47 protein-coding genes, 1 other RNA gene and 1 pseudogene (1 of these 49 running past the window's edge) are annotated in these 57,671 nt (G+C 59.1%); 17 read left to right on the forward strand and 32 right to left on the reverse strand.

Features of this window, described 5'->3' with window-relative positions; all coding sequences use genetic code 11:
- On the reverse strand, positions 1-1,001 hold a 1,001-nt coding region (locus OKC27_RS04365), incomplete at its 3' end, for an IS4-like element ISAeme22 family transposase (protein ID WP_270805978.1).
- Between the two features lie 369 nt (positions 1,002-1,370).
- On the opposite strand from OKC27_RS04365, the pseudogene OKC27_RS04370 reads away from it, so the two are divergent.
- A pseudogene (locus tag OKC27_RS04370) lies at positions 1,371-3,787 on the forward strand (GH92 family glycosyl hydrolase).
- A gap of 89 nt (positions 3,788-3,876) precedes the next feature.
- Here the strand turns inward: OKC27_RS04370 and acnB are convergent.
- On the reverse strand, positions 3,877-6,474 hold the full coding sequence (gene acnB, locus OKC27_RS04375) for a bifunctional aconitate hydratase 2/2-methylisocitrate dehydratase (RefSeq protein ID WP_270805969.1): 2,598 nt from the start codon (positions 6,472-6,474) through the stop codon (positions 3,877-3,879).
- Positions 6,475-6,703: 229 nt separating this feature from the next.
- Entirely contained in the window at positions 6,704-8,959 is a 2,256-nt protein-coding gene (locus OKC27_RS04380; RefSeq protein ID WP_182939800.1) for a patatin-like phospholipase family protein, read from the reverse strand.
- A gap of 235 nt (positions 8,960-9,194) precedes the next feature.
- Here OKC27_RS04380 and OKC27_RS04385 point away from each other — a divergent pair, with 235 nt between their 5' ends.
- Together OKC27_RS04385 and OKC27_RS04390 are read left to right on the forward strand one after the other, a co-directional pair.
- Complete coding sequence (locus tag OKC27_RS04385; protein WP_139406705.1) at positions 9,195-11,105, forward strand: methyl-accepting chemotaxis protein; 1,911 nt, start codon at positions 9,195-9,197, stop codon at positions 11,103-11,105.
- A 144-nt stretch (positions 11,106-11,249) separates the two neighbouring features.
- Positions 11,250-11,429, forward strand: coding sequence for a hypothetical protein (locus OKC27_RS04390; RefSeq protein ID WP_182938382.1), 180 nt, complete (start codon positions 11,250-11,252; stop codon positions 11,427-11,429).
- A 71-nt stretch (positions 11,430-11,500) separates the two neighbouring features.
- On the opposite strand, the gene lpdA is transcribed toward OKC27_RS04390, so the two are convergent.
- From lpdA to ampD, 5 genes are all read right to left on the reverse strand, one after another.
- On the reverse strand, positions 11,501-12,928 hold the full coding sequence (lpdA, locus tag OKC27_RS04395) for a dihydrolipoyl dehydrogenase (RefSeq protein ID WP_139406703.1): 1,428 nt from the start codon (positions 12,926-12,928) through the stop codon (positions 11,501-11,503).
- A 161-nt stretch (positions 12,929-13,089) separates the two neighbouring features.
- The gene (aceF, locus tag OKC27_RS04400) at positions 13,090-14,973 is read right to left on the reverse strand and encodes a pyruvate dehydrogenase complex dihydrolipoyllysine-residue acetyltransferase (protein ID WP_075112926.1); all 1,884 of its coding nucleotides are present in this window, start codon (positions 14,971-14,973) and stop codon (positions 13,090-13,092) included.
- 119 nt (positions 14,974-15,092) lie between these two features.
- Entirely contained in the window at positions 15,093-17,753 is a 2,661-nt protein-coding gene (gene aceE / locus OKC27_RS04405) for a pyruvate dehydrogenase (acetyl-transferring), homodimeric type (protein WP_075112927.1), read from the reverse strand.
- A 79-nt stretch (positions 17,754-17,832) separates the two neighbouring features.
- The gene (gene pdhR / locus OKC27_RS04410; RefSeq protein ID WP_058053405.1) at positions 17,833-18,597 is read right to left on the reverse strand and encodes a pyruvate dehydrogenase complex transcriptional repressor PdhR; all 765 of its coding nucleotides are present in this window, start codon (positions 18,595-18,597) and stop codon (positions 17,833-17,835) included.
- Positions 18,598-18,875: 278 nt separating this feature from the next.
- Positions 18,876-19,451 (reverse strand): 1,6-anhydro-N-acetylmuramyl-L-alanine amidase AmpD, encoded by a 576-nt coding sequence (gene ampD / locus OKC27_RS04415; RefSeq protein ID WP_182938384.1) that lies wholly within the window; start codon positions 19,449-19,451, stop codon positions 18,876-18,878.
- Between the two features lie 130 nt (positions 19,452-19,581).
- Here ampD and OKC27_RS04420 point away from each other — a divergent pair, with 130 nt between their 5' ends.
- From OKC27_RS04420 to yacG, 9 genes are all read left to right on the forward strand, one after another.
- Positions 19,582-20,052, forward strand: a complete 471-nt coding sequence (locus OKC27_RS04420; RefSeq protein WP_040068932.1) for a retropepsin-like aspartic protease family protein — start codon at positions 19,582-19,584, stop codon at positions 20,050-20,052.
- 3 nt (positions 20,053-20,055) lie between these two features.
- Positions 20,056-20,919 (forward strand): carboxylating nicotinate-nucleotide diphosphorylase, encoded by an 864-nt coding sequence (nadC, locus tag OKC27_RS04425; protein WP_270805970.1) that lies wholly within the window; start codon positions 20,056-20,058, stop codon positions 20,917-20,919.
- Between the two features lie 315 nt (positions 20,920-21,234).
- A complete protein-coding gene (locus tag OKC27_RS04430) occupies positions 21,235-21,678 on the forward strand; it encodes a pilin (RefSeq protein ID WP_182938386.1) in 444 nt (147 codons plus the stop codon).
- A complete protein-coding gene (gene tapB, locus OKC27_RS04435) occupies positions 21,679-23,385 on the forward strand; it encodes a PilB family type IVa pilus assembly ATPase TapB (protein ID WP_042058702.1) in 1,707 nt (568 codons plus the stop codon). It abuts the gene before it with no gap.
- A gap of 154 nt (positions 23,386-23,539) precedes the next feature.
- A complete protein-coding gene (locus OKC27_RS04440; RefSeq protein WP_182938387.1) occupies positions 23,540-24,781 on the forward strand; it encodes a type II secretion system F family protein in 1,242 nt (413 codons plus the stop codon).
- A gap of 61 nt (positions 24,782-24,842) precedes the next feature.
- Positions 24,843-25,715 (forward strand): prepilin peptidase, encoded by an 873-nt coding sequence (locus tag OKC27_RS04445; protein ID WP_182938388.1) that lies wholly within the window; start codon positions 24,843-24,845, stop codon positions 25,713-25,715.
- Positions 25,716-25,728: 13 nt separating this feature from the next.
- Positions 25,729-26,343 (forward strand): dephospho-CoA kinase, encoded by a 615-nt coding sequence (gene coaE / locus OKC27_RS04450; RefSeq protein WP_182938389.1) that lies wholly within the window; start codon positions 25,729-25,731, stop codon positions 26,341-26,343.
- Between the two features lie 37 nt (positions 26,344-26,380).
- Positions 26,381-27,103: a cell division protein ZapD gene (zapD, locus tag OKC27_RS04455; protein WP_182938390.1), complete on the forward strand. Its 723-nt coding sequence runs from the start codon at positions 26,381-26,383 to the stop codon at positions 27,101-27,103.
- 12 nt (positions 27,104-27,115) lie between these two features.
- Positions 27,116-27,310 (forward strand): DNA gyrase inhibitor YacG, encoded by a 195-nt coding sequence (gene yacG, locus OKC27_RS04460; protein WP_033138127.1) that lies wholly within the window; start codon positions 27,116-27,118, stop codon positions 27,308-27,310.
- A 76-nt stretch (positions 27,311-27,386) separates the two neighbouring features.
- Here the strand turns inward: yacG and mutT are convergent, their stop codons facing one another.
- The 18 genes from mutT to mraZ all read right to left on the reverse strand — a co-directional run bounded on the left by mutT (position 27,387) and on the right by mraZ (position 48,675).
- Positions 27,387-27,791, reverse strand: coding sequence for an 8-oxo-dGTP diphosphatase MutT (gene mutT, locus OKC27_RS04465; protein WP_042058688.1), 405 nt, complete (start codon positions 27,789-27,791; stop codon positions 27,387-27,389).
- 185 nt (positions 27,792-27,976) lie between these two features.
- Complete coding sequence (secA, locus tag OKC27_RS04470) at positions 27,977-30,697, reverse strand: preprotein translocase subunit SecA (protein WP_139406681.1); 2,721 nt, start codon at positions 30,695-30,697, stop codon at positions 27,977-27,979.
- Between the two features lie 58 nt (positions 30,698-30,755).
- A complete protein-coding gene (locus tag OKC27_RS04475; RefSeq protein WP_042058684.1) occupies positions 30,756-31,661 on the reverse strand; it encodes a M23 family metallopeptidase in 906 nt (301 codons plus the stop codon).
- 140 nt (positions 31,662-31,801) lie between these two features.
- On the reverse strand, positions 31,802-32,725 hold the full coding sequence (gene lpxC, locus OKC27_RS04480; RefSeq protein WP_005336146.1) for a UDP-3-O-acyl-N-acetylglucosamine deacetylase: 924 nt from the start codon (positions 32,723-32,725) through the stop codon (positions 31,802-31,804).
- Positions 32,726-32,824: 99 nt separating this feature from the next.
- On the reverse strand, positions 32,825-33,976 hold the full coding sequence (gene ftsZ / locus OKC27_RS04485) for a cell division protein FtsZ (protein ID WP_005336147.1): 1,152 nt from the start codon (positions 33,974-33,976) through the stop codon (positions 32,825-32,827).
- A 39-nt stretch (positions 33,977-34,015) separates the two neighbouring features.
- Positions 34,016-35,275: a cell division protein FtsA gene (gene ftsA, locus OKC27_RS04490; RefSeq protein ID WP_005336148.1), complete on the reverse strand. Its 1,260-nt coding sequence runs from the start codon at positions 35,273-35,275 to the stop codon at positions 34,016-34,018.
- A complete protein-coding gene (locus OKC27_RS04495; RefSeq protein ID WP_042655677.1) occupies positions 35,256-36,008 on the reverse strand; it encodes a cell division protein FtsQ/DivIB in 753 nt (250 codons plus the stop codon). Before OKC27_RS04495 ends, ftsA begins: the two co-directional genes overlap by 20 nt.
- Positions 36,009-36,106: 98 nt before the next feature.
- Positions 36,107-37,561, reverse strand: a complete 1,455-nt coding sequence (gene murC, locus OKC27_RS04500; protein WP_182938391.1) for a UDP-N-acetylmuramate--L-alanine ligase — start codon at positions 37,559-37,561, stop codon at positions 36,107-36,109.
- Positions 37,562-37,672: 111 nt separating this feature from the next.
- Complete coding sequence (gene murG, locus OKC27_RS04505; RefSeq protein WP_182938392.1) at positions 37,673-38,755, reverse strand: undecaprenyldiphospho-muramoylpentapeptide beta-N-acetylglucosaminyltransferase; 1,083 nt, start codon at positions 38,753-38,755, stop codon at positions 37,673-37,675.
- Positions 38,755-39,936 (reverse strand): cell division protein FtsW, encoded by a 1,182-nt coding sequence (gene ftsW / locus OKC27_RS04510; RefSeq protein ID WP_042058675.1) that lies wholly within the window; start codon positions 39,934-39,936, stop codon positions 38,755-38,757. Before ftsW ends, murG begins: the two co-directional genes overlap by 1 nt.
- A 91-nt stretch (positions 39,937-40,027) precedes the next feature.
- On the reverse strand, positions 40,028-41,311 hold the full coding sequence (gene murD / locus OKC27_RS04515; RefSeq protein WP_182938393.1) for a UDP-N-acetylmuramoyl-L-alanine--D-glutamate ligase: 1,284 nt from the start codon (positions 41,309-41,311) through the stop codon (positions 40,028-40,030).
- Between the two features lie 4 nt (positions 41,312-41,315).
- Complete coding sequence (mraY, locus tag OKC27_RS04520) at positions 41,316-42,398, reverse strand: phospho-N-acetylmuramoyl-pentapeptide-transferase (protein ID WP_005355120.1); 1,083 nt, start codon at positions 42,396-42,398, stop codon at positions 41,316-41,318.
- Positions 42,392-43,747: a UDP-N-acetylmuramoyl-tripeptide--D-alanyl-D-alanine ligase gene (locus OKC27_RS04525; protein WP_182938394.1), complete on the reverse strand. Its 1,356-nt coding sequence runs from the start codon at positions 43,745-43,747 to the stop codon at positions 42,392-42,394. Before OKC27_RS04525 ends, mraY begins: the two co-directional genes overlap by 7 nt.
- Positions 43,744-45,276 (reverse strand): UDP-N-acetylmuramoyl-L-alanyl-D-glutamate--2,6-diaminopimelate ligase, encoded by a 1,533-nt coding sequence (gene murE / locus OKC27_RS04530; protein WP_182938395.1) that lies wholly within the window; start codon positions 45,274-45,276, stop codon positions 43,744-43,746. The genes OKC27_RS04525 and murE overlap by 4 nt, the downstream gene beginning before the upstream one ends.
- Positions 45,209-46,963 (reverse strand): penicillin-binding transpeptidase domain-containing protein, encoded by a 1,755-nt coding sequence (locus OKC27_RS04535; protein ID WP_270805971.1) that lies wholly within the window; start codon positions 46,961-46,963, stop codon positions 45,209-45,211. Before OKC27_RS04535 ends, murE begins: the two co-directional genes overlap by 68 nt.
- A complete protein-coding gene (gene ftsL / locus OKC27_RS04540; protein ID WP_042058665.1) occupies positions 46,960-47,274 on the reverse strand; it encodes a cell division protein FtsL in 315 nt (104 codons plus the stop codon). Before ftsL ends, OKC27_RS04535 begins: the two co-directional genes overlap by 4 nt.
- 3 nt (positions 47,275-47,277) lie before the next feature.
- Positions 47,278-48,216 carry a 16S rRNA (cytosine(1402)-N(4))-methyltransferase RsmH gene (rsmH, locus tag OKC27_RS04545; protein ID WP_005336168.1) on the reverse strand — a complete coding sequence of 313 codons (939 nt, stop codon included), beginning with the start codon at positions 48,214-48,216 and terminating at the stop codon, positions 47,278-47,280.
- Positions 48,217-48,675, reverse strand: coding sequence for a division/cell wall cluster transcriptional repressor MraZ (mraZ, locus tag OKC27_RS04550; RefSeq protein ID WP_042655670.1), 459 nt, complete (start codon positions 48,673-48,675; stop codon positions 48,217-48,219).
- Between the two features lie 446 nt (positions 48,676-49,121).
- On the opposite strand from mraZ, the gene OKC27_RS04555 reads away from it, so the two are divergent.
- Positions 49,122-50,039 carry an IS5 family transposase gene (locus OKC27_RS04555; RefSeq protein WP_270805972.1) on the forward strand — a complete coding sequence of 306 codons (918 nt, stop codon included), beginning with the start codon at positions 49,122-49,124 and terminating at the stop codon, positions 50,037-50,039.
- A 149-nt stretch (positions 50,040-50,188) separates the two neighbouring features.
- On the opposite strand, the gene rnpB is transcribed toward OKC27_RS04555, so the two are convergent.
- Together rnpB and rsmI are read right to left on the reverse strand one after the other, a co-directional pair.
- Positions 50,189-50,575: RNase P RNA component class A (rnpB, locus tag OKC27_RS04560), an RNA gene on the reverse strand.
- A gap of 156 nt (positions 50,576-50,731) precedes the next feature.
- Positions 50,732-51,565 carry a 16S rRNA (cytidine(1402)-2'-O)-methyltransferase gene (gene rsmI / locus OKC27_RS04565; RefSeq protein ID WP_042655669.1) on the reverse strand — a complete coding sequence of 278 codons (834 nt, stop codon included), beginning with the start codon at positions 51,563-51,565 and terminating at the stop codon, positions 50,732-50,734.
- A gap of 199 nt (positions 51,566-51,764) precedes the next feature.
- On the opposite strand from rsmI, the gene OKC27_RS04570 reads away from it, so the two are divergent.
- The 4 genes from OKC27_RS04570 to dolP are packed head-to-tail and all read left to right on the forward strand — an operon-like array spanning position 51,765 to position 55,048.
- Positions 51,765-53,552 carry a penicillin-binding protein activator gene (locus tag OKC27_RS04570; RefSeq protein WP_232093580.1) on the forward strand — a complete coding sequence of 596 codons (1,788 nt, stop codon included), beginning with the start codon at positions 51,765-51,767 and terminating at the stop codon, positions 53,550-53,552.
- Positions 53,494-53,865 carry a YraN family protein gene (locus OKC27_RS04575; RefSeq protein WP_182939801.1) on the forward strand — a complete coding sequence of 124 codons (372 nt, stop codon included), beginning with the start codon at positions 53,494-53,496 and terminating at the stop codon, positions 53,863-53,865. Before OKC27_RS04570 ends, OKC27_RS04575 begins: the two co-directional genes overlap by 59 nt.
- 9 nt (positions 53,866-53,874) lie before the next feature.
- Entirely contained in the window at positions 53,875-54,465 is a 591-nt protein-coding gene (locus OKC27_RS04580; RefSeq protein WP_005336275.1) for a D-sedoheptulose-7-phosphate isomerase, read from the forward strand.
- Between the two features lie 4 nt (positions 54,466-54,469).
- Entirely contained in the window at positions 54,470-55,048 is a 579-nt protein-coding gene (gene dolP / locus OKC27_RS04585) for a division/outer membrane stress-associated lipid-binding lipoprotein (RefSeq protein ID WP_182938398.1), read from the forward strand.
- A 42-nt stretch (positions 55,049-55,090) separates the two neighbouring features.
- On the opposite strand, the gene OKC27_RS04590 is transcribed toward dolP, so the two are convergent.
- The 4 genes from OKC27_RS04590 to OKC27_RS04605 all read right to left on the reverse strand — a co-directional run.
- The gene (locus tag OKC27_RS04590) at positions 55,091-55,477 is read right to left on the reverse strand and encodes a ClpXP protease specificity-enhancing factor (protein ID WP_270805979.1); all 387 of its coding nucleotides are present in this window, start codon (positions 55,475-55,477) and stop codon (positions 55,091-55,093) included.
- Positions 55,478-55,512: 35 nt separating this feature from the next.
- Positions 55,513-56,142: a stringent starvation protein SspA gene (gene sspA / locus OKC27_RS04595; RefSeq protein WP_042012397.1), complete on the reverse strand. Its 630-nt coding sequence runs from the start codon at positions 56,140-56,142 to the stop codon at positions 55,513-55,515.
- Positions 56,143-56,229: 87 nt separating this feature from the next.
- Positions 56,230-56,964 carry a cytochrome c1 gene (locus tag OKC27_RS04600; protein ID WP_111806449.1) on the reverse strand — a complete coding sequence of 245 codons (735 nt, stop codon included), beginning with the start codon at positions 56,962-56,964 and terminating at the stop codon, positions 56,230-56,232.
- Positions 56,961-57,671, reverse strand: the 3' portion of a protein-coding gene (locus OKC27_RS04605; RefSeq protein WP_019444835.1) for a cytochrome b. The gene runs 507 nt beyond the window's last position; the window shows 711 of its 1,218 coding nt (coding positions 508-1,218); the start codon falls outside the window, past its right edge; its stop codon occupies positions 56,961-56,963. Before OKC27_RS04605 ends, OKC27_RS04600 begins: the two co-directional genes overlap by 4 nt.

Genomic DNA, 57,671 nt, shown 5'->3' on the forward strand with positions numbered 1-57,671 from the left:
GTTTTCCATGCCTTATGGAACTCCTCGATCCGCCAGCGATGGGTGTATATGTCGATGACCCGCAAGGCTTGGGCTAGTGACTCGACGGGTTCACTGGTTAACAACAACCATTTCAACGGGGTCTCACCCTTGGGCGGGTTAATCTCCTCGGCCAACACCGCATTGAGCGTGATATTCCCCTGTTTTAGCGTGATGCGCCCACTGCGCAGGCTCAAGCTCGCCTTGCGGGCGGGTCGATTTTTACGTTTACCGCGTTTATCCACCACGCCCTTTTGCGGGATGCTGATCTGATAGCCACCCAGCTCCGGTTGGTTTTTCAGATGGTCGTACAGATACAATCCGGAGCCAGTGTCCTTGCGCGGGTGCTTAGAGCGCACTACAAATCGCTCTTTATGTGTCAGTTTGTCCTGCAGGTAAGCATGGATATCGGCTTCGCGGTCACAGACCGCAATCACGTTGCTCATCATACTGCCCATGCGTAACCGGCTAGTTGCGGCCGCAGCCAGCCATTTGCCACTCTCCTTTTCATCCGCGTCGGCAGGGTCATCCGGGCGCATCCACCACTCCTGATGCAGTAATCCTACGGTGCGGAATGTAGTGGCCTCGAGCAAGAGAACGGAGTGAACCCACCATCCGCGGGATTTATCTCCAATAGCACCCAGCTTGCCAAGCTCTTCGGCGACCTGGTGGCGATAACTCAAAGAAGTGGTGTCCTCAATGGCCAGCAGTTCGGGAAACGCCTGAGCTAACTTGACGGTTTGCATGGCGCCAGCCTTTCTGATCGCCTCGGCAGAGACGTTGGGATTGCGGATAAATCGGTAAGCGCCTTCCTGCATGGCTTCACAGCCCTCTGATGAGATGGTTATTGATTTTCCAGAACATTTTGCCAATTGAGCGGCGACGTTAACCAGACGGGTGGTACGGCGAGGATCACCCAGTGCCGCCGAAGAGAACACAGATTTAGCCCAGTCGGCCGCATGATGAAGAGCAGAAGTTAGCATGATCGTTACCATGTTGGGAGTCACATGGAAGATCAGATCCTGGAAAACGGGAAAGGTTCCGTTCAAGATGCCACTTGTGTATAAGAGTCAGAGCCCTTCCTTGGTAGTGCAGGTGATCAAATTCACACAACTGGATGACCGTCATAATAATCCAGTAAATGCAACAAAATTAACCTACGCGCTCAATCAACACTCTATTATTATCAATCCACCAAAATAAACAGCTGCAAATAATTATGTTTGCCACTGATTAAGTTCACCTGCAGACATATAAATACTTATCAATAACCCCACCCATTCTTGCCAAATATTGGCGAAGAAAGATATTGCACAATCATAAATGACATAACCTTGCCAAGGAGTCAGGTCATGAAAAGTAAACTAACGCCACTGGTCATAGCGCTCACCATAGCACTATCTGGCTGTGACAGTGATTCGACCACCAGTTCTGACAACGCTCGTCCGACACCTGATAAATCGCTCATCCAGTATATAAACCCATTTATCGGTACCGGTGCTGATGGCCACACCTTCCCTGGAGCCGTCTACCCGGGTGGACTGGTGCAGCTCTCCCCTGATACAGAGATGGAGGGTTGGGGCTCTGCAGCAGGTTATTTTGACCATGGCAAGCTATCGGATATTCCAGTTTATGGCTTCTCTCACACCCATTTGTCAGGCACCGCATCACCGATCTCGGTGATATTCTCGTTTTGCCATTTACCGATAAAAACAATACTACTTACAACACGTTTGATAAATCCAATGAGCAAGCTGAGGCGGGCTACTACTCGGTCATTCTTAACAACGGAAAAATCAAGGCAGAGTTAACAACGTCAGCCCGGGTCGGATATCACAAATATACCTTCCCCAAAGGCAGCACGCCCTCAATTAAACTCGACCTTGATCACACACTGAATAAGAGCTGGGGCAATCGCACCACTATTGGCGATATCGAGTTTGTCGATGAATACACCATTCGCGGCAAGCGCAGTTCGGATGGCTGGGCCAACAACCAGCACATCTATTTCTACGCAAAATTCAGCCAGCCAGTGGTCAAGGCCAGCGTTGTTGTCGATGACGTAACAACCGAAGCGACCTTGAAACAGGATGCATTCAGGGGAACTAAAACCATCGCCTATCTGACTTTCAGTCCCAGTGAACAACCGCTCGAACTGAAGGTCGGGATCTCCCCCACCGGAGTAGAAGGAGCGCAGAAAAATCTGGAAACCGAGGTGCCTGGTTGGGGTTTCGAGGCTCAGGTAGCCAGCAACCAGCAGGCTTGGCATGGCGAGCTGGAAAAGGTGAACGTGAGCGGAGGCACTCAGGCCCAAAAAGAGATCTTCTACACCGCCATGTACCACTCCCAGATTGCCCCGATGATTTTCCAGGATGTGGATGGCAAGTACCGTGCAATGCGCACTCAGGAGATCAAGGATGCCGGAGCCATCCCCAACTACTCCGTCTACTCCATGTGGGACACTTTCCGGGCCCAACATCCGCTGCAAACCATCATCAACCCTCGTAAAGCCGAGGAGTATGTCAACGACCTGATCCGCAAGTACAAGGATGGTGGCATTCTGCCCAAGTGGGAGCTGCATGGCCATTACACCGGCACCATGATTGGCTTTCCTGCCATCTCCATCATTGCGGATGCCATGGTCAAGGGGATGAATGTCGATGCCCAGGAGGCTCTGGAAGCCGCCGAGTATACCGCCCGCTATCACAAGAAAGAGGAGTTCCCGGACTGGACCGAAGACCAGAACATAGGTGCGGCAAGCATTGCCCAGCTCGAGGTATACGAGCAGAACGGCTATGTGCATTGGGGATACTGGAATTCCACCTCCTATACTCTGGAGTTTGCTTACGGCGACTGGGCACTCTCGGAAATTGCCCGCATGGCGGGTAACAACAAGGTTCAGCAGGAGTTCCTCACTCGCTCGAACAACTACCTGAACCATTGGGATGCCAAAACCGGCTTCTTCCGCCCCAAAAACCACCCTGACAGCTGGAACCCGCACCTCCCGGCCAGCCAGTTCAATCAACCCGTTGATGAGAACTCTCCTGACTGCAAGCTGGAGACGGTCAACAAACCCGATGGTACCAGCGTCGAGATGCGCGTCTGCCCGCTACTGCCATTTGATCCCTACTATGTGGACGAGTTTGCCTACACCGAGGGCAACAGCTGGCAATGGAAATTCCAGCCGCTGCACGCATTCAAGTGGCTCAAGGCGGAAGTGGGTGGAGAAAAGGGTCTGCGCGAGGATCTCGATGAACTGTTCAACGCACGCTCATCCAATAGCGGTGAAGCGCTGCCTGACCTGACCGGCTACATCGGCCAATACATGCATGGCAATGAACCCTCCCACCATATCCCCTACCTCTACAACATGACCGATGAACCGTGGAAAACGCAGGAGTATCTGGATCGGATCATGAACGAGTTTTACACCACCAAACCAACAGGCCTTATTGGCAACGAAGACGTGGGGCAAATGTCTGCCTGGTACATCATGTCGGCCATGGGGTTCTATCAGGTTACTCCTGCCTCCCCGCACTACAGCATCGGCCGCCCACTGTTCGATGAAGTGACGATTGCAGTGAAAGATGGGCTCTTCAGGATCACCGCAGACAACAACAGCCCTCACAACAAGTATGTGAAATCTGTGACCATCAACGGCAAACCACTATCGGGGGATCTCACCTTTGAGCACAGCGAGATCAGGGCCGGAGGGGAGTTGCACTTTGTCATGACAGGCGACAAGAGAGAGGCAATGACCCGACTCTAACCGTCCGCATAAATGAAAAATGCCGCGTAACAACGCGGCATTTTTATTGGCTGACACAGAGCCCCTGAAGGGCCCTGTCATCCATTCACTCAGACGGCCTGCTGCAGGATCACTGCATCGGCCTTCTTGGTGTAGGAGGCGATCTCGTTGAAGTTGAGGTAACGGTAAGTATCTGCCGCAGTGGCATCGAGCGCCTTGGCGTATTGCAGGTACTCTGCCACGGTCGGGATCTTGCCGAGGATGGCGGCCACCGCAGCCAGCTCTGCAGAGGCCAGGTAGACGTTGGCACCTTTACCCAGACGGTTCGGGAAGTTACGGGTGGAGGTAGAGACCACCGAGGCCCCTTCCGCAACCCGCGCCTGGTTACCCATGCAGAGGGAACAACCCGGGATCTCGATGCGGGCACCGACGCGACCAAAAATGCCGTAGTAGCCCTCTTCGGTCAGCTGATCCTTGTCCATCTTGGTGGGCGGGGCGATCCACATGCGGGTCGGCAGCTCGCCCTGATACTTCTCGAGCAGTTTACCGGCGGCGCGGAAGTGACCGATGTTGGTCATACAGGAGCCGATGAACACCTCGTCGATCTTGTCGCCCGCCACGGTGCTGAGCAGACGGGCATCGTCCGGATCGTTCGGCGCGCACAGGATCGGCTCCTTGATGGTGGCCAGATCGATCTCGATGATTTTGGCGTACTCGGCATCCTTGTCCGCTTCCAGCAGGGTTGGGTTGGCCAGCCACTCTTCCATCCCCTTGATACGACGGGTGATGGTGCGCACGTCGCCGTAGCCTTCGGAGAGCATCCATTTCAGCATCACGATGTTGGACTTCAGATACTCGATGATCGGCTCTTTATCCAGCTTGATGGTGCAACCGGCAGCGGAACGCTCGGCACTGGCGTCCGCCAGCTCGAACGCCTGCTCTACCTTCAGGGTCGGCAGACCTTCAATTTCGAGGATGCGGCCGGAGAAGATGTTCTTCTTGCCCGCTTTCTCGACGGTCAGCAGCCCTTTCTGAATGGCGGCGTAGGGGATGGCATGAACCAGATCACGCAGGGTGATGCCCGGTTGCAGCTCGCCCTTGAAGCGCACCAGCACAGATTCCGGCATGTCCAGCGGCATCACGCCGGTGGCGGCAGCGAAGGCCACCAGACCGGAGCCCGCAGGGAAGGAGATGCCGATGGGGAAACGGGTGTGGGAGTCACCACCGGTACCCACGGTATCCGGCAGCAGCATGCGGTTCAGCCAGGAGTGGATGACGCCGTCACCCGGACGCAAGCTCACACCGCCGCGGTTCATGATGAAGTCCGGCAAGGTGTGGTGAGTCTGCACGTCGATGGGCTTTGGATAGGCCGCGGTGTGGCAGAAGGACTGCATGGTCAGGTCGGCAGAGAAGCCGAGGCAGGCCAGATCTTTGAGCTCGTCGCGGGTCATCGGGCCCGTGGTGTCCTGGGAGCCGACCGTGGTCATCTTGGGCTCGCAGTAGGTACCGGGGCGAATGCCCTGCACGCCGCACGCCTTGCCCACCATCTTCTGGGCCAGGGTGAAGCCTTTGCCAGTATCGGCCACCGGCTGCGGGCGACGGAATACGGTGGAGAACGGCAGACCCAGCGCCTCGCGGGCCTTGTCGGTCAGGCCGCGACCGATGATCAGCGGGATACGGCCACCGGCGCGCACTTCGTCGATCAGCACGTCGGTTTTCAGTTCAAACTGCGCCAGCACCTCGTCAGTACCGTGCTTGCAGATCTTGCCGGCAAACGGGTAGATGTCGATCACATCGCCCATCGCAAGCGCAGAGACATCAACTTCAATGGGCAACGCGCCGGCATCTTCCATGGTGTTGAAGAAGATCGGGGCAATCTTGCCACCCAGACAGACACCGCCAGCGCGCTTGTTCGGCACAAACGGAATGTCGTCGCCCATAAACCACAGTACCGAGTTGGTGGCAGATTTACGGGAAGAGCCGGTACCGACCACGTCACCCACATAAGCCAGCGGAAAGCCCTTCTCTTTCAGGGCATCGATGGTCTTGATGGGGCCGACGGCGCCATCCTTGTCGGGGGTGATGCCGGGGCGGGCGTTTTTCAGCATCGCCAGGGCGTGCAGCGGAATGTCGGGGCGGGACCAGGCATCCGGCGCCGGAGAGAGGTCGTCGGTGTTGGTTTCGCCGGTCACCTTGAACACGGTGACGGTGATCTTCTCGGCCAGCTCCGGGCGGGAGAGGAACCACTCGGCGTCAGCCCAGGATTGCATCACCTGTTTGGCGTGGGCATTGCCCGCCTTGGCCTTCTCTTCCACGTCGTGGAAGGAGTCAAACATCAGCAGGGTGTGGGAGAGGCCCTTGGCGGCAAGAGGAGCCAAAGTCGCATCGTCCAGCAGGTCGATCAGCGGTTGGATGTTGTAACCACCCTGCATGGTACCCAGCAGCTCAACGGCTTGCGCGGCGGTCAGGATGGGAGAGTGGGCTTCGCCCTTGGCGACGGCAGTGAGGAAACCGGCTTTAACATAGGCCGCTTCATCAACACCGGGGGGAATACGGGAGGACAACAGCTCTTTCAGAAAATCTTCTTCACCAGCGGGCGGGTTCTTGAGCAGTTCGACCAGGGCGGCGACCTGCTCTGCATCCAGAGGTTTGGCAACCACGCCCTCGGCGGCACGTTCTGCGACGTGTTTACGGTATGTTTCAAGCACGACTAATTCCTCTTTGGTCTTTTTTTGGGGTTCGCCCAGGCTCGCGGCGATCGTCCTTGCGGGACACCCCGTAGGGTGCTCCCCACTATATAAGTTTTAACGACTAATTAAAATCCAAACCCTGTTTACTTATTCACCACAAAATCGTAACCAATTAAACAGACTGGTATTTTTTGAAAATTAATTGACCGCCCTCAACCAGAGTTAACAAATTGGCATCAATTCGGCATTATTCGAACGTACTGCCCAATTGCAGATAAAAGACGTCATTGCCCCCCTCCGCCATGCCGTAGCCGAGGAACACCGGGCCGAGGAAGCTCTCCACCCCGACATAAACCGAACCGGCGGTAAACGAGCTATCCAGACTGATATCCGCCCCCTTGTTCCAGACGCCGCCCTGCTCCAGAGATCCACCGAGATAGAGCGGCACCTTGAGGGCGCCGAAGTCGTTGTCTGCCACCCGATAGATGTAGCGCAGGCCGCCAAACAGGCTGTAACGACCGCTCAGCTGGTAGCGCTGGAAACCGGAGAGGTGGAACAGCCCCCCCAGATCCTGGATATAGAGTGGGATGCTCTCTTCACTGCCCGAGCCACCACCATCGAGGATCAGGTTGAGGCTATGTCTGTCCCAGGACCAGGGTTTGACCATGGAGAGACGATAGTTCCACCCCTCGCTACGGGAGGCCTGAAAACCATCCCCATCCAGATTGACGTGGGAGTAGCCCATCTTCACATCCCATTTGACCCCCTGATAGGGGAAATAGCTGCTGTCCAGGGTGTCGTGTTCGAAGCGGGCATAGGGCCCCCATGCCGTGGCATCCCCTTGCAGCTCTTTGACGTTCTTGATCTCGATACTGCCTGTCTGCCCTTCCAGCCCCATCGACAGGCGACTCCAGGGCTGACGATTCCAGCCTACCGCCAGATCGGCGCTGAAGAAGGAGTACTCGGCATCGAGATAGGTGAACAGCGGATCGTCCGGATCCGGGTTGAAGAGGCTTCTCTGGGTCTGGTCATAGGCCAGACTCGCCTCGCCATAGAAGGTCTGGGAGGGTTCCAGCGGGGTATAGAAGTCGGTCTTGATATGCTTGGCCGTGCCGAGCGAAGCCTCGGTCAACCACTCGGCTCCCCAGTCATTGACGTTGGTGAGGGTATAGGACATGCCGACGTTGTAGTTGGAGGTATTCTCGAAGTCGTCGGAGAAGCCGAACTGGAAGTTGAGGTAGCCCGGCCCCCAGTTCTTCTCGCTGGCATCCACCACCAGCACGTTCTCCCCGTCGCGCTCCTCCACCTCATAGGTGATTCGGTCGAAGGACTCCAGCGCATAGAGCCGGCGAATGCCCGCCTCCAGGCTCTCGTTGGTCTGGATCTTGTCCGGCCGCACTTTCAACATGGCGCGCACCGTCTCGTCGGAGAGGCGCGACTTGTTGATGATCTCCACCTTGTCGATGAAGTAGGCGGGCTGACCGCTGCGCTCGGCACGGCGGCTCAATTTCTGGTTGCGATAGGCGTTGTACTGCGCCTTGGTGAGCGACAGCCGGTCCAGTTGCAGCGACGCCTTGTCCGCCGCTGCCTCGCCCAACTTGATCCCCTCCGGCATCCGGGTAAAGTCGGCAATCCCCATATCGCCAAACTCGGGGGCGAGCAGGATATCCTTGGGCCCCATCAGCGCCTTCTGCTTGTCGGTGCCGACCTGGGTCATATAGGTAGTGAGTTGGTCAATCATCGCCAACCCTGACTTGAGGGATTCACGGGTGCGCAGCTTGGCGCTGATATCCACCGCGATCACCACGTCGGCCCCCATCGCCTTGGCGACATCGACCGGCATGTTGTTGACGCTGCCGCCATCCGCCAGGATGTGGCCCTCCCACTCCACCGGCTTGAGCGCGCCGGGGATCGACATGGAGGCCTGCATCGCCTTGGCCAGACTACCGTGATCCAGCACGAAAGGCGTCACCGTCTCCATGTCGGTCGCCATGGCGCGGTAGGGGATCGGCAGATCGTCGAAACTTTCCTGCACCGGCAGGTTGGAGGTGGCCCCCCGCAGCAGGCTGGCCATGGATTGCCCCTGAAAGAAACCGTCCGGTAGCTGAGTGGTATCGCCATTCACCCCGATGTCGGTGCGCAGCTGATACTGTTCATTCTGCTGCTTCTTGCGCAGCGACAGCTCGTCACGACCGACCTTGTCCTGATACCCCTTGTTCCAGTCGATGGCGAGCGTCATGCGCTCCACCTCCTCGGCACTGAGCCCCATGGCGTACATGCCCGCCACATAGGAGCCCATGCTGGTACCGACGATGATGTCGACCGGGATCCGTTTCTGCTCCAGCACCTTGAGAATGCCGATGTGGGCCGACCCCTTGGCGCCGCCGCCGCTGAGCACCACCGCAATTTTCGGGCGCTCCCCTGCTGCCGCCATGGCCAGCAGCGGGCAGGCCGCCAGCATCACCAAAAGCAGACGGGTCCATCCCGCACCTAAGCTGCGCATCATATTTTCCATATTATTCAGAGGGTCAGTCACCAAGGATGGCCTCTACTATAAGGGGCCGGGCAGTTAGCGCAACCGTCAATCCGTATCCCGAATGGCCTGCACGCCGGAGGAGCGAGCCACCGCCGCTGTGAGCGCAAACGTAATCCGCAAATAAAGGGTCACCAGCCTCATGGGCGGGGCTGCGCTGCCGCTAATATGAGAGTCGTCAATCCTCAACCTTTTGAGCACCTTTATGCTGGCAACCCTCACGCTTAAACAGAAAATACTGGCTACGGTCACCCTGGCGGTGGTCGTCTCCTGCCTGCTGGTGGGCTACTTCAGTCAACGCTCGGCCCAGCAGCTGATCGAAAACCGGATGTTCGAGCAGGAGCTGCCCAACCTGACCCAACGGATCAGCAAGGAGATCGAGCAGGATCTCCACGGTATCGCCCAGGCTGCCCGTCAACTGGCCACCGACCGCTTCATTCTCGACTGGGTGGATCGGGGCATGCCCAAAGAGCAGGAGCCGATCCTCATCAACCAGCTCAAGGATGTGGCCAACCAGTATGGTCTGGTAACCGCCTCCTTCGCCGATCGCCAGAGTGCCGCCTACTACAACCAGGATGGCTTCCTGCGCAACCTGACCCCGACGCAGGATGCCTGGTTCTATGACTACACCAAGAGCCAGAAGGAGATGACCCTCAGCATCTTCCGCGAGAGCAACGGCGAGGTGAAGCTGTTCGTCAACTTCCAGCAGCTCAACGGTCGCGGGCTGGCGGGCTTTGCCAAATCCCTCGATACCATGGTGACCATGGTCGCCAACTTCCGGCTGGAAGAGAGCGGCATCGTCTTTATGGTCGATGGCAGCGGCAAGGTGAAGCTGCACCCCGAGGCCAACCGCATCGAACGCGATACCCTGGGCGGCATCGCCAGCGGTGATACCGGCAGCCTGCTGGCCAAACGCCCCTTTGCCGTCATCAACGCCGAAGTCAATGGCGAGCCCATGGTACTGGCCAGCAGCTATATCCCGCTGCTCGACTGGTATCTGGTGGCCCAGGTGCCGCAAGCCGAGATCTATGCCGAGCTGGATCAGACCCGCAACGAGATCCTGATGATCTCGCTGGTGATTGCGCTGGCCATGGGGCTGATGGGCATGCTGCTGGCAGGCTCGGTCAGTCGTCCGCTCAACGAGCTGGCTCGCCTGTTCAAGGAGCTGGGCAGCGGCGATGGAGATCTCACCCAGCGCCTCAAGGTGGAGGGGCGTGACGAGCTGAGTCAGGTCGCCACCGGCTTCAACAACTTCGTCGCCAAGATCCACGGCTCCATCGAACAGGTGGCAGAGAACTCCCGCCAGCTCGCCGACACCGCCAACGAGGTGGCCAACAAGGCGCAGCTGACCCAGCACAACTGTACTGCCCAGCGTGACCGCACCGTGCAGGTGGCAACGGCCATCCACGAGATGGGTGCCACGGTGAGCGAGATCGCCGGTAACGCTTCGCTGGCAGCCGAAGTTGCCAGACAGGCCAACGATCAGGCCGATGCGGGGGCTGTGGTGGTGGCGCAGGCGCGCCACGGCATCGTCGGCCTCTCCGGCGAGATTGAGCAGGTCGCAGGCGTGATCGAGTCGCTGGCGAGCCAGACCGACTCCATCGGCAGCATCCTCGAAACCATCCGCAGCATCTCGGAGCAGACCAACCTGCTGGCACTGAACGCCGCCATCGAGGCCGCTCGCGCCGGTGAACAGGGTCGCGGCTTCGCCGTAGTAGCGGATGAGGTGCGCAATCTGGCCAACCGTTCCGCCGCCTCGACCGCCGAGATCCAGGGGATGATCAACCGCTTGCAGGAGCAGAGTGCCCGCGCCGTCAGCGCCATGGCACAGGGGCGTAACCAGAGTCTGGAGGTGGTGAACCAGGCCGATGAAGCCAACGCCGCCCTCGGCCAGATCACCGCCCATATCACCCAGATCAACGACATGAACATCCAGGTTGCCACCGCCACCGAGGAGCAGTCGAGCGTGGTCGGCGAGATCAACCGCAACGTGGAGGATATCAACCAGCTCACCATGGAGACCGCCGACATCGCCCACCAGCTGACCGAGTCCAGCCGCAGCCTGCAGCAGCTCTCCGGTCAACTCGACAAGCTGGTCGGCAACTTCCGTCTGTAGTCTGTCATCCCACTCCTGAAAACTCACCAGAGGGCGCCGCGGCGCCCTCTGTCATAGCCACGGCAAACGGTGACGCACGGCCATGCAAACGCCGTTATACGCCCCTCGAAATGCCTCATAATCAGGGAAATATGAGGAGGAGTTATGGGCAAGCTGATCGTAATGATATTGCTGGGGGGCGTGCTCGGCGCTTGCAGCAGCGGGCCGGTACGGGTACACGGGGCGGATGTCAGCGTGGACGATACCCGGATCCGGGTCAGTGACGGCAGTGGTGGCTATGGCACCTTCTGCCCGCCGGGGCAGGCCAAGAAGGGGCGCTGCTAACCGGACTCCGAAGGCCAGATAGCAAAAAGCCGCTCATTCGAGCGGCTTTTTTATCCAAGCTGAGAAGAAAATTACTTTTTCTTCTTGGCCTTGGCGTTGGGCAGGTCGGTGATGGAGCCTTCGAACACTTCGGCCGCCAGACCCACAGACTCGTGCAGAGTCGGGTGAGCGTGGATGGTCAGCGCGATATCTTCGGCGTCAGCACCCATCTCGATGGCCAGACCGATTTCACCCAGCAGTTCACCGCCGTTGGTACCCACGATGGCACCACCGATGACGCGGCCGCTCTCCTTGTCGAAGATCAGCTTGGTCATGCCGTCGGAGCAATCAGAGGCAATGGCGCGACCGGAAGCAGCCCACGGGAAGGTGGCGACTTCAAAGTTCAGACCTTGTTGCTTGGCCTCTTTCTCGGTCAGACCGACCCATGCCATCTCTGGCTCGGTGTAGGCGATGGACGGGATCACTTTCGGGTCGAAGTAGTGCTTCTTGCCAGCGATCACTTCGGCGGCAACGTGACCTTCATGCACACCTTTGTGCGCCAGCATCGGCTGACCCACGATGTCACCGATGGCGTGGATGTGCGCCACGTTGGTACGCAGCTGCTTGTCCACCTCGATGAAACCGCGCTCGGTCACGGCAACGCCAGCCTTCTCGGCATCCAGCATCTTGCCGTTCGGCACACGACCTACGGCAACCAGCACGTTGTCGTAACGAACCGGCTCGGCCGGGGCGTGCTTGCCTTCGTAGGAGACGTACAGGCCGTCTTCACGGGCTTCAACTGCGGTGACCTTGGTCTCCAGCATGATGTTGAATTTCTTGGCCACGCGCTTGGTGTAAATCTTGACGATGTCTTTGTCGGCAGCCGGAACCAGCTGGTCGGCAAATTCCACCACGTCGATCTCGGAACCCAGAGAGGAGTAAACGGTACCCATCTCCAGACCGATGATGCCGCCACCGATAACCAGCAGTTTGCCAGGCACGGTTGTCAGCTCCAGCGCATCGGTAGAGTCCCATACGCGCGGGTCATCGTGGGGGATGAACGGCAGCTTCACCGGACGGGAGCCGGCGGCGATGATGGCGTTGTCGAAGGTAACGGTGGTCTTGCCGTCTTCGCCGGTCACTTCCAGGGTGTTCGGGCCGGTAAATTTACCGAAGCCGTTAACAACCTGAACTTTACGCATCTTGGCCATGCCAGCCAGACCGCCGGTCAGCTGGTTGATGACCTTCTCTTTCCACAGACGGATCTTGTCGATGTCGGTCTTGGGTTCGCCGAAGACGATGCCGTGCTCGGCCAGCGCCTTGGCTTCTTCAATCACTTTGGCGACGTGCAGCAGCGCCTTGGAGGGGATGCAGCCCACGTTCAGACAGACGCCACCCAGGGTGGAGTAACGCTCGACGATAATAGTATCCAGACCCAGATCGGCTGCACGGAAAGCAGCGGAATAACCGGCAGGGCCAGCACCCAGTACTACGACCTGGGTTTTGATTTCTTTACTCATCATGACCTCTTTGTCGTTCTTATATCCCCGGACAGCGCAGTCTTATGCCTTCTTTTCGTTGTAAAACAAGGCGGCTGCAGCCGTGAAAAAACGGGGCAAGTTTACGATCATGTTAATGAAATGAGAAGTAAAAAGGGCAGGCTCTGGGCCCGCCCTCTCACTTACAGGACCAGTCGACGAATGTCGGACAACACACCGTTCATGGTGGTGATGAAGCGAGCTCCATCGGCACCATCGATCACGCGGTGGTCGTAGCTCAGAGCCAGCGGCAGCATCAGGCGCGGCGCGAACTCTTTGCCGTTCCACTTCGGCTTCATCTCGGACTTGGAGACACCGAGGATGGCCACTTCCGGCGCGTTGACGATCGGGGTAAAGCTGGTACCGCCGATGCCACCCAGGCTGGAGATGGTGAAGCAACCGCCCTGCATGTCGGCAGCGGTCAGCTTGCCGGCACGGGCCTTCTTGGAGATCTCGGCCAGATCGCGAGACAGCTCCATGATGCCCTTCTTGTTAACATCGCGTACCACGGGCACAACCAGACCGTTGGGGGTATCCACCGCCACACCGATGTGGATGTACTTCTTCATGATCAGCTTGCTGCCATCTTCGGACAGGGAGCTGCAGAAGCGCGGGTGAGCTTCCAGCGCCTTGGCGGCCGCTTTCAGGATGAACACCAGCGGGGTGATCTTCACGTCCGACTTCTGCTTCTCGAGCATCGCGTTCTGCTCTTTGCGGAACGCTTCCAGCTCGGTGGTATCGGCTTCGTCGAACTGGGTGACATGAGGGATCATGACCCAGTTGCGGTGCAGGTTCGGACCGGAGATCTTCTGGATGCGGGTCAGATCGACCTCTTCCACATCACCGAACTTGCTGAAATCGACCTTCGGCCACGCCAGCACGCTCATGCCGTTGCCAGTACCGGTGCCAGCAGCCGGAGCGGACTCGGCGCGCTTGATGGCATCCTTCACATAGGCTTGCACGTCTTCTTTGACGATGCGGCCCTTGCGACCGGAGGCTTTTACCTTGGCTAGGTTGACGCCAAACTCGCGCGCCAGACGGCGTACTGCCGGGGAGGCGTGCACGTAGGCATCGTTGGCAACGAAATCGGTCGCAGCGGCAGCAGCCTGGGCAACCGGAGCCGGAGCTACGGCAACAGGGGCAGCGGCGACCGGAGCGGCAGCTTGAGCAACCGGCGCGGCAGCAGGGGCAGCGCCAGCCACTTCGAAGACCATGATCAGGGAACCGGTGGAGACCTTGTCACCCGCCTTTACCTTGATCTCTTTGACCACACCGGCGAACGGTGCAGGCACTTCCATGGAGGCCTTGTCACCTTCCACGGCGATCAGGGACTGGTCAGCTTCGACCTTGTCACCCACGGCAACCATGATCTCGGTGACTTCCACTTCGTCACCACCGATATCCGGTACGTTGACCTCTTTGGCAGCAGCGGCAACCGGGGCAGCAGCCACGGGCGCGGCGGCTTGAGTCGGAGCAGCAACGGCAGCAGGCGCAGCGCCAGCCACTTCAAACACCATCACCAGAGAGCCGGTAGAGACCTTGGCGCCAGCGGCAACCTTGATTTCGACCACGCGACCGGCGAACGGTGCCGGTACTTCCATGGAGGCCTTGTCACCTTCCACAGCGATGATGGACTGGTCGGCTTCTACCATGTCGCCCACGGCAACCATGATTTCAGTCACGTCCACTTCGTCGTCACCGATGTCCGGTACATGCACATCTTTGCGTACGGCAGCGGCAGGTGCGGCGGCCGGAGCAGCAACCGGTGCAGCCACTTCAGCAGGGGCGGCAGCGCCTTCGGCTTCGAAGATCATGATCTGGGAACCGGTGGCAACCTTGTCGCCCACCTTGATCAGGATCTCTTTGACGATACCGGCAGACGGGGCCGGTACTTCCATGGAGGCCTTGTCGCCTTCTACCGCGATGATGGACTGGTCCAGCTCGACCTTGTCACCCACGGCCACCATGATCTCGGTGACTTCAACTTCATCGGCGCCGATATCCGGCACCATAATCTGTTTGGACATTGTGCTTTATCCTCTTGCGTCGATCCGCGTGGCTGGCTGATACCACCACGCACATCTCGCGTTAACCGTTTTAAAACCTGGCAAGGTCGCGCCGCATGACGGCGCGACCCTTGATCCACTTACGCGTACAGCGGGTTGACCTTGTCGGCATCGATGCCGTACTTGGCGATGGCGTCGGCCACAACCTGCTTGTCTACCTCGCCGCGCTTGGCCAGTTCGGTCAGGGCAGCAACCACCACGTAGAATTCGTTCACTTCGAAGTGACGACGCAGGTTGGCGCGGCTGTCGGAACGGCCGTAACCATCGGTACCCAGCACACGGTAGTTCTCGGTCGGAACGAAGGCGCGAACCTGATCGGCGAAGGACTTCATGTAGTCGGTCGCAGCGATGGTGGCTTCGGAACCCAGTACCTGAGCGATGTAGGGAACACGCGCCTCAGAGGTCGGGTGCAGCATGTTCCAGCGATCCGCGTCCTGACCGTCACGGGCCAGCTCGTTGAAGGAGGTGACGCTGAACACATCGGAACCGATGCCGTACTCACTGGCCAGGATCTGGGCGGCAGTGCGCACGTGACCCAGGATGGAACCACAACCCAGCAGCTGAACTTTCGCCTTGGCACCGGCTACGGATTCCAGCTTGTAGATACCCTTGCGGATACCTTCCTCGGCGCCTTCCGGCATAGCCGGCATGGCATAGTTCTCGTTCAGGGTGGTGATGTAGTAGAACACGTTCTCCGGGTTCTCACCGTACATGCGGCGCAGGCCGTCCTGTACGATCACCGCCACTTCATAGGCGTAGGATGGGTCGTAGGATATGCAGTTCGGGATGGTGTTGGCCAGGATGTGGCTGTGACCATCTTCGTGCTGCAAGCCCTCTCCGTTAAGAGTGGTACGACCGGAGGTCGCCCCCAGCAGGAAGCCACGGGCTTGCTGGTCACCGGCTGCCCACGCCATGTCGCCAATCCGCTGGAAGCCGAACATGGAGTAGTAGATGTAGAACGGAATCATCGGGCAATCGTTGGTGCTGTAAGAGGTCGCAGCAGCCAGCCAGGAGGACATGGCGCCCAGCTCGTTGATACCGTCTTGCAGAACCTGACCCTGCTTGTCTTCCTTGTAGTAGGAGACGATGTCGCGGTCTTGCGGGGTGTACTGCTGACCGTGCGGGCTGTAGATACCGATCTGGCGGAACAGACCTTCCATACCGAAGGTACGGGCTTCGTCAGCCAGGATCGGCACGATGCGCTTGCCGATGGACTTGTCTTTCAGCATCACGTTCAGGGAACGCACGAACGCCATGGTGGTGGAGATTTCGCGCGCCTGCTCGCCCAGCAGCGGACCGAAGGCATCCAGTGCCGGGATTTCCAGCTTGGTGGTGCTTTCGCGCAGACGGGTCGGCAGATAGCCTTTCAGGGCGGCGCGACGGTCGTGTAGGTATTTGTGCTCGGCAGAACCGGCTTCGATCTTCAGGTAAGGCAGATCGGCCAGCTGCTCGTCGGCCACCGGCAGGTTGAAGCGGTCACGCAGGTGACGCACGGAGTCCAGCTCCATCTTCTTGACCTGGTGAGCGATGTTCTTGCCTTCAGCCGCTTCACCCATGCCGTAACCCTTGATGGTCTTGGCCAGAATAACGGTCGGCTTGCCCTTGGTCTGGGTCGCCTTGTTGAACGCTGCGAACAGTTTGCGAGGATCGTGACCACCGCGGTTCAGGGCGAAAATTTCCTCGTCGGTCATGTCTTTGACCAGTGCGGCAGTTTCCGGATAACGGTTGAAGAAATGTTCGCGGATGTAGCCACCGTCGCGGGACTTCATGGTCTGGTAGTCACCATCCACAGTTTCGTTCATCAGCTGGATCAGCTTGCCGGAAGTGTCTTTCTTCAGCAGCTCATCCCACTTGCGACCCCAGATGACCTTGGTGACATCCCAACCGGCGCCAGCGAACAGGCCTTCCAGCTCGTTGATGACCTTGCCGTTACCGACAACCGGACCATCCAGACGCTGCAGGTTGCAGTTGACCACGAACACCAGATTGTCGAGCTTTTCACGCACGGCAACGGTCAGGGCACCTTTGGCTTCCGGCTCGTCCATCTCGCCGTCACCCAGGAAGGCGTAAACGGTCTGCTCGGAGCAATCCTTGATACCACGGTCGGTCAGGTACTTCAGGAAGCGAGCCTGATAGATGGCGGCGATGGGGCCCAGCCCCATGGAAACGGTCGGGAACTGCCAGAAGTCCGGCATCAGTTTCGGGTGCGGATAGGAAGGGATACCCTTGCCGTCCACTTCCTGACGGAAGTTGTCCAGCTGCTCTTCGGTCAGACGACCTTCAGCGAAGGCGCGAGCATAGATGCCCGGGGAGATGTGACCCTGGAAGTAAACCAGATCGCCACCATCCTTCTCGTTGCGAGCACGGAAGAAGTGGTTGAAGCAGACATCATAGATGGTCGCAGAAGAAGCGAAGGAAGACATGTGACCACCCAGGTCCAGGTCTTTCTTGGACGCGCGCAGCACGATCATCATGGCGTTCCAGCGGATGATGGCGCGAATGCGGCGCTCCATCTCCAGGTCACCCGGGTAGTCCGGCTCGTCGCTGGACGGGATGGTGTTGATGTAATCGCGATTTGCCTTGGCAGCCACGTCCACACCGCTTACACGGGCTTTCTCGGCCAACTGTTCAAGGATGAACTGAGCGCGTTGCGGACCCTCTTCACGCAGCAGGGATTCCAGAGAGGCAAGCCACTCCAGCGTTTCTATCGGGTCCACATCGTTCTTCAGGATATCAGACATGGCTGGTTCCTATTTTGTTGTGATTGCACGGCATTGCACGGCGAAAGGCGCAAGCATTCGACAATAAAGCCTTGTGGGATTAGTTTTCCTGCTGACGGATCCGACGCATGGATCGCTGGATCCGGCTGTCTTCCCTCTGCATATCCAACAAGGTGTCCTCGATAAAGGCCAGATGCTCATGACAAGCTGTTCTGGCCCGCTCCGGAGCCCCCGAAAGAATAGCCTCGATCAGATTCGCGCGATGGCGACGTATCTTGGCTACCACTCCCGGGCGGCGATTCAAAATCTCGTTATTCTGCAGAATGTTCTGCTCGAGCATCGGGCTCATGGCCCGCAGCAGGTGCAGCAGCACCACGTTGTGGGACGCCTCGGCCACCGCCAGATAGAACTGGGTCACGGCTGCCGATTCGGCCACCAGCGAGCCCGACTGGCCCGCCTCTTCGATGGCGGTTTGCACCTGACGAATGCGCTCGAAATCAGACCCGGTTCCCCGCAAGGCCGCGTAGTAGGCACAGATGCCTTCCAGCGCATGGCGAAACTCCAGCAGGTCATACCGGGCTTCCGGGTGGGTACTGAGCAGTTCGAACAGGGGATCGGCCATCCCCTTGCTCAGGGCATTCTGCACGTAAGTGCCGCCGCCCTGACGGCGATAAAGCAACCCGCGCGCTTCCAGCCGCTGGATGGCTTCGCGCAGCGAGGGGCGCGATACCTGAAACTGGATGGCGAGTTCCCGCTCGGGAGGCAATTTCTGCCCCGGCTGCAGGCTGCCTTCCAGAATCATCTGTTCCAGCTCGGCGACAATGGAGTCGGCCAACTTGGGTTGCGTAATCTTGCGATAGGGCATGAGGCTACTTTGTTAAATTGGTATTACCAATTTCATGGATGGGGCGAAAATTAGCAGAGCCCTTTTGAAAAGTCCACCCAAAAGATGATCTGAGTCAAGAATCATCCCCACCACTTAAGGGGTAAAACAGGGCAAACATGATTTAGCTCATAGAAAATGGTCTGACCAATATTCTTGACGGCGCTCACAAATAACATTTGCGCAACCGGAGACGAAAATGGCCTGCCAGATCGGCAAGCCATTGATTTTAAAATCCAAACTAAATTTGAATAATTACTTTAGCTGTTTAGCAGCTGCCGGTAGTAATCCCACTGAAAACTGGCTCCGGGATCCGTCTTGCGCCCTGGTGCGATGTCACAATGGCCGACAATTTTTTCATGGGTGATGGCCGGATAGCGCGCTGAGATGGCTCGGGTGAGCCCCACCAGCACCCGGTACTGGGCCTCGGTATAGGGGGTCTCGTCAGTCCCTTCCAGCTCGATACCGATGGAGAAGTCATTGCACGCCTCCCGCCCCTGCCAACTCGATACTCCCGCATGCCAGGCCCGCGCGCCAAACGGCACATACTGCACCAGCTCGCCATCGCGGCGGATCAGGCAGTGGGCCGAGACCCGCAGCTGATGAATACCGGCAAAATAGGGGTGAGCATCAGGGTCGAGCCGCCCCATAAAGAGATCGTCGATAAAGGGGCCACCAAACTCCCCCGGCGGCAGGCTGATACCATGCACCACCAGCAGGGAGATATCGTCCGGCGCGGCCCGTTCGTTGTGATGCGGGGAAGGCACCCGGCGCGCCTGCTGGCACCAGCCAGCGGCATCGATAGAAAGGCAAGGTTGCGAAGCGAGTTGAGTCATCGGCTACTCGAGTTGGCTGATTAATGGCGAAAAGATGAAGAGATGTAATGGACAAGCCAGCACCAACTCACTGAATCAACGGGAAATGGTATGTTAGGCTGAGTCATCTTTCGCTCGATATGGATGGGGTATGCAGCACACGGCACGCTGGATGTGGTTACTGGCCTGGCTCTCTCTGATGGGCCTGCTGACCCTCTATTTTCACTCCCGCAACCAGCCGAGCGTCACCGCCAGCGGCGAGCTGTTGCTGCGGGCCGACCAGAGCGGCCACTATCGTCTGGAGGGTGCCATCAACGGCCAGCCGGTGCAACTGCTGCTCGATACCGGCGCCACCCGCATCACCATCCCGCAGCAGGTTGCCGAGCGCCTCGGCCTGACCGCTCATGGCAGCAGCCAGGTCAATACCGCCGCGGGGCAGATCCGGGTCGGCAACGGCACCATCGAAACGCTGGCGATGGGGCCATTGACCTTGTACGATCTGGCCATCTTTATCAATCCGGCGGCAGACGGTGACGAAGTGCTGGTTGGCATGAACGCCCTCGGTCGGCTGGAGCTGGTTCAAAAGGAGCGGCAGTTGCTGCTCAGACCCTTGCAGGAATAAGGCATGTTTCAACAGGATGTCAGCCGCGCCGTGCGCGCCGCACTACTCGAAGATCTGGGCGATGCCCTCACCACGCTGGACCAACCGGACGCCAGCGCCGATATCACCGCCCAGCTGATCCCGGCTGATAGGCAGGCCAGCGCCCGAGTTATTACCCGTGAATCCGGTATATTCTGCGGCCAGCCTTGGGTAGACGAAGTGTTCGTACAACTCGGCGGCGAGGTGAAGGTGGAGTGGAAGGTGCAGGATGGCGAAGTGCTCTCCCCCAATCAGGAGCTGTTCCGCCTCCATGGTCCTGCCCGCCTGCTGCTGACCGGCGAACGCAATGCGCTGAACTTTGTCCAGACCCTCTCCGGCGTCGCCACCCTCACCGCCCGCTATGTGGCTGAACTGGAAGGCACCGACTGCCGTCTGCTCGACACCCGCAAGACCATCCCGGGGCTGCGCACCGCCCAGAAGTACGCGGTCACCTGCGGCGGCGGCAAGAATCACCGTATCGGTCTCTATGACGCCTACCTCATCAAAGAGAACCACATCCTAGCCTGTGGCGGCATCGCCGAGGCGATTAACGAGGCTCGCCATCTCAATCCGGGCAAACCGGTGGAGGTGGAAGTGGAATCGCTGGCAGAGCTGGAACAGGCGCTGGCGGCAAAGGCCGATATCGTGATGCTCGACAACTTCGACGTGACCATGATGCGGGAAGCAGTCGCCATCAATCGGGGCTGCGCCAAGCTGGAAGTCTCCGGCAATGTGACCCTCGATACTCTGGCCGAATTTGCCGCCACCGGCGTCGATTTTATCTCTGTCGGGGCGCTCACCAAGCATGTACGGGCACTCGATCTCTCCATGCGCTTTATCCAGCAGTGAGATTCACCCCGCAGGCCTGAGCAAACACTCGATATAACCGGATAAACAACTTGCAAAAGGCGCCATAGGCGCCTTTTCTTTAAGCAGGATCCCTCGGCAAAGGAGTGTGATGACGGACCCGCTTCCCCCCATAAAAAAGAGTCGTTAGAAGCCTCTTGTTTTATGATTTATATCATGTTTTTGGTAAATGATAGAAAAGTGGTTAACAAAGGCAGCAATCTCTGTTGCCACCCCTGACAGCTCGGATAAGATACTGACGTGCGGATGGTTTTCTACCGGCACTTCCCAGGAACCAAGGATAAAAGGACATTTGAGATGAAGAAACAATCGGGTTTTACCCTTATTGAACTGATGATCGTGGTCGCGATCGTGGCAATTTTGGCAGCTGTCGCGCTGCCGGCGTATCAGAACTACACCAAAAAAGCCAAGATGACGGAGTTGGTCTCCGCTTCTGGCGCAGCAAAACTTGCAGTTGAAGTTTGTGTTCAGACAAATGGTGTTACAGCTTGTACCGCTGGTAGCTACGGCATTCCGGGCGCAGCACCTTCTCCTGCCGTTTCTACTGGTGTTGAAACTACTGCTGCAGTCTCTGGCAACCAGTACACCATCACATCTGAAGTAAAAGACACAACCCTTTCTCCGCTTGCTGCTGGCGACAAATATGTACTCACAGGCACAGTGCAAAGTACTGGCCAAGTTACATGGGCAGCTGCATGTAAAAACGGCACAAAAGACCTTGATTACTGCCCTGCTAAATAAATGACATCTAGCCCTAACAGCGGCCTGGCGTTAAGCCTGGCCGCCTCTTCACTGATCAGTGAAGAGGACTCCCAGCGCTACCTGAGCCAGGCCAAGGCCCAGCGCAAACCCTTTGTGACCTTTCTGATCGAGAACAGCATCCTCGACAGCAAGGCATTGGCCGATTTTTGCGAGCTGGAGTATGGGGTACCTCTGCTGGATCTTGCCGCCTTCGATTTGGCCGAGATCCCGCAGAAGTTCCTCAATCAAAAGCTGATCGACAAGCACCACGTCCTGCCCATCTACACCCAGGGCCACACCCTCTATATCGCCATGTCGGATCCGACCAATGTGTCGGCACTGGAGGATTTCGGCTTCAGCTTCGGTCTCCATACCGAGGCGCTGCTGGTAGAGGAGAATAAGCTCACCGCCGCCATAGCCAAGCTGCTGGAGAACGAAAGCGACGCCCTTGGCATGGAGGATATCGACGAATCCGAGATTTCGGATCTCGAGGTCTCCGACGAGAACAGTCGGCTGGACGAGAGCGTCAATACCGCCGATGACGATGCCCCCATCGTCAAGTACATCAACAAGATCATGATGGATGCCATCAAGCGCGGCGCCTCCGACCTGCACTTCGAACCCTACGAGTTCAAGTATCGGGTCCGCTTTCGCATCGATGGCATCCTGCACGAGATCGCCACTCCGCCGGTCAATCTGGCCAACCGCTTCTCCGCCCGCCTCAAGGTGATGGCGCGGCTCGATATCGCAGAGCGGCGGCTGCCGCAGGATGGCCGGATCAAGCTGAAGCTGTCGCGCAACAAGTCGATGGATATGCGGGTCAACACCCTGCCCACCATGTGGGGGGAAAAGATCGTGATCCGTCTGCTCGACTCCTCGGCGGCGCGGCTCAATATCGAACAACTCGGCTTTGACGACCGGCAGAAGGCGCAATACCTGCGCGCCCTCTCCAAGCCGCAGGGGATGATCCTGGTGACCGGCCCCACCGGCTCGGGTAAAACAGTCTCACTCTATACCGGCCTCAATATTCTCAACACCACCGAGGTGAACATCTCCACCGCCGAAGATCCGGTAGAGATCAACTTGCCCGGCGTCAACCAGGTGCAGGTCAATCCCAAGGCGGGGCTCACCTTCGCCAGCGCCTTGCGCTCCTTCTTGCGGCAAGACCCGGACGTGGTGATGGTGGGGGAGATCCGCGATCTCGAAACCGCCGAAATCGCCATCAAGGCGGCGCAAACTGGCCACCTGGTGCTCTCCACCCTGCACACCAACTCGGCGGCCGAGACCCTGACCCGGATGATGAACATGGGGGTACCGGCCTTCAACATCGCCTCCTCGGTAACCCTGATCATGGCCCAGCGGCTGGCCCGTAAACTGTGCGATCACTGCAAGGCGCCGGAAGTCGTGCCGGAAGCCGAGCTGCTGGAGCTGGGCTTTACCCCGCAGCAGCTGGCGGCCGGCTTGCGACTGTTCAAACCGGTCGGTTGCAAGGAGTGTTCCGGCGGCTACAAGGGACGAGTCGGCATCTACGAAATCATGCTGATGTCGGAGAACATCGCCAAATTGATCATGCAGGGGGCTAACTCGCTGCAAATCGCCGCAATTGCCCAAAAAGAGGGGATGCGGACTCTGCGTACCTCGGGGCTGGAGAAGGCCCGACTCGGAGTCACCAGTCTGGCCGAGGTCAACCGGGTTACCACCAACTAATTCGCGTGGCGAAACAGTCGCCGCTAATACTCGGTGCGTAGGTTCGATTAGCGCGGCGTAATCGGACATTCGCGCAGGGAAACAGGATTAACGCTACGTCATCGGACGTTTGTGTCATAAGGGCTGGCGCCCGACCCAATTGCAGGATGCAAAGATGGCAACCCTAACCAAGAAGAATAATGCCCCCAAGAAAGTCTTCGCCTTCCGCTGGCACGGGGTAAACCGCAAGGGGCAGAAGGTCTCTGGCGAGCTGCAGGCTGACAGCATCAACACCGTCAAGGCGGAGCTGCGCAAGCAGGGGGTCAACGTCACCAAGGTGGCCAAGAAATCCCAGGGGCTCTTCTCCAAGGGTGGCGCCAAGATCAAACCGATGGATATCGCCATCGTCTCCCGCCAGCTCACCACCATGCTCTCCGCAGGTGTACCGCTGGTGCAGAGCCTGCAGATCATCGCCCGCAGCCACGAGAAGGCCTCGATGCGCGAACTGATGGGCCAGATTGCCGCCGATGTGGAGACCGGCACCCCCATGTCGGAGGCGCTACGCCGCCATCCGCTCTACTTTGACGATCTCTACTGCGATCTGGTGGAAGCCGGTGAGCAATCCGGTGCGCTGGAGACCATCTACGACCGCATCGCCACCTATCGGGAAAAGTCGGAGGCGCTCAAGTCGAAGATCAAGAAGGCGATGTTCTACCCCACCATGGTCATTCTGGTGGCCATCGTGGTGACCTCCATCCTGCTGCTGTTCGTCATTCCGCAGTTCGAGGATATCTTCAAAAGCTTCGGCGCCGAGCTGCCGGTGTTCACCCAGTTTGTCATCGGCATCTCCCGCTTTATGCAGAACTGGTGGTATGTCTTCTTTGGCGGCACCGCCCTTGGCATCTTCCTCTATGTGCGCGCCTGGCGCGCCTCCCAGAAGGTGAAAGACAATACCGACAAGTTCGTGCTCACCATTCCGGTGGTCGGTATGATCCTGCACAAGGCGGCGATGGCCCGCTTTGCCCGAACCCTCTCCACTACCTTCTCCGCCGGTATCCCGCTGGTGGATGCGCTGATTTCGGCGGCAGGCGCCTCCGGTAACTATGTCTATCGCACCGCCGTCATGGCCATCCGCAACGAGGTGGTGGCCGGTATGCAGATCAACGTGGCGATGCGCACCGTCGATCTCTTCCCCGACATGGTGATCCAGATGGTGATGATCGGTGAGGAGTCAGGTGCCATCGATGATATGCTCTCCAAGGTTGCCACCATCTTCGAACAGGAGGTGGATGATCTGGTCGATGGCCTCACCAGCCTGCTGGAACCCCTCATCATGGTAGTTCTCGGGGTGCTGGTCGGCGGCATGGTTATCGCCATGTACCTGCCCATCTTCAAGCTTGGCGACGTGGTAGGCTGATTCATCAGGGCATGGCACCACCGCCATGCCCTCCCCCTCATTTAATGACTGACGGTTGGTTATGACACTTCTTATCGAGCTGGCTCACGGCTTGCCCTGGCTCTACTTCTCGCTGGTTTTTCTCTTCTCCCTGATGATCGGCAGTTTCCTTAACGTGGTGATCCATCGCCTGCCTATCATGCTGGAGCGGGAGTGGCAGGCCGAGTATCGCAGCTACTTCGCCCCCGATGAGGAGGCCACTGCGCCAGAGCGCTACAACCTGATGGTACCGCGCTCCGCATGCCCTCACTGTGGTCACGCCATCACAGCTCTCGAAAACATCCCGCTGCTGAGCTGGCTCTGGCTCAAAGGGCGTTGCCGCGACTGTCAGGCGCCGATCTCGGCCCGCTATCCGCTGGTGGAACTGCTGACCGCCCTGCTCTCGGTGGCTGTTGCTATGGTGATTACACCGGGCTGGAGCACGCTGGCCGCCCTGCTGCTCACCTGGGTACTGGTCGCCCTCACCTTTATCGATCTCGACAAGATGTTGCTGCCCGACCAGCTCACTCTGCCACTGCTGTGGGGCGGGCTGCTGTTCAATCTGGCAGGTGGCTTCGTGCCGCTGGCGGATGCCGTGATCGGTGCCATGGCGGGCTATCTGGTGCTCTGGAGCCTCTACTGGGCCTTCAAGCTACTCACTGGCAAGGAGGGGATGGGCTATGGCGACTTCAAGCTGCTGGCGGCGCTGGGTGCCTGGCTCGGCTGGCAAGCGCTGCCCATTATTTTGCTGCTCTCATCCCTGGTCGGCGCGGTGATCGGCATCAGCCTGATCGCCTTGCACAAACACCATCAGGGCAAGCCCATCCCCTTCGGCCCCTACCTCGCCATCGCGGGCTGGATCGCCCTGTTGTGGGGCGATACCATCACCCGCTGGTATCTCTCTACCCTGCTTTGAGCAAGAGGCCCCCATGTATGTAGTTGCTATCACAGGTGGTATCGGCAGCGGCAAGACCACTATTGCCAATCAGTTTGCCGCGCTGGGTATCGAGGTGGTGGATGCCGATGTGATCGCCCGTGAGGTCGTTGAGCCGGGCACCCCGGCCCTTGCCGCCATCGCCGACCATTTTGGCCCGGATGTGATTGATCCGAGCGGTCAACTCGATCGTCGCGCCCTGCGCGAGCGGGTCTTCAGCAACCTACAGGCCAAGGAGTGGCTCAATGCTCTGCTCCACCCGCTAATTCGCAGCGAAATGCAGCGCCAATGTGCCGTGGCCCGCTCACCTTACTGCCTGTTGGTGGTGCCACTGCTGGTGGAGAACAAACTCACCGGCCTCGCCAACCGGGTGCTGGTAATCGATGTGGATGAAGCCACCCAAATTGAGCGCACCTGCCGTCGGGATGGGGTATCGGCCGAGCAAGCCCGGGCCATCATCGCCGCCCAAGCGAGCCGGTCGGAGCGCCTCGCCGCGGCGGATGATGTCATCGAAAACCACACTGGCAGCGAAATGGCGATTAAAACGCGGATTTTGGCGCTGCACGAGACATATCTGGCAATTGCCTCTCAACAAGCCCGCCAAGTGTGAGTACACTAGGCCGGTTTATGGCTGGCCAGGATTAGGCATGATTTACGATTTTCCCCTCAATGAAAAAAGCCGGACCTATCTTCGTCTGGAGTCCCTGTTTTCCCAGATCCGCGACAATCTGGAGAGTGAACAATCCTGGGCACATATCGCCTTCTTCAAGGGGCTGTTCGATCTGCAGGAGTTGCTGGAGCGTGGTGACCTGCGCGCCGATCTCATCAAGGATCTGGAGCGTCTCGGCCAGCGTCTGAGCCACTGGGCCAGCCTGCCCGATGTCGATCTGGAACAGATCAAGCAGATGCAGCATGAGAGCAGCCAGCTCTCCCGCAACCTGCTCAACTCGCCACGCCCGGGTGCCCGCCTGAAAGAGGATCGTCTGCTCGGCTCGATCCGCCAGCGTTTCTCCATCCCCGGTGGCCTGTGTGCCTTCGATGTGCCACAGCTGCACCACTGGCTCGGTACTCCGGCCATTGCCCGTCACCAGCAGATGCAGGGCTGGCTGAGCGACATCAACCTGCTGATGAATGCCATCACCCTGTTGCTGCGCCTGTGGCGCGAATCAGGCAGCTTCAGTGAGCAGGTTGCCAGCAACGGTTTCTTCCAGGACACCGCAGAGAGCGCCGAGCTTATCCGCATCAAGCTGCCGGGCAATCTGTTCTGCTACCCGACCCTGAGCGGCCACAAGAACCGCTTCGCCCTGCGCTTTCTGCCCACCGCAGAACAGCCGATTGGCGATGTGACGTTCCAGCTCGCCTGCTGCTAAGGAGACATCCTGATGGTCACCAAGGTCAAATGCCCGACTTGCCAAACCGAGCTGGAGTGGGGCCCGCAGAGTCCATTTCGCCCCTTCTGCAGCAAACGCTGCCAGCTGATCGATCTCGGCGAATGGGCCGATGAAGAGAAGCGCATTCCGGGGGAGATCAATCCGGATCTGCTGCCGGAGCCGGAAGAGGGCGATCAGTGGCTATAATCCAGTGGTCACTCACCTCTTTAAAATGAAAAAGGGCCGACGGGCCCTTTTTTCATGCTTGTTGGTTGCTATCGGCTCACGCCAGCAGACCCTGTAGCCGCGCCACAATCGGGCCATTGGCATCGGGGAAGTGGTAGTTGTGCAGCTCTGCCACCGGCACCCACAGACATTCCTGCCCCTCCTTGCCGAACGGTTCGCCGCTGAAACGGGTCACCTTCCAGATATCCAGCAACACCTGCTTCTCGGGGTAGTCGTGCTGCAGCTCCATGAAGGGAGTACAATCCTGCACCCGGATGCCGATCTCTTCCCACAGCTCTCTGTCCAGCGCGGTGAGCAGATCCTCGCCCGACTCCACCTTGCCACCGGGAAACTCCCAGCGATCCCCCTGATGGCGATCGGAGGAGCGTCTGGCGATGAAGATATCGCCCTGTTCATTCTCGATGACGCCAACCGCCACCCAGATCCGCTTTTTCTGTTCCATCTTGTTACCTTTGCACACTATGCCTGACCGCGCCGTTCGATGCGCCCAACCTCCGGCTGGGTGAACGGCCGATGATGCTTGATATCCGATAACCCTTGGTCAGGTGGCGCCACCACAGTGACTTCGCCACCCTCTGACAAAAACAAGGCGGGCACCGGGCCCGCCTTGTCATGGCACTGCGTCGATCAGGTCAACTGACCGTGGCAATGTTTGTACTTCTTGCCGGAGCCGCACGGGCAGGGATCGTTGCGACCGATCTTCTGCTCATCGCGCACGAAGGTGGTGTGACCCTCTTCGCCTGTGGCCTCCTCATCGGCCAGCTGGCTCTCTGCGGCGGCATGGGTGTAGGTGCGTGGAGCGGCTTCCGCCTGCTGGCGCTGCTGCTCTTCCATCGCTTCCACATCGCGCTCCTGCACCTGAACACGGCTCAGGATACTGACCACATCGCGCTTGAGGGTTTCCAGCATCTGAGTGAACAGATCGAAGGATTCACGCTTGTACTCCTGCTTGGGGTTCTTCTGAGCGTAACCGCGCAGATGGATGCCCTGACGCAGGTGATCCATGGCCGCCAGATGCTCTTTCCACAGACCATCCAGAGTTTGCAGCATCACTGCTTTCTCGAAGTTGCGCAGCACCTCTTTGCCGACCAGCTCTTCCTTGTGGGCATAGAGCTTGGTGGCTTCGTCCAGAATGCGCTCGCGCAGCTTCTCTTCATACAGCTTGTCATCTTCCGCCAGCCACTGTTGCAGCGGCAGATCCAGCGCGAAGTCCGCCTTCAGGCGTGCTTCCAGACCCGGCACGTCCCACATCTCTTCCAGAGACTGGGGCGGGATGTACTCGTCGATCACCGCGCCGTAGACGTCGTCACGGATAACATGAATGGTCTCGGAGATGTCGTTGGTATCCAGCAGCTCGTTGCGCTGCTCGTAGACCACCTTGCGCTGGTCGTTGGCAACGTCATCAAACTCCAGCAAGCTCTTGCGGATGTCGAAGTTGCGACCTTCCACCTTGCGCTGGGCATTTTCGATCGCCTTGGTGACCCACGGGTGCTCGATGGCTTCGCCCTCTTCCATGCCCAGCTTCTTCATCATGCCGGTCACGCGATCGGAGGCGAAGATCCGCATCAGGGTATCTTCCATGGAGAGGTAGAAACGGGAGGAACCCGGGTCACCCTGACGACCGGAACGGCCGCGCAGCTGGTTGTCGATACGACGGGATTCGTGACGCTCGGTACCGATAATGTGCAGACCACCGGCGGCCAGCACTTCATCGTGACGCACCTGCCAGGCGGCTTTCAGCTCGGCAATCTGCTCGCTGGTCGGGTTTTCCAGCTTGGCAATCTCTGCCTGCCAGTTGCCGCCCAGCACGATATCAGTACCACGACCGGCCATGTTGGTGGCGATGGTGACCGCACCAATCTGGCCAGCCTGAGCGACGATCTCCGCTTCCATGGCGTGGAACTTGGCGTTCAGCACCTTGTGCGGAATGTTCTCCTTGGTCAGGATGCCGGAGAGCAGCTCGGAGTTCTCGATGGAGACGGTCCCCACCAGCACCGGCTGACCACGGGAAACGCAACCACGGATATCTTCGACGATAGCGGCATACTTCTCGTTGGCGGTCAGGTAGACCAGATCGCCCATGTCCTTGCGCACCATCGGCTTGTTGGTCGGGATAACCACGGTATCCAGGCCATAAATCTGCTGGAATTCAAAGGCTTCGGTATCTGCAGTACCGGTCATCCCCGCCAGCTTGTTGTAGAGACGGAAGTAGTTCTGGAAGGTGATGGATGCCAGCGTCTGGTTCTCGTTCTGGATTTTCACCCCTTCCTTCGCTTCAACGGCCTGATGCAGACCATCGGACCAGCGACGACCCGGCATGGTACGACCGGTGTGCTCGTCGACGATGACGATTTCGTCTTTCTGGACGATGTAGTCCACGTTGCGCTCGAACAGAGTGTGAGCACGCAGACCGGCGTTGACGTGGTGCAACAGGCTGATGTTGGAGGCAGAGAACAGCGAGTCGTTCTCATCCAGCAGCCCCTCTTTCTTGAGCAGCTCTTCCACGAAGATCTGGCCGTTTTCAGTCAGCAGGGCCTGACGGTTCTTCTCGTCCACCGTGTAGTGACCGTCGCCGGTGTACTCTTCAGTGTCTTCCTTATCCTGCTTGACCAGCAGCGGGATCAGCTTGTTGACGCGAATATAGAGCTCGGAGCTGTCTTCGGCCGGGCCGGAGATGATCAGCGGAGTACGGGCTTCATCGATAAGCACCGAGTCAACTTCATCCACCAGCGCGTAGTTGAGCGGACGCTGGACGCGCTGCTCCGGCGAGAACGCCATGTTGTCGCGCAGGTAGTCAAAACCGAATTCGTTGTTGGTACCGTAGGTGATGTCGGCGGCGTAGGCGTCACGCTTCTGGGACGCATCCATGCCGGGCACGTTGCAATCGACGGTCATGCCAAGGAAGGCGAACAGCGGACGGTTAGCTTCCGCATCACGCTTGGCCAGGTAGTCGTTCACCGTTACCACGTGCACGCCACGGCCACTCAGGGCATTCAGGTAAGCTGGCAGGGTTGCGGTCAGGGTTTTACCTTCACCGGTCTTCATTTCCGCGATGCGGTTGGAGTTCAGCACCATGCCGCCGATCAGCTGCACGTCGAAGTGACGCATGCCGAACACCCGCTTGGAGGCTTCACGCACGGTCGCGAACGCTTCCGGCAGCAGCTGCTCCAGGGTCTCACCCTGCTCGATACGCTGACGGTATTCGGCCGTTTTGGCCTGCAACTCGGCATCGGACAGAGCCTCGAACTGCGGCTCCATGGCATTGATCTGTTTTACAATTTTGCGCAAAGCCTTGAGCGTTCTGTCGTTCCGGCTGCCGATAATCTTGGTAAGCAGTGTGCTAATCATGGGTACCAACTATTTCTGGTTATAAAAGCGTTCCGTCACTGGAACTGAAGAAAAAAACCTAACCCCGGCTGGCACTGAGAAAGCGTGCGGGGTTGACCTGACGACCGTCTTTCAACACTTCGTAATGCAGATGGACCCCGGTCGCGCGACCGGTACGTCCCATCAAGGCAATCTTCTGACCCTGATCAACCAGGGTGCCCACCTCGACCAGCAACCTGGAGTTGTGGGCATAGCGGGTGACCAGGCCATTGCCGTGATTAATCTCCACCATATTGCCAAATTCCGGATGACGGCCCGCCCAGCTGACAATGCCAGGCCCGGTGGCCAGAATCGGGGTTCCGGGTTTGCCACGGAAATCGACCCCTTTGTGCATCTTGGCACGCCCGTTGAACGGATCGACCCGTCCACCAAACCCGGACGAGACCCAAACTCGCTCCTGTTTGACTGGCGTGCCGGAAATAAAACCGGCATCGGTGATATGGTGATTCATGATGAAAGATTCAAGTACCGACAGCTGCTCTTCGCGGCTGCTGAGCTGCTGGCTGAGGTGTTTCATCGAGGCTTGCAGCTCGTTGAGGCTCACTTCCAGATCTTCATCATAAGAAGGGCCGCCCATCGGGGGCAGCTCTTTGAAATTGAACTCGTCGGGATCGAGATCGGCCTGCTCGGTCAATCGTTCGCCGAGGGCATTGAGACGGCCAAGCTGGCCCTGCATGGTGCCCACCTGAGCAGCCAGCATTGCCAACTGTTCACGGGCTTCGTCGCCACTCTGGTCGACGGACTGCTGCTCGGCAACGGCAAGCGCCACTTCCAGCGCCTCCATTTTCTGGTGCCAGCTCTGCCAGAGCCAACCACCACCAAGGGCCAACAGGGAGAAGAGAATACCGCCGACCCAGGCCAGACGTTGTTTGGGCAGGTGCAACTTGCGTCGCTGCTTGCCGTGGAGGATCAGGGTAATGCTCATAGAACTAAGTCTGCTCGGTCAGGTGCGGCCAGGAGCCTGCACGGGAAATAAAACCGGGAGATAATCGGTATTAAAGGATGGAGTAAACAAATGACGGAACGTCGGTGCGGAGAGAGGACCGACGTTCCGTTGCACAGCTATCAGGCCAGAACCAGACCGTTATCGTAGTAAGCGATAGGCGCTTTGTCGCCCTCACCCTCGAAGGTCACCAGTTCCCAAGCCTCCTGCTCGGCCAGCAAGGCACGCAGCAGCTTGTTGTTCAGGGCATGTCCGGTCTTGTAGGCACGGAACTCACCGATGATGCTGCGGTTACACATATAGAGGTCACCGATCGCGTCCAGCATCTTGTGCTTCACGAACTCGTCCTCATAACGCAAACCGTCTTCGTTCAGCACCCGATAGTCGTCCAGTACCACGGCGTTTTCCAGGCTTCCGCCCAGCGCCAGGTTCTGGGAACGCAGGTACTCGATATCACGCATGAACCCGAAGGTACGGGCACGGCTGATCTCTTTCACGAAGGAGGCACCGGAGAAGTCCAGTACGCAACGCTGATTGCGCCCTTCAAACACCGGATGCTGGAAATCGATCTCGAGATCCATCTTGAAGCCGTTGCGATAGGGGTGGAATTCCGCCCACTTGTCGCCGTCTTCAACCCGGATGCTCTTCTTGATCCGCACAAACTGCTTGGCCGCATTTTGCTCACGGATCCCGACTTCCTGCAGCAGGTAGATAAAGGGATGCGCACTGCCGTCCATCACCGGGATCTCGGGCGCGTCAACCTCGACATAGAGGTTGTCGATCCCCATCCCGGCCAGCGCGGCAGAGAGGTGCTCAATGGTAGAGACACGGACACCGGCTTCGTTGACCAGAGCGGTACAGAGCACGGTATCGCGCACCTGATCGGCATTGGCTGGCAGCTCCACCACAGGATTCAGGTCGGTACGCAAGTAAACGATCCCTGTGTTCACAGGCGCCGGACGGAACGTCATGGTGACTTTCCGGCCCGAATGCAGGCCGACACCAGTCGCCTGTACACTCGTTTTCAAGGTTCTTTGTCTAATCATGGGTGTACCCTAAACAGCTTAAAATCCGGACCAGATGGTCGTTGGCAGGCCATCTTAGCACATTCCTTGAACAACAAACAAACAAGAGCCATAAGAGGCTTAGTCAGCTTGCTTGCGCAGGAACGCCGGAATATCCAGGTAATCCGGTTCGCGACGAGCTTGCGGCTCGGCGTTGACCACCTTGGCCGGGGCTTCGTCCATCACACGGCCTTGCATCATGTCGCTGACCAGCGGCTGACGTACCGGGCGCTCTTGCACCTGGCTGCTCTTGACCAGTGTGATGTCCGGCTTGCGCTCGGCACCGATACCGGTCGCAACTACGGTCACACGCAGTTCGTCGTGCATTTCCGGGTCGATGACGGTACCCACTACTACAGTGGCGTTCTCGGAAGCGAAGGCCTTGACCGCGTTACCCACGGTTTCGAACTCTTCGATGGTCATGTCCATACCGGCGGTGATGTTGACCAGGATGCCACGGGCACCAGCCAGATCCACGTCTTCCAGCAGCGGGCTGGAGATGGCTTTCTCGGCAGCTTCTTCGGCACGGTCATCACCGGAGGCGGAACCGGTACCCATCATGGCGGTACCCATTTCACGCATCACGGTACGCACGTCCGCGAAGTCGACGTTGATCAAGCCCGGACGGGTGATCAGCTCGGCAATGCCCTGTACCGCGCCAAGCAGCACATCGTTGGCCGCCTTGAAAGCGTCCAGCAGGGAGATGCCGCGACCCAGCACCTTCAGCAACTTGTCGTTGGGGATGGTGATCAGGGAGTCGACGTTTTTGGAGAGCTCTTCGATACCGTGCGCGGCGAAGCCCATCCGCTTCTTCCCTTCAAAGGAGAACGGCTTGGTGACGACGGCAACGGTCAGGATGCCCATCTCGCGTGCCACTTCGGCCACGATCGGCGCAGCACCGGTACCCGTGCCACCACCCATACCGGCGGCGATGAACACCATGTCGGAACCGGTCAGCAGCTCACGCAGCGCTTCGCGATCTTCCATGGCCGCATCACGACCCACTTCCGGATTGGCGCCGGCACCCAGACCCTTGGTGATGCCACCGCCGATCTGCAGGGTAGTGTTGGCACTGGAGTTACGCAGTGCCTGGGCGTCGGTGTTGACGGTAATGAACTCAACACCCTCAATATTTTGACGAACCATGTGCTCGACAGCGTTACCGCCGCCGCCACCTACACCGATCACTTTAATGACGGCTTCGTCAGTGTGGCTATCCATAAATTCAAACATGTTGTCTCTCCGCTTTATTTGCCTGACTCAGCAAAATTCTTAGAACTCGCCACGCAGCCAGTTGCTAACCCGTTTGACCAGGCCACCGACGCTTGCCTTGGCGGCATATTCTTTGTTGCTACCTGTGGCTTGATGGGTGCGGCCATATTGCAGCAACCCGACCGCAGTCGAGTACACCGGTGCCTGCACGTAATCACTCAAACCACGTATGTTCATGGGCTCTCCCACCCGGACCTGGCTCTGGAAGATCTGCTCTGCACACTCCACAATGCCTTCAATCTGGGCAGCGCCGCCGGTCAAGACCACACCGGCTGCCAGCTGATGCTTGACCCCCTGCGCTTTCAACTCGCTTTGTACCCGCACCAGCTCATCATTCACCATGGAGAGCAACTCGGTGTAACGGGGCTCAATCACTTCAGCCAGCGTCTGCCGTTGCAGGCTGCGCGCCGGACGACCGCCGACACTGGGTACTTCAATATTGTCTTCCTTGCTGACCAGACGGCCGAGGGCGCAACCGTAGCGCACCTTGATCGCTTCCGCGTCGAGCGGCGGCGTGCCGAAGGCGTAGGCGATGTCGCTGGTCACTGTGCTGCCAGCGTACGGGATCACCTTGGTGTGGCGCAGGGCACCGCCGGTAAACAGCGACATGTCCATGGTACCGCCACCGATGTCCACCACGCAGACACCCAGCTCCTTCTCGTCTTCGGTCAACACGGCATAGCTGGAGGCCAGCGCGGAGAAGATCAGTTGATCCACGCGCAAGCCGACCTTCTCCACACATTTCTCAATGTTGCGGGCCATGTCGTTGTGGCAGGTGATCAGGTGAACCTTGGCCGCCATCCGCACACCGGAGAGGCCAACCGGATTCTTGATCCCTTCCTGATAATCGATGGCAAACTCCTGAGGCAGCACATGCAGCACCCGCAGCTCGTCGGAGAGGCGAACCGACTTGGCGGTGTGGATCACGTTGTCCACATCCTCCTGGGTCACCTCTTCATCGGAGATGGGCACCATACCGGTCTCGTTGCGGCAGTCAATATGCTTGCCGGACAAACCCAGATAAACCGAGCTGATCTGGCAGTCGGCCATCATCTCGGCCTCTTCCACCGCGCGGCGCAGTGACTTGACCACGGAGTCGAGGTCATTGACCCCGCCCTTCTCCATTCCGCGGGAAGCGTGACTGCCCATACCGATGACGTTCAGTTCACCGTCCGGCAATACTTCCCCGACCAGAACCGCCACCTTGGTTGTGCCGATATCCAGTCCGACAATCAAATTCCTATCTGCGGTGTTGGTCATGCACTTTCTCTTCGCTCTTCTTCCAGCCAACTGCCATTCCGGTGTCATATCGAAGATCCACGTAGGCAACTTGCGCACGGGGTTCGATGACCGGGAAGGCATCGATAAACCGCTGCAACCGGAGCGCAATGTCATTGCGTCCCAGGAACAGCTTGATATTGCCATCCAGGGTCAGTTCCCAGGCATGGCGAGGGGTCAGATTCACCCCCAGCAACTTGTATCCCTTGGCAGCCAGTTGCGACTCGTACTGCCGACTCTCTTTCAACACCCGGGCGGCCTGATCATCCGGCCCTGACAGCTGCAACAGCGGCGTCTTGACCCGATCCGGGGCACTGAATACCGTGCCCCTGGTGTTGACAAAGCGGTTGCCATTCCAGCGCGCCGCCACATCTTGTTCCGTGAGGTAGATCTTGATCTTGTTCGGCCACTTCTTTCGTACCGAGACCTGAGCTACCCATGGCAGGGCATTGAGCCGTGCCTGCAATTCGTTGACGTCCAATTCGAAGAAGTTGCGCAGCTCGGCGCCATCCAGCACGGCCATCCGCAGCTCTTCGGTTTGCAAATACTGATGTTGCCCCTGCAGCAACAGCTCGCTCATGGGCAACCGGTTGGCATCTGTCAGCCAACCTTTAACGTCCAGCGCCGTCCGGTAGCAGCCCCATATCACCAGCAGGAAAAATACTACGCCTGCGATGAAGCCACCCTTGGTGCGCCCCTGTGCCCTTGCCTCCACCCGATCGTTCCCCGTGTAACGCGCTAATCCGGCCTTTTGACAGACCGGTTCGCCATTATATAGGCCCCGGCTTGGCGGTCAAAATACTCATTGGGCCCTCAGGCGCCAGATTTCATGCTATCTACGCTCAATTTCATCTCTCCGAGACGACGGGCAAGCGCCCCGACGTTCCCGGCGCCTTGAGTCAGCACCAAATCCCCCTCGCCAATCAGGTCGGCCAGCACGGCTGGCACGTCATCTGGCGTGGCGACGAAGATGGGTTCAAGGTTGCCGCGCGAGCGAATGGAGCGGCACAGTGCTCGTCCATCTGCGCCTGGGATCGGTTCCTCTCCGGCAGCATAAACCTCCAGCATCACCAGCACGTCAACCTTGGAGAGCACATCGGCGAAGTCCTCGTAGAGGTCGCGGGTGCGGGTATAACGGTGCGGCTGGAACACCATCACCAGACGTTTCTCGGGCCAACCGGCACGGGCGGCATTGATGGTGACCTTCACTTCACTCGGGTGGTGACCGTAATCGTCCACCAGCATCGCCTTGCCGCGACCGGTTTCAAACTCGCCATACTGCTGGAAGCGACGGCCGACCCCTTCAAATTTGGCCAGCGCACGGATGATGGCCTCATCGCTGACACCGTCCTCGGTCGCGACAGCTATCGCCGCTGCGGCGTTCAATGCGTTGTGAATACCCGGCAAATTGAGGGTCACCTGCAGCTCACCCGCCTCTTTGCGGCGAACCCGGAAGCAGCTGTGGTTGGTGGTCTGGACAAAATCCAGCACCTGCACATCCGCATCGTCAGAGAGACCGTAGGTCAGGGTCGGGCGGGCAATCTCGGGCAACATGCCACGGATCACCGGATCATCGATGCAGACCACCGCCAGTCCGTAGAAGGGCAGGTTGTGCAGAAACTCGATGAAGGTGGCCTTCAGCTTGGAGAAATCACCGCCGTAGGTGTCCATGTGATCCGCTTCGATGTTGGTCACGATAGAGACCATCGGCTGCAGATGCAGGAAAGAGGCGTCGCTCTCGTCCGCTTCGGCGATCAGGTAGCGGCTGCTGCCCAGCCGGGCATTGGTACCGGCACTGTTGAGCAGGCCACCGATGACGAAGGTCGGATCGCGGTCGGCTTCGGCATAGATGCTCGCCACCAAACTGGTGGTGGTGGTCTTGCCGTGAGTACCGGCAATGGCGATGCCGTGACGAAAACGCATCAGCTCGGCCAGCATCTCGGCGCGGCGCACGACGGGGATCCGCAGTTCGCGGGCGGCCAGCAGCTCAGGGTTGTCCTGCTTGATGGCGGTAGAAACCACCACCACGCTGGCACCCTCGACGTGTTCGGCACTGTGACCGACAAAGATGTGCGCGCCCAGTCCGGCCAACCGTTCGGTCACGGCGTTGCGAGCCAGATCCGAACCCGTTACCTGATACCCTTCGTTGGCAAGCACTTCGGCGATCCCGCCCATACCGGCACCACCGATGCCGATAAAGTGGATGCGACGCACGCGGCGCATTTCGGGGATCACAGTACGCAGTTTTGCCAGTTCAACCTTGGTCATAATCGTCTCTTTAGTCTGCCGCAGGCCATGTGCCGTCAAAGCGCGGCTGCACGGCGGCATCAATACATACAGGTACAAGGCTGCACGGTGTCACCGCTGCAACCTTGCTCATCAATCTTTACCACTCTGCCCGGTTGCGAGCTGTTTGCACTCATCGGCAACCCGCTCGGCCGCATCGGTAATGGCGACGCGACGAGCCGCTTTCGCCATGTTAAACAGGGTCTCCCGGCGGCCAGCCAGCCAGGTCAGGCGCGCCGCCAGTGAGGCGGTATTCAGCTCGGACTGGGGCAAGAACTCGGCCGCACCGCCGTCGACCAGGGTCAGGGCGTTACGGGTCTGGTGATCATCCACCGCATGGGGCAGCGGCACGAAAATGGCAGCCACACCGGCGGCAGCCACTTCGGAAACGGTCAGGGCACCGGCACGGCAGACCACCAGGTCGGCCCAGGCGTAGGCGCTGGCCATATCCTTGATAAATTCGCTCACCTCGCCATTGATGCCGTGTTGGGCATAGGCAGCAGAGACAGCCTCGGCATTGCCCTTGCCACACTGGTGACGCACTTCAATGGGCACACCGGCAGCCGCCACCGCAGCAGGTACTTGCTCGTTGAGCACCCGGGCACCCAGACTGCCACCGACGATCAGCAGATGCAGTGGCTCGGCTCCACTGCGCAGTTGCGGATCCGGCAGGGCGACCACTTCGGGACGCACCGGATTACCTACCACGGCGGTGCGACGGCTCGGCGCGAAGGCGCCCGGAAATGCCATCAGCACCCGCCTGGCGATACGCGCCAGCAGCTTGTTGGTCATGCCGGCAGCAGCATTCTGCTCATGGAGCAACAACGGGATGCCGGAGAACCAGGCCGCCACGCCACCCGGGCCAGAGGCAAAACCGCCCATACCGAGCACCACGTCAGGGCGAACGGTCTTGAGTACCTGACGTGCCTGCAGGATCGATTTGACGATGCGATAGGGCGCCACCAGCAGTCGCTTGATGCCGTTACCACGCACTCCCTGAATATCGATGAAGGAGATGGGATAACCGTGGGCGGGCACCAGCTCCGCCTCCATCCGGTCGGCAGTGCCGAGCCAGTGGACAGTCCAGCCCTGGGCCTTCAGGCGATCGGCCACGGCCAGACCGGGGAACACATGTCCACCGGTACCACCTGCCATCACCAACAGAGTCTTGCTCACTAAACCTCCCGCACGCGCGCCTGGGCTGTCGCCTGACGCAACTCAAAATCGATTCGAATCAACATGCTCACCGCCACCGCCATGATGATGAGACTGGAGCCACCGTAACTGACCAGCGGTAGGGTCAAGCCCTTGGTCGGCATCATGCCGCTGGCCGCGCCAACGTTGACGAAGGTCTGGAAGCTGAACCAGATGCCGATGCCGATGGCCAGATAGCCGTCATAGAGCCGCTCTGCCACCAGCGCGCGATGCCCCAGCTTGAGCGCCTTGATCGCCAGCGCAAAAATCAGGAACAGGGCGCCCAGCACCCCGACGTAACCCAGCTCTTCGCCGAGGATCGCAAACACGAAGTCGGTGTGCGCTTCCGGCAAGTACTCCATCTTCTGGATGGAGTTGCCAAGCCCTTCACCAAACCAGCTACCACGACCAAACGCCATCAGCGACTGGGTCAACTGGTAGCCGCTGCCGAACGGATCGGCCCAGGGATCCATAAAGGAGGTCACCCGCCGCATCCGGTAGGGCTCGACGATGATCAGCATCACCACCGAGCCGAGGCCCGCGCCGATCAGGGTCAAAAACTGCCCCAGTCGGGCACCGGCCAGAAACAGCATGCCGAACGAGGTGACGAACATCACCACGGTGGAACCCAAGTCCGGCTGCAACAGCAGCAAGACCGCCAGCACCCCGAACACCGCCAGCGGTTTCAGGAAGCCGATCCAGGCTTCGCGCACTTCGCTCTGACGCCGCACCAGATAACCGGCCAGATAGACAAACAACGCCAGCTTGCCAAATTCCGCAGGCTGCAGGTTGAAGGGGCCGAGCGGCAACCAGCGCACCGCACCGTTGACGTTGCGACCAACCAGCAGCACCAGCACCAGCATCAAGATCGCCAGCAGCAGCATGGGGCCGTTGTGCTGTTGCCAGCGCGCCATCGGCACCTGCAATACAAACCAGGAGATACCGAGCGCCATCACCAGAAACAGGGCGTGACGCTTCACGAACATGAAGGGGTCATCCCCCAGCGCAATCCCTTCGGGGATCGAAGCAGACGCAACAATGACCACCCCGACCGCCATCAGGGAGAGCGCCAGCAGTACCAGCTGCCGATCGTAGAGACCGGCAGGACGCGCCGGTAACAACCAGCGCTGGAACAGACCTGCTGCTGCGCGAAGGGCGTTCATAGTGCCAGCACCAGTTCAGCGGTAAGGCGATCACCGCGAACCTCGAAGGATGTGAAGAGGTTAAGCCCGTTCAGGCTGGCAAGGTAGGCGTTCATAGCATCTGTACCATCTCGGTAAAGCGATCGCCGCGCACCTCGAACGACTTGAACTGATCGAGGCTGGCACAGGCTGGCGCCAGCAGTACCCAGTCACCGTGCCGGGCATCGGCAGCCGCTTTGGCAACCGCAGCGGCCAAGTCGGCCACCCGTTCGGTCTGCTCGCCCAGTGCCAGCAGCACCTCGGCATCCTGACCGAAGCAGTACATGTGATCGATCTGGTTGCCCAGCAGCGCCTGGATCGGGCCAAAATCCTGCCCCTTGCCCTGACCACCGGCCAGCAGCAACAGGCGTCCCTTGACCGACTCGCGCACACCGGCAACGGCAGCTAGCGTGGCGCCCACGTTGGTGGCCTTGGAGTCGTTGATCCAGCGTACCCCGTTCACCTCGCGCACGAAGCGGGCACGATGGGGCAAGCCCTCGAAGCGGCGCAGCACGGTGAGCTGCGCAGCGCGGGGAATGCCGACCGCATCGCACAGCGCCATGGCGGCAAGGGCATTGGCCTGATTGTGGGCGCCGACAATCTTCATCTCATCCACCGCCAGCAGCGGTTCGCCGTGCAGGGTCAGCCAGTAGCGGCCATCCAGCAGGCAGCGGCCATAGCCATTGCAGTCGAGACCAAAGCTCTGCCACACCTGACCCACATCGGGCAGGGTCTGTGCATCGTCGCGATTGACCAGAATGTGTTTGGAGTGCTGATGGATCTCCATCTTGGCGGCGCGATAGTCGGCCATGCCCTGATAGCGATCCATATGATCCTCACTGAGGTTTAACACCACGGACGCGGCAGCACGCAGGCTGTAGGTGGTCTCGAGCTGGAAACTGGAGAGCTCCAGCACGCAGAGATCCATCGGCTGCTTGAGCAACTCCAGCGCCGGTGTACCGATATTACCGCCCACTCCGACCTTGAGCCCGGCTTCGGCAATCATCTCGCCCACTAGCGTGGTGACGGTGCTCTTGCCGTTGGAGCCGGTGATGGCGATGACCGGGGTCTGGGTCTCGCGGACAAACAGCTCGATATCGCCGATGATCTGCACGCCACGCTCGGCAGCGGCTTTCAGTTCGGGGGTCGCCAGCGCGATACCTGGGCTCGCGACGATCATGTGCGCCTGCTTGAGCAGTGCCTCATCGAGGCCATGGATCAGCTCCACCTCCGGCGGCAGTTGATCCTTGCCGGGCGGGTTGGCGCGGGTGTCCATCACCAGTGGCGTGACGCCACGGCCAAGGAAGTAATCGACACAGGAGAGTCCGGTTTTGCCCAATCCGATGATGATGACCATGGCCTTACCTCACCTTCAGGGTGGCAAGACCCAGCAGCACCAGCACGAGGGTGATGATCCAGAAACGCACGATAACGCGCGGCTCCGGCCAGCCCTTCTTCTCGTAGTGGTGATGGATCGGCGCCATGCGGAAGATCCGCACGCCGCGCAGCTTGTAAGACCCCACCTGCAGGATCACCGAGACAGTCTCCATCACGAAGACACCGCCCATGATCACCAGCAGGAACTCCTGACGAACCAGCACGGCGATGGTGCCGAGCGCGCCGCCCAGCGCCAGGGAACCTACGTCCCCCATGAATACCTGCGCCGGATAGGTGTTGAACCAGAGGAAACCCAGACCCGCCCCGACGATGGCGGTACAGACGATCACCAGCTCGGAGGTATAGGGCACGTAGGGAATGTGCAGGTAGTTGGCAAAGTTGACGTTACCGGTGGCCCAGGCAATCAGGGCAAAGCCCCCTGCCACCATCACGGTCGGCATGATTGCTAGGCCGTCGAGACCGTCGGTCAGGTTGACCGCGTTGGAGGTTCCGACGATGACAAAATAGGTCAGCACGATAAACATCAGACCAAGCTGCGGCATCACATCCTTGAGAAAAGGCACCACCAGCTGGGTCTGCCCCTCATGGGTCGCGGTGGCATAGAGGAACACCGCCACCGCCAGCGCTACCGCGGATTGCCAGAAGTACTTCCAGCGCGCGATCAGACCGTCGGTATTCTTGCGCACCACCTTCAGGTAGTCGTCGGCAAAGCCGATGGCGCCGTAGGCTCCGAGCACGAACAGCACCAACCAGACATAGGGGTTGTCGAGGCGGCACCAGAGCAGTACAGACGTGAAGATCGCAGCAATGATCATCAGGCCCCCCATGGTCGGGGTGCCACGCTTGCTGAGGTGGGACTCGGGACCGTCGTTGCGGATCACCTGACCGAACTTCAGGATCTGCAGGCGACGAATGAGGCGCGGCCCCATCCAGAGGGCGACCCCCAGACCGGTAATGATCGACAGGATGGCGCGAAACGTCAGGTAGGAAAAGACGTTGAAGAAGGTGAAGTGCGGGGTGAGCAGTTCGGCCAGCCAGACTAGCATGTGGCTGACTCCTGATGGCCTTTGACCATCTCGACGATATCTTCCATGCGGGAGCCACGGGCACCCTTGACTAGAATCGAAATTTCCTGATGTGTATTTATCATTTGCGCAAGCACTTCAAACAACGACGCCTTGTTATCGAAATGTCGGCCAACCGCGGCATCTGCGGTATGGCGACTATCTTCCCCCACTGTCAGCACGGCATCCAGACCGCGCTCGCGGGCATGACGGCCAACCCGGGCGTGTTGCTCGGCAGACTCCTCACCCAGTTCCCGCATATCACCGAACACCAGTACCTTGAAGCCGCCCATGGCGGTCAGGGTATCGATGCCCGCCAGCACGGATTCCACGCTGGCATTGTAGGTATCGTCCACCAGGGTCAGACCGCCCCAGCGCTGCACGCAGAAGCGTCCCTTGACCGGCGCCATCTGCTCCAGCCCCGCCTTGACACAGGCGAGGGATGCACCGAGGGCCAGACAGCCCGCGGCGGCAGCCAGCGCATTGGCCACGTTGTGGCGACCCGGGATCGCCAGAGTCAGGCTCAGCTCGCCCTGCGGGGTCACCATCACAAACTCGGCGCAGCCTTGCTCGTTGAGCACCATGTCGCGCGCGTGGAACGGCTGGCTCTGATCTTCGATGGAGAAGGCGCACTGAATGCCGCGTTCCCGCCACTTCGGCCAGAATTCGTTGTCGGCATTGACGATGGCGGTGCCACCCTCGCTCAAGCCCTCAAAAATTTCGCTCTTGGCGTGGAACACCCCTTCCAGCGAGCCGAAGCCCTCCAGATGTGCCGCTGCCACGTTGTTGATGATGGCGGCATCGGGTCTGGCCAATGAGGTGGTCCAGGCGATCTCGCCCGGATGGTTGGCACCCAGCTCCATCACCGCAAACTTGTGTTGCGGCTCGAGGCGCAGCAGGGTGAGCGGCACGCCCACCTCGTTGTTGAAGTTGCCAGCGGTGGCCAGCACTTCCCCTTCGTTGCGCAGGATGGCGGTCGCCATCTCCTTCACCGTGGTCTTGCCGCAGCTGCCGGTAATGGCCAGCACTTTCGGATTGATGCGCTCGCGCACCAGCTTGCCGAGTCGGCCCAGCCCCTTGAGGCTGTCGGCCACCACCAGCTGAGGGATGGCCAGCGGCAGTTCACGCTCGACCAGCAGGGCAGAGGCCCCTGCCTGAACGGCCTGCTCGCAAAAATCGTGGGCATCGAAGCGCTCGCCGCGCAGGGCAACGAACAGGGCACCCGCGCCCAGAGTGCGGGTGTCGGTACTGACGACGGTGATCTCGCCATCGTTACCAATCAGACGGGCATCGAGTACCTGCGCCAGCTCGGCAAGCCTGAGGGTCATCATTTGAATGACTCCAATAATGTGTGCAAGGCGGCCGCGACGGTTTCCCGGTCGCTATAGTGCCGCTTGTCGGTTCCAATGATCTGATAATCCTCGTGACCCTTACCGGCCACCAGGATGATGTCCTGTTTGCTCGCCTGACCGATGGCCAGCTCAATCGCCTTGACGCGGTCGTGCTCCACCTGCACCGCAGCAGGATCGCGAAGACCCGCCACCATGTCGGCCATGATCCGGGCCGGCTCCTCGGTACGGGGATTGTCGTCGGTCAGGATCACGCGATCCGCATACTGTTCGGCCATGGCCGCCATCATGGGGCGCTTGCCGCGATCGCGGTCGCCACCGCAACCGACCAGACACCAGAGCTGGCCTGTGCAGTGCACCCGCAGGGCCTGCAATGCCTTTTCCAGCGCATCCGGGGTGTGGGCGTAATCGACCACCGCCAGCGGCGTATCGCCACCGCCGAAACACTCCATGCGACCGGTCACCGGCTGCAATTGAGGCGCTGTTGCCAGCAGCTCGTGGAAGTCGTAACCGAGCACCAGCATCACGCCCATCGCGGCCAGCACATTGCTGACGTTGAAGCGCCCGAGCAAGGGGGCGGATAATACACCATTCCCCCAGCTGGAGTTAATCTGCGCGCGAAAACCTTGCTGGTGAAAATCGAGCTGCTGCGCCGTTAATTGACGGCCAGAATGGTGTTCAATCGGGCCGTCCACACTGAAGGCCACCGCTGCCGGGTATTTTTCTAGCCAATTGGCACCCAGCTCGTCATCCCGGTTAATCACCGCATTCGACTCATCGACCAGCTGCAGTAGCTGCTCCTTGGCGGCGCCATAGGCTTCCATGGTGCCGTGGTAGTCGAGGTGATCCCGGCTCAGGTTGGTGAAGACGGCGGCGGCAAACGGCAGCGCGGCGACACGGTGCTGCACCAGACCATGGCTGGAGACCTCCATCGCCACCAGATCCGCCCCCCGCTCTTGCAGCGCAGCCAGATTGGCTTGCACCTGCACGGCGCTACCGGTGGTGTTTTCCGCTTCGATCAGATTGCCAAACAGACCGTTGCCGATGGTGCCCATCACGCCCGCTTTGCCACCCAGCAGGGTGCGCCAGTTGGCGACCAGCAAAGCGGTAGTGCTCTTGCCGTTGGTGCCGGTGATCCCGACCAGCGCCAGTTTTTTCGCTGGCTGGTCGTAGAAATACCCGGAGAGCGCAGAGAGGTGAACGGGCAGATCCCGCATCCCGATACAGGGAACGGAAACCGCTGGCGCGATAAATTCACCATCCTCCTCAAACACAACAGCGGCCGCTCCCTGAGCCACCGCCTGTTCGATAAACCGTCTGCCATCCACCTGATGACCACGAATGGCCACGAAGAGTGAGCCGGGGCCGACCCGCCGACTATCGAGCTGGATATCGGTCAGGGTGAGCGCCGGCGCCTGGATACCGAAGGGGCGCAGTAATACATCAAGTGCGCGGGACAAGAGAGGCCTCCGTACGGGCAAGTTTGGTGGGCACCGCTGGCGGCACCGCATCGGGACGAATATTGAAGAGCTGCAGCACCCCGCCCATGGCCTCTGCAAACGGTGGGGTCGCCACGGCGCCGCCATAATAGGCGCTGCCTTTTGGCTCGTTGATCACCACCACCATGACGAAACGGGGATCACTGGCGGGCGCGAAACCGGCAAACCAGGCCATGTAATCCTTGCCATAGCCACCGGCGACGGCGACCTTGGCGGTACCACTCTTGCCGCCGACCCGATAGCCCGGGATCTTGGCTTTCGGAATGGCGTTGTCGACCACATACTCGAGCGCCTGCAACATGGCAGAGGCGTTGTTGTGATCGATCACCTGCTCACCCTTGGGCGGCGTAGTCACCTTGACGATGGAGAGCGGCACCCGTTTGCCCTTGTTGGCCAAGGTGGCATAGGCAGAAGCCAACTGCAGCGGGGTGACTCGCAGGCCATAACCGAACGAGAGGGTCGCCCGCTCGATATCGGACCAGCGACGGCGCTGAGGCAGCATGCCGCTGCTCTCACCCATCAGCCCGCTACCGGTATCCATGCCGAAACCGAACATGCTGAGGGTGTTGATCATCTCCTGCGCCGGCATCCGCAGCGCGATGCGCGACATACCGATGTTGGAGGAGTAGCGCAGGATGTCGTAGAGGTTGGTCGCCTTGTGGATACTGACGTCCTTGATCTGCTTGGCCCAGATAAAGAGCGGCCCGCCCTGGATGGTGTCTTTCCAGCTGGTCACGCCAGCCTGCAAGGCACTGAGCAAAATCAATGGCTTGATGGTAGAGCCCGGCTCGTAGGTATCGGTCACCACCCGGTTGCGCACCCGGAAGCTCTGATACTGGCCGCGGTTGTTCGGGTTATAGGAGGGGGTGTTGACCATGGCGAGCACTTCACCGGTCTTGATATCCAGCATCACCATGGAGCCGGAGGTCGCCTTGTTCTCGTCGGTCGCCCGCTTGAGCGCGCGGTAGGCCAGTGCTTGCACCCGCTGATCGATACTGAGTTGCAGATCGTTGGCGTTCTTGCCCTCTTTGACAAGGCCAAGCCGCTCGATGACCCGCCCCTGACGATCCTTGCGCACCCGCATCTCGCCGGGCGTCGCAGTCAGCCACTCGTTGTAGCTGCGCTCAATCCCTTCAATACCGCTGCCATCGATATTGGTCACCCCCACCAGATGGGCGCTGATCTCGCCGGTCGGGTAGAAGCGGCGCGCTTCGGGACGCAGGTAAATGCCACCCAGCTTGAGCCCCTTGATATATTCCGCCACGGCAGGGGTCACCTGACGCTGCAGATAGACGAAGCGCTTGCTGGGGTTGGCGATGCGGTGTTTGAGGGTATTGATGTCTAGCTTGAGCACGGCGGAGAGCGCCAGCCAGGCTCGCTCATTATTGATGGCACCGGATTCGTGGACGGTCTTGGGATCGGCCCAGACTGCTTCGACCGGCACCGAGACCGCCAGCTGCTCGCCGTTGCGATCGGTGATCATGCCGCGCACCGCCTGGGTGGAGGTGGTTCGCAGGGAGCGCATGTCCCCCTCCTGACGCAGACGATCCGGATTGATCACCTGGATCCAGGCCAGACGCAGGATCAGACCCACAAACGCGATGCCGATAAACACCGCAAGCGTGCGAAAGCGCCACGGATAGATCGATGGCGCTTTGACAGTCGCTTTGGCAGCTTTGGCTGTAGCCTTGCGTTTCATGGTTGGGTAATTACCTTCTCGGTGGTCACCAGCGGACGACCCATCTGCAACTTGTCCATCGCCAGACTCGCCACCCGGGAGTGTTCAGCCAGAGTGCCCTGCTCCAGCAGCAGATGGCGCCATTCGATATTGAGGCGATCCTCTTCCGCCATCAGATCGTTCTGCTGGGCCGTCAGACCTCGGGTCATGTTGGTCACCAGGATCACGGCAAACGCGGTCACCAGCACGGCGACCGACAGAAAAATCTGCAGCTTGTGCCGCCAGAGATCGGCAACGATCTCCTTGGCCAGATGAACACGCACTTCGCTCATCGCTTACTCCGCCAGCCGTTCGGCAACCCGCAGCACCGAGCTGCGTGACCGGCTGTTTTCAGATACTTCATGATCAGAAGGCTTGAGTGCCTTGCCGACCGACTTCAATTTGCGACCGCCAGCGAGCTGGGCTTCGGTCAACGGAATGCCGTAAGGCACTTCCGGCCCCTTCTCGTGCTTGCGGATGAAATGCTTCACCAACCGGTCTTCCAGCGAATGGAAGCTGATCACCGACAGACGGCCATGTGGTGCCAATACTTCCAGCGCACCGTTGAGCGCGGTTTCGATCTCGTCCAGCTCGCTGTTGATATAGATGCGAATGGCCTGGAAGCTGCGGGTTGCCGCATGCTTGCCCTTCTCCTTGCTCGGATTGACCCGGGCAATCATCTCCGCCAGTTGACGGGTACGCACATAAGGCTCGGTCACGCGGTCGTGCACGATGGCGCGGGCGATCTTCTTGGCAAAACGCTCCTCACCGAAGGTCTTCAGCACCCAGGCGATGTCATCCACATCGGCCTTGGCCAGCCACTCGGCGGCGCTCTGACCGGAAGTGGGGTCCATTCGCATATCGAGCGGACCATCTTTCATAAAGCTGAAGCCGCGCTCGGCATCATCCAGTTGGGGTGAAGAGACCCCCAGATCCAGCAGGAAGCCATCCACTTTGCCCAACAAACCGCGCTCATCCAGATAGGAAGCGATGCCGGAGAAGGGACCATGCACGATTTCGAAACGGGGATCCTGGATCTTGGCTGCTTCGGCGATCGCCTGCGGATCGCGGTCGATGGCGATCAGGCGGCCATTGGGACCAAGGTGCTGCAGGATCAGACGAGAATGACCACCACGGCCAAAAGTACCGTCGACGTAGACACCGTCCGGCTTGATGGCCAGACCTTCAACGGCTTCGTGCAGCAGCACTGTGATGTGTTCAGCGGCTTGGGTCATTTATAAAGAGAAATCCTGTAGTCGTGGTGAGCTTGCCCAATCGTCCCCGGGCAGACCCAAGATGTCGTCATTGACCTGTTGTTGCCAGCGGGCTTCATCCCACAACTCAAACTTGTTGAGCTGGCCCACCAGCATGATTTTCTTGTCCAGCCCCGCATGGTTGCGCAGTGGCTGACTGAGCAGCAGACGGCCATTGCCATCCAGCTCGCATTCGGTTGCATGTCCCAGCAGCAGTCGCTGCAAACGGCGCTCTTGCGGATTCATGCTGGAGAGGGTCTTGAGCTTGCGCTCGACCTCTTCCCATTCAGTCAGGGGATAAAGCAGCAGACAGGGATGGGCAATATCGATGGTACAGACCAGCTGGCCGTCGCTTTCATCGCGCAGCCAATCACGAAATTTGGTCGGAATAGCCAGCCGCCCTTTACTGTCCAGGCTGATAGCATGAGCGCCACGCAACAAATTGCAGTCCCTGAAGGTGAGTGAGCAGGCAGATTGCCCCTCTAAAAACCACTTTAATCCACTTTTCCCCACGTTGAAGTTTAAGGACGTGCAGGGGGCTTTTCAAGCAAGGAGATGGGACAGAGGGAACATATTGACGCAGCATTTGCATACTGCGGATTGAGTGGGTTGATTTTCCACAAGTTATTTGGCGTTAAACTCTGGTGATTAATTGAAATAAGTGAATGAACTGAGAACAGACACAATATGCGGGTGCGAACAGCCATCCGGTGTCCTATCACTATCTATCGCTGCCATTGCGCTAAATACGAGACTATTCGACTGATTTAAAACATATAATTTCATTCAACATGGCGAGGGCGTTGTTTCCCAAATCGATGCAGCTTGAATGGAACTAACTGAGGACTCGGTGATCTGATCACCACCATCCCCTTCAAGTCTGCATCATGGGCACATCGCTTCACCCCATCACCAACTGGCCTAAATACAACAGGTCTCTGATTAACCGTGGTTCACTCACCTTCTGGGTTGATGCCGAGGCCATGAGCAACTGGTTTCACCACGACCATCATGGGCGGCAGGGCCGCAGCCAGCTTTACACTGACCAGACCATCTGTACCTTCCTGATGCTCAAGGGGATTTTCAACCTCACTCTGCGGGCCACTCAGGGACTACTCGACTCCCTGTTCGAGTTGATGAACGTACCGCTTTGTGCCCCCGATTACAGCTGTGTCAGCAAGCGAGCACGCACAGTGATGGTCGCTTATCGACAGCCCCCAAAGGGGCGCATTACCGACTTGGTTATCGACTCAACCGGGCTGAAGGTGTTTGGTGAAGGCGAGTGGAAGGTCAGAAAACACGGCGCTGAGAAGCGGCGGGTCTGGCGCAAGTTACATCTGGCAGTAGACCCGGTGAGCCACGATATCGTGGCGGCGGAAGTCTCGCTGGAGAATGTCCATGATGCCGAGGTGTTGCCGACCTTGCTCAACCCACTGCGGCGCAAGCTGGGACGTGTTTATGCGGATGGTGCCTATGACAGCAAAGCCAGCCATCAGCTTATCTCGCACAAAGGGGCGACAGCCTGTATTCCGCCTCGTAAAAACGCTGGGTTATGGGAAAAGGGACATCCAAGAAATGAGGCGGTGCTGGTAATGCGCAAGGAGGGGCTAGTGCACTGGAAGAAGATGTCGGGATATCATCGGCGCTCGCTGGCAGAGACGGCGATGTATCGGTTCAAGCAGTTGATGACGGGCAAAATCAGTCTGCGTAACTACAACGGCCAAGTGGGAGAGATCATGGCCTACGTGTGTGCGATGAACAAACTGAATGCCCTTGGTCTGCCTGTCAGAAAGCCCCGAGTGTAGCTGTCACCTGGGGCTGGGGAAGTTGTGGCTTGATGGTTGATTTGGGAAACAACGCCCATGGCGAGACAAAAAATATCCGACCAACGAAGCCATATTTTCTCATGCATAAAAAAGAGCCCCGCGATAAATCGCGGGGCTCTTCGGAATGAGGTCGGAGTCGGCCTGTAAGCCGGGTTCTGTACCGGGTTGCCCCGGGTAGCAATCATTCCTCTAGGCCAGCAATCGCTCGCTGGCTCAAGCAACCTACCCGCCCCCAACGCGGGCCGCGCCAATAGGGGCCTATTTGGTCTTGCTTCGGGTGGAGTTTACCGTGCCACGAACTGTTGCCAGTCGCGCGGTGCGCTCTTACCGCACCCTTTCACCCTTACCTGATCCCTTGCGGGCCATCGGCGGTCTGCTCTCTGTTGCACTGGTCGTAGGCTCGCGCCCCCCAGGCGTTACCTGGCACCCTGCCCTATGAAGCCCGGACTTTCCTCCCCTCCGCCCGTCTGTCCCGAGGGACACAACGACGAAGCAGCGATTGCCCAGCCAACTCCGAGCGCGGATTATAGCCTTGCGATACACACGGGGTAAACCGGCAATTCCCGTTTACAGCCATTTATCGCGCTTTGACCCCCGTTGACAGGCTGAATGCTTGCCGGTACGGGGGATTGCACAGGTCAGAAAACAGTCTGCTGGCCTATTTCATCGGCTCAATAGTGCTCGAGACCGTATTTGTAGAGGGCATTTTTCTTCACGCCGTGGATCTCGGCGGTCAGGGCAGCCGCTTTTTTCAGTGGCAGTTCGGCTACCAGCAGCCCCAAAGTGCGGATCGCCTCGGCAGGCAGATCCTCTTCATCTTTCGAGGCGCCAGCCACCACCAGCACGATCTCGCCGCGGCAGCGGTTGTCATCCTCACCGAGCCAGGTCAGCATTTCAGAAGCAGGCAGACCGTGGATCGACTCAAAGGTCTTGGTCAGCTCGCGGCACACCACCACCTGACGCTCGCCGAGAATGCGAGCAATCGCTTCCACCGTATCCTTCACCCGGCGTGGCGATTCGTAGAACACCAGCGAGCGGGTGTCTTCGATGACCGCTTGCAGACGATCGTCGCGTCCCTTGCTCTTGGCGGGCAAAAAGCCTTCGAAGGCAAAGCGATCGGTAGGCAGACCGGCGGCGCTCAAGGCGGTGATGGCGGCACAGGGGCCGGGCAGCGGCACCACCTTGACCCCGGCTTCACGACAGCGGGTGACCAAGTGATAACCGGGGTCGCTGATGAGCGGGGTGCCGGCATCGGAGACCAGCGCAACACTCTTGCCCTCTTTGATCCGGCCGATCAGCACATCGGCCTTCTGCTGCTCGTTGTGATCGTGCAGGGCAAAGGTCGGCACCGAGATTTGGTAGTGGCTGAGCAGGATACCGGTATGACGGGTATCTTCGGCTGCCACCAGATCGACACTGCGTAAAATGTCCAATGCACGCTGGGTGATGTCCGCCAAATTGCCGATCGGAGTGGGGACTATATACAGGGTTGGGATGTCACTCATGGGATCTCCGAGTGCCCCGACAATTGTGTCGCCATATTGGCCCGTTTACACTATGGGGAACTTCAACACTGGTCGGGGAATGAACTTGAACCGGGTTACAAAGCAGCTAAGTGTATCACGACTCTTCGGCATCATACTCGCGGCAGTACTGCTCGCCGCCTGTGCGTCGGAGCCCAATCAACCGTCAGGGCAGTCAGGCATGCCCTCTGCGTTCTCCAATCTGACCAAGAATGCCCAGTGGTATCTTGAGCAGGTGGACCCGGCCAAGCCGGCTGAAGCCTTTACCTGGCAGATGCTGGCGGCACGCAGCTATCTGGCGCTGGGCCAGGCCAAACCGGCCTCGGCACTGTTCCAGCAATTGCAGAAGCAGGCCAAGGAGCCCACCCAGAAGGCGCAGCTGCAACTGCTGCAAGCCCATCTGTTGCTGGCGCAGGGCCACGCCAATCAGGCGCTGATCCTGCTGGAAGGCAAACCCGAGGTGGTGCTGGATGCCGATACCCAGAAGGATTGGTATCGCCAACGCGTGGTGCTGCAGCTCGACATCAACAACAAGTTTGGCGCAGCCAAGTCGTTGATTGCACTGGAGCCCTACCTCAATCAGAGCGAGCAAGCGACCAACCATCAGCAGATCTGGTCGTTGCTCAAAAGCATGACCCCCTCCACCCTGCAAGCGCTGGAAGAGGCTCCGGCCCCTGATGTGACCACCGGCTGGCTGCGACTGGCGGCACTGGTCAACGAGTTTGGCGCCCAGCCAAACCTGCTGGCCCGCCAGCTGGCAGGCTGGAAGCGCGACTTCCCCAACCATCCGGCTCAGAAAGATATGCCGGCAGGATTGGGCGATCTGGCTACCACTGCCAGCACCTCGGTGCAGCAGATCGCCGTGCTGCTGCCCCTCTCCGGCAATCTGGAGCCGCAGGGCGCCGCTATCCGCAACGGTATGCTGATGTCCTACAAGGAGAATCAGGGGCAATTTACCCTGAACTTCTACGACACCCAGAGCAAGTCGACCGGCGATCTTTACAAGCAGGCGATTCAGGAAGGTGCGGACATGATCATCGGCCCGCTGCTGAAAGATCGGGTCGAGGAGCTGCTCAAGGCCAATCCGACCGTGCCGGTGCTGGCGCTCAACGAGCTGGACAAGCCGATCGTCAACGATACCACCTACTACTTCTCCCTCTCTGCCGCCGCAGATGCCGCGCAGGCAGCCCAGTACCTTTACACTCAGGGCTACCGCAAACCTCTGCTGATCGCCGCCCAGGGGCGGATCGGTTACAGCAGTATCAAGGCGTTCGAGCAGAGCTGGGCCACCCTGAGCCAGGATAAGCCGGTCGTTGCCACCTTCGGTGCCCGCAACGAAGTGCAGGGGATGGTCAAGAATGCCCTGAGCGGCCGCTCTACCGCCCGTGCAGGTGAAGTGGTGCAACTCTCTGATGCCGCTCCGCGCAGCATCGATGCGGTTTACGTGGTGGCCAACAGTCTGGAAACCCGGATGATCAAGCCCTACGTGGATGTCTCGGTCAATCCGATGGGCAGCCTGCCCATCTACACCAGCTCCCGTGGCTACGACAGCGCCGCCACCGAGGTCGCCTCCGAGCTCAACGGCATGCATATCGCCGATATGCCGCTGCTGCTTGGCGGCTACGAGAAACAACGCGAGCAGATCGCCCTGCTCTGGCCGCAGACCCAGGGTGACCTGCTGCGGCTCTTTGCCATGGGCTACGATGCCGTCAGCCTGGCTGAGAACCTGCAGCAGATGCGCAAGGTGGGTGGCATGCAGCAGGCTGGCATGAGCGGTCAGCTGAGCGTGGATGCCCAGGGCAATATCGTGCGGATGCTGAGCTGGGGGACTTACCAGAACGGCAAACTGGTCGACGAGAACGCCGTTCAGCAGCTGGAGGAGCCCTCCAATGAAGGAACTATGGAAACGGATGCGCCAGCAGTTGCCGAGCCTGTTCCCCTCACCGATGAGCAAGGGACAGCACTTTGAACAAGTCGCTGAACGCTGGTTGCAGGCCCGGGGCCTGCAACCGGTAGCGCGCAACTACCGCTGTCGTGGCGGTGAAATAGATCTCATCATGCACCAGGGCCAGACCCTGGTGTTTGTTGAGGTGCGCTACCGGGCCACAAGCAGCCATGGCGGGGCCGCCAGTTCGGTCACCCGCAGCAAACAGCACAAGATCATGCTGGCAGCGCGCCACTATTTGAAGCAACATGCCATCAACGAGGCCAATCAGGCCTGCCGATTCGATGTGATTGCGTTCGAGGGTGACCAGCCAGCCTGGATCCAGAACGCGTTTTAAGAGGACCCTATGACTGACCGCATCAAAGAGAACTACACCGAAAGCATCCAGACCAAGATAGCCGCCGCCGAGGCGCTGCCGGATGCCATCCATACTGCAGCCCAGATGATCACCATCTGCCTGCTCAATGGCCACAAGGTGCTGGCATGCGGTAACGGTCCTTCTGCCGCACTGGCGCAACTGTTCATCTCCGAGCTGGTCAACTGCTACGAGACCCAGCGCCCCTCCCTGCCCGGCATGGCCCTGACGCCCGACATGGCGACCATCAGCGCCATCGCCACCGATCACGGTTTTGAAGAGGTCTACGCCAAGCAGATCCGCGCACTGGGCCAGCCCGGCGACATTCTGGTGGTCATCACCACCTCCGGCCACAGCCGCAGCCTGATCAAGGCTGCCGAGGCCGCCCTCTCCCGCGACATGACCATAGTGGTGCTGAGCGGGGGGGACGGTGGCGAAATGGCTGGTCTGCTCGGTCCGAATGATGTGGAGATCCGCGTGCCATCCGCCCGTCGGCCTCGCATTCTGGAAGTGAACCTGTTGACCCTGCACTGCCTGTGTGATCTCATCGACCAGACACTTTTCCCGCAACAGGAAGATTGAAACCATGAAAAAGCACACTATCCTGCTCGGTCTGCTGGTGAGCACCCTGCTGCTGCAAGGCTGCGCAGCCGTGGTTGTTGGCGGCGCCGCAGGGACCGCCAAGGCCTCTGGCGATCGCCGAACGCTGGGCGCACAGTGGGATGACCAGACCATCGAGCTGAAAGCGGCCAATCTGCTGGCCGACAACAAACCGCTCAGCGCAGCCAGCAAGATCAGCGTCTATAGCAACAACGGCCGCGTGCTGCTGGTCGGCCAGACACCTTCTGACGTTTACAAGATTGAGGCAGGCAAAATTGTCAGTCGCATCGAAGGGGTCCGCCACGTCTACAACGAGTTGCGCCTCGGCCAGCCCGCCAGCTTCACTACTCGCAGTAATGATTCCTGGATCACCTCCAAGGTGAAGGCCGACATGTTCGGTACCAAAAACTTCGACAGCACCAAGGTCAAGGTGGTCACCGAGAATAGCGAGGTGTTCCTGATTGGTCTGGTGACGCGTCAGGAGGGGGAACAGGCAGTGCAGATTGCCCGCCACGTTGAGGGCGTGAAGCGCGTGATCAAGGCCTTCGAGTTCGCCCAGAACTAAAACCACGCGGCATAAAAAAACGCAGCCAATCGGCTGCGTTTTTTATTTGATCACTTTCAGGGTCGGACGACCGCTGGGGCGCGGCGGTTCCGGCTCAGGCTCCACCGGCGCTTCGGCCTGTTCCAGCCAGATGTCGTAACCCGGCTCGGGCGGGAACATGGTGCCCACGCCGTTCTCCCGGGCATGGATAGCCAGCACGGCCGCCATCGGGATATAGACCTGCTGGGATACCCCGCCAAAGCGGGCGCTGAAGCTGATGGCCTCATTATCCATATGAAATTGCATCACGGCACGAGGCGCGATGTTCAGCACTATCTGCCCATCCTGGGCAAACTGCATCGGCACCATCACATGGGGAATGTTGACGTTGACCACCAGATGGGGGGTCAGGTCATTGTCCAGCAACCAGTCAAAGAACGCCCGTAACAGTTACGGGCGGCTCGGTGTCATTGTCGGTTCCATGCTCATACGCCAGAACGGATCTCGCGCTCGGCTTCGGTCAGAGAGGCCTGGAAGGATTCACGCTCGAACAGACGAACCATGTAGGCCTTCAGCTCTTTGGCACCACGACCGGTCAGGTCGATGCCCAGGCTCGGCAGACGCCACAGCAGCGGAGCCATGTAGCAATCCACCAGACCGAACTCTTCGCTCATGAAATAGGGCATTTCACCGAAGATCGGCGCGATGGCCAGCAGGTTGTCACGCAGTTCGTTGCGTGCCGCTTCAGCATCGGTACCGGCCATGATCTTGTCGGCCAGGGAGTACCAGTCCAGCTCGATGCGGTGCATCATCAGACGGCTGTTACCACGAGCAACCGGGTAAACAGGCATCAGGGGCGGATGCGGGAAGCGCTCGTCCAGATACTCCATGATGATGCGTGAGGTATAGAGTGCCAGCTCACGATCCACCAGAGTCGGTACAGAGTTGTACGGGTTCAGCTCGGCCAGCTCATCCGGCAGATTGGCTGGGTCAACCTGGCAGATATCCACGCTAACACCCTTCTCCGCCAGGACAATACGCACCTGATGGCTGAACATATCGTTGGCACCGGAAAACAGCGTCATTACCGAACGCTTATTGGCAGCTACAGCCATTGAACCCTCCCGTCATAAAAAAGCAGAAACGGCAATGAAGCATCTTGGTCTTCATTGCCGTGCATTATATTACCCGGATCTGGTCGCTTAGTGAACGTCGCGCCAGAATTCCTTCTTCAACAGCACAGTGAAGATGAAGAAGATCACGATGAAGCCAAGCACCCAGAAGCCCATACGTTCACGCTCCTGTTGTACCGGTTCAGCCGAGTAGACCAAGAAGTTTACCAGATCCAGCACCGTCTGATCATACTCTTCGTTATTCATTTCACCATTGCCATCAGATTTGATGCTGACAACCTGATGGGTTTCCACGCCATCGACCGTGTGAGTGGCAAACTCGGCACGGGGGGTTCCCTGCAACGGCTCCAGTACATGGGGCATGCCCACGGACGGGAATACGGCGTTGTTCACCCCGAACGGACGGGTTTCATCCACATAGAAGGAGCGCAGATAGGTGTAAATCCAGTCAGCACCACGCACCCGGGCAACCAGCGTCAGATCGGGAGGCGGCGCACCAAACCACTTGGCGGCATCCTTCTCCGAGACCGAGTTTTCCATCAGGTCACCAATCTTGGCGCCATTGACGATCAGATTGTCAGCCATCAGATCGGCCGGGATCCCCAGATCCTCTGCCACCCGGTTGTAACGCTGGTACTGGGTGCTGTGGCAACCAAAGCAGTAGTTCATGAAGGTGGCGGCGCCACGCTGCAGAGAAGCCTTGTCGCTCAGGTCATAGTTGGCCTTGTCCAGATGCACGGCCCCGGCATTGGCAAACACCAGTGACGGCAGCAGGGTCAGCACTGCAAATATTATTCTTTTCATTTAAATGTCACCCTCTCCGGCAGCGGCTTGGTGCTTTCGTTCTTGCTATAGAAGAACAGCAGGACGAAGAACCCGAAATAACCCAAGGTACAAATTTGGGCAATCAGCGTCAGAGTCGGCGTCGACGGCAGCACCCCGAGGATCCCCAGAATCACGAAGCACACCACAAACTGGGCAATGTTCAGCTTGTGCAGTTTGCTGCGATAGCGCACCGAGCGCACCTTGCAGCGATCCAGCCACGGCAGCAGGAACAGCACCACAATGGAGAGACCCATCATGATGACGCCAAGCAGCTTGTCCGGCACCGCCCGCAAAATGGCGTAGAACGGCGTGAAGTACCACACAGGCGCGATATGTGCCGGGGTTTTCAGCCCGTTGGCCACTTCAAAGTTCGGCTTCTCGAGGAAGTAACCCCACATATCCGGCTTGAAGAAGATGATGGCGCAGAAGAAGAACAGGAAGCCCGCCACACCGATCATATCCTTGACGGTGAAGTAAGGGTGGAACGCCACAGCATCCAGCGGCCAGCCGTTTTCGTCCTTGTGCTTCTTGATGTCGATGCCATCCGGGTTGTTGGACCCCACCTCATGCAACGCCAGAATGTGCATGGCAACCAGCATCACCAACACCAGCGGCAATGCGATGACATGCAGCGCGAAGAAGCGGTTCAGGGTCGCACCGGAGATGACGTAGTCACCGCGGATCCA

Source organism: Aeromonas sp. QDB62 (assembly GCF_027705695.1).
Classification (GTDB): domain Bacteria; phylum Pseudomonadota; class Gammaproteobacteria; order Enterobacterales; family Aeromonadaceae; genus Aeromonas; species Aeromonas allosaccharophila.

Excerpts from the sequence above, each read along its gene's own strand:
- OKC27_RS04380 (WP_182939800.1), bottom strand. The coding sequence starts at position 8,959 with ATGCGCAGCTTAGGTGCGGGATGGACCCGTCTGCTTTTGGTGATGCTG.
- rsmH (WP_005336168.1), bottom strand. The coding sequence starts at position 48,216 with ATGACCCAAGCCGCTGAACACATCACAGTGCTGCTGCACGAAGCCGTT.
- tapB (WP_042058702.1), top strand. The coding sequence starts at position 21,679 with ATGACATCTAGCCCTAACAGCGGCCTGGCGTTAAGCCTGGCCGCCTCT.
- ftsW (WP_042058675.1), bottom strand. The coding sequence starts at position 39,936 with ATGAACGCCCTTCGCGCAGCAGCAGGTCTGTTCCAGCGCTGGTTGTTA.
- OKC27_RS04575 (WP_182939801.1), top strand. The coding sequence starts at position 53,494 with ATGCGCCAGCAGTTGCCGAGCCTGTTCCCCTCACCGATGAGCAAGGGA.
- OKC27_RS04420 (WP_040068932.1), top strand. The coding sequence starts at position 19,582 with ATGCAGCACACGGCACGCTGGATGTGGTTACTGGCCTGGCTCTCTCTG.
- ftsL (WP_042058665.1), bottom strand. The coding sequence starts at position 47,274 with ATGAGCGAAGTGCGTGTTCATCTGGCCAAGGAGATCGTTGCCGATCTC.
- OKC27_RS04525 (WP_182938394.1), bottom strand. The coding sequence starts at position 43,747 with ATGATGACCCTCAGGCTTGCCGAGCTGGCGCAGGTACTCGATGCCCGT.
- ampD (WP_182938384.1), bottom strand. The coding sequence starts at position 19,451 with ATGACTCAACTCGCTTCGCAACCTTGCCTTTCTATCGATGCCGCTGGC.
- OKC27_RS04445 (WP_182938388.1), top strand. The coding sequence starts at position 24,843 with ATGACACTTCTTATCGAGCTGGCTCACGGCTTGCCCTGGCTCTACTTC.
- murE (WP_182938395.1), bottom strand. The coding sequence starts at position 45,276 with ATGCGGTGCCGCCAGCGGTGCCCACCAAACTTGCCCGTACGGAGGCCT.
- OKC27_RS04535 (WP_270805971.1), bottom strand. The coding sequence starts at position 46,963 with ATGAAACGCAAGGCTACAGCCAAAGCTGCCAAAGCGACTGTCAAAGCG.
- OKC27_RS04570 (WP_232093580.1), top strand. The coding sequence starts at position 51,765 with ATGCCCTCTGCGTTCTCCAATCTGACCAAGAATGCCCAGTGGTATCTT.
- OKC27_RS04600 (WP_111806449.1), bottom strand. The coding sequence starts at position 56,964 with ATGAAAAGAATAATATTTGCAGTGCTGACCCTGCTGCCGTCACTGGTG.
- aceF (WP_075112926.1), bottom strand. The coding sequence starts at position 14,973 with ATGTCCAAACAGATTATGGTGCCGGATATCGGCGCCGATGAAGTTGAA.
- OKC27_RS04430 (WP_182938386.1), top strand. The coding sequence starts at position 21,235 with ATGAAGAAACAATCGGGTTTTACCCTTATTGAACTGATGATCGTGGTC.
- murD (WP_182938393.1), bottom strand. The coding sequence starts at position 41,311 with ATGGTCATCATCATCGGATTGGGCAAAACCGGACTCTCCTGTGTCGAT.
- rsmI (WP_042655669.1), bottom strand. The coding sequence starts at position 51,565 with ATGAGTGACATCCCAACCCTGTATATAGTCCCCACTCCGATCGGCAAT.
- zapD (WP_182938390.1), top strand. The coding sequence starts at position 26,381 with ATGATTTACGATTTTCCCCTCAATGAAAAAAGCCGGACCTATCTTCGT.
- OKC27_RS04475 (WP_042058684.1), bottom strand. The coding sequence starts at position 31,661 with ATGAGCATTACCCTGATCCTCCACGGCAAGCAGCGACGCAAGTTGCAC.
- nadC (WP_270805970.1), top strand. The coding sequence starts at position 20,056 with ATGTTTCAACAGGATGTCAGCCGCGCCGTGCGCGCCGCACTACTCGAA.
- coaE (WP_182938389.1), top strand. The coding sequence starts at position 25,729 with ATGTATGTAGTTGCTATCACAGGTGGTATCGGCAGCGGCAAGACCACT.
- mraY (WP_005355120.1), bottom strand. The coding sequence starts at position 42,398 with ATGCTAGTCTGGCTGGCCGAACTGCTCACCCCGCACTTCACCTTCTTC.
- dolP (WP_182938398.1), top strand. The coding sequence starts at position 54,470 with ATGAAAAAGCACACTATCCTGCTCGGTCTGCTGGTGAGCACCCTGCTG.
- OKC27_RS04580 (WP_005336275.1), top strand. The coding sequence starts at position 53,875 with ATGACTGACCGCATCAAAGAGAACTACACCGAAAGCATCCAGACCAAG.
- secA (WP_139406681.1), bottom strand. The coding sequence starts at position 30,697 with ATGATTAGCACACTGCTTACCAAGATTATCGGCAGCCGGAACGACAGA.
- OKC27_RS04390 (WP_182938382.1), top strand. The coding sequence starts at position 11,250 with ATGGGCAAGCTGATCGTAATGATATTGCTGGGGGGCGTGCTCGGCGCT.
- OKC27_RS04385 (WP_139406705.1), top strand. The coding sequence starts at position 9,195 with ATGCTGGCAACCCTCACGCTTAAACAGAAAATACTGGCTACGGTCACC.
- OKC27_RS04555 (WP_270805972.1), top strand. The coding sequence starts at position 49,122 with ATGGGCACATCGCTTCACCCCATCACCAACTGGCCTAAATACAACAGG.
- ftsA (WP_005336148.1), bottom strand. The coding sequence starts at position 35,275 with ATGACCAACACCGCAGATAGGAATTTGATTGTCGGACTGGATATCGGC.
- lpxC (WP_005336146.1), bottom strand. The coding sequence starts at position 32,725 with ATGATTAGACAAAGAACCTTGAAAACGAGTGTACAGGCGACTGGTGTC.
- murC (WP_182938391.1), bottom strand. The coding sequence starts at position 37,561 with ATGACCAAGGTTGAACTGGCAAAACTGCGTACTGTGATCCCCGAAATG.
- mutT (WP_042058688.1), bottom strand. The coding sequence starts at position 27,791 with ATGGAACAGAAAAAGCGGATCTGGGTGGCGGTTGGCGTCATCGAGAAT.
- yacG (WP_033138127.1), top strand. The coding sequence starts at position 27,116 with ATGGTCACCAAGGTCAAATGCCCGACTTGCCAAACCGAGCTGGAGTGG.
- lpdA (WP_139406703.1), bottom strand. The coding sequence starts at position 12,928 with ATGAGTAAAGAAATCAAAACCCAGGTCGTAGTACTGGGTGCTGGCCCT.
- aceE (WP_075112927.1), bottom strand. The coding sequence starts at position 17,753 with ATGTCTGATATCCTGAAGAACGATGTGGACCCGATAGAAACGCTGGAG.
- sspA (WP_042012397.1), bottom strand. The coding sequence starts at position 56,142 with ATGGCTGTAGCTGCCAATAAGCGTTCGGTAATGACGCTGTTTTCCGGT.
- pdhR (WP_058053405.1), bottom strand. The coding sequence starts at position 18,597 with ATGCCCTATCGCAAGATTACGCAACCCAAGTTGGCCGACTCCATTGTC.
- OKC27_RS04440 (WP_182938387.1), top strand. The coding sequence starts at position 23,540 with ATGGCAACCCTAACCAAGAAGAATAATGCCCCCAAGAAAGTCTTCGCC.
- ftsZ (WP_005336147.1), bottom strand. The coding sequence starts at position 33,976 with ATGTTTGAATTTATGGATAGCCACACTGACGAAGCCGTCATTAAAGTG.